Source organism: Streptomyces sp. NPDC006207 (assembly GCF_040613835.1).
Taxonomy (GTDB): domain Bacteria; phylum Actinomycetota; class Actinomycetes; order Streptomycetales; family Streptomycetaceae; genus Actinacidiphila.
On sequence record NZ_JBEXSX010000054.1, the window covers coordinates 1 to 57671 of the forward strand.

The 57671-nt window shown below is 73.9% G+C and carries 33 protein-coding genes and 1 pseudogene (1 of these 34 running past the window's edge); 17 read left to right on the forward strand and 17 right to left on the reverse strand.

Annotation, left to right across the window (positions count from 1 at the left end; translation table 11 throughout):
- Positions 1 to 84, forward strand: a pseudogene (locus ABZ312_RS32990) (PadR family transcriptional regulator); the annotation flags it as partial.
- A gap of 25 nt (positions 85 to 109) precedes the next feature.
- Here the strand turns inward: ABZ312_RS32990 and ABZ312_RS32995 are convergent.
- Both ABZ312_RS32995 and ABZ312_RS33000 read right to left on the reverse strand, forming a co-directional pair.
- Complete coding sequence (locus ABZ312_RS32995; protein WP_500356982.1) at positions 110 to 3916, reverse strand: GH92 family glycosyl hydrolase; 3807 nt, start codon at positions 3914 to 3916, stop codon at positions 110 to 112.
- A gap of 305 nt (positions 3917 to 4221) precedes the next feature.
- Entirely contained in the window at positions 4222 to 6258 is a 2037-nt protein-coding gene (locus tag ABZ312_RS33000) for a S9 family peptidase (RefSeq protein ID WP_500323581.1), read from the reverse strand.
- Between the two features lie 285 nt (positions 6259 to 6543).
- Here ABZ312_RS33000 and ABZ312_RS33005 point away from each other — a divergent pair, with 285 nt between their 5' ends.
- On the forward strand, positions 6544 to 8046 hold the full coding sequence (locus ABZ312_RS33005) for an FG-GAP repeat protein (RefSeq protein ID WP_500439355.1): 1503 nt from the start codon (positions 6544 to 6546) through the stop codon (positions 8044 to 8046).
- A gap of 73 nt (positions 8047 to 8119) precedes the next feature.
- Here the strand turns inward: ABZ312_RS33005 and ABZ312_RS33010 are convergent, their stop codons facing one another.
- On the reverse strand, positions 8120 to 8500 hold the full coding sequence (locus ABZ312_RS33010) for a GNAT family N-acetyltransferase (protein ID WP_500439356.1): 381 nt from the start codon (positions 8498 to 8500) through the stop codon (positions 8120 to 8122).
- On the reverse strand, positions 8501 to 8653 hold the full coding sequence (locus ABZ312_RS33015; protein ID WP_500323587.1) for a hypothetical protein: 153 nt from the start codon (positions 8651 to 8653) through the stop codon (positions 8501 to 8503).
- 53 nt (positions 8654 to 8706) lie between these two features.
- Here ABZ312_RS33015 and ABZ312_RS33020 point away from each other — a divergent pair, with 53 nt between their 5' ends.
- The 3 genes from ABZ312_RS33020 to ABZ312_RS33030 all read left to right on the forward strand — a co-directional run bounded on the left by ABZ312_RS33020 (position 8707) and on the right by ABZ312_RS33030 (position 11314).
- Positions 8707 to 9588 (forward strand): hypothetical protein, encoded by an 882-nt coding sequence (locus tag ABZ312_RS33020; protein WP_500439357.1) that lies wholly within the window; start codon positions 8707 to 8709, stop codon positions 9586 to 9588.
- A gap of 124 nt (positions 9589 to 9712) precedes the next feature.
- Positions 9713 to 10147: a DUF5959 family protein gene (locus tag ABZ312_RS33025; RefSeq protein ID WP_500323712.1), complete on the forward strand. Its 435-nt coding sequence runs from the start codon at positions 9713 to 9715 to the stop codon at positions 10145 to 10147.
- Positions 10148 to 10180: 33 nt separating this feature from the next.
- Complete coding sequence (locus ABZ312_RS33030; protein ID WP_500439358.1) at positions 10181 to 11314, forward strand: GNAT family N-acetyltransferase; 1134 nt, start codon at positions 10181 to 10183, stop codon at positions 11312 to 11314.
- Between the two features lie 402 nt (positions 11315 to 11716).
- On the opposite strand, the gene ABZ312_RS33035 is transcribed toward ABZ312_RS33030, so the two are convergent.
- On the reverse strand, positions 11717 to 12436 hold the full coding sequence (locus tag ABZ312_RS33035) for an FAD binding domain-containing protein (RefSeq protein ID WP_500323595.1): 720 nt from the start codon (positions 12434 to 12436) through the stop codon (positions 11717 to 11719).
- Between the two features lie 193 nt (positions 12437 to 12629).
- Positions 12630 to 13451 carry a siderophore-interacting protein gene (locus tag ABZ312_RS33040; RefSeq protein ID WP_500323597.1) on the reverse strand — a complete coding sequence of 274 codons (822 nt, stop codon included), beginning with the start codon at positions 13449 to 13451 and terminating at the stop codon, positions 12630 to 12632.
- A 78-nt stretch (positions 13452 to 13529) separates the two neighbouring features.
- Here ABZ312_RS33040 and ABZ312_RS33045 point away from each other — a divergent pair, with 78 nt between their 5' ends.
- Genes ABZ312_RS33045 through ABZ312_RS33060 form a run of 4 tightly spaced genes read left to right on the forward strand, consistent with a single transcriptional unit; the run spans position 13530 to position 17789 of the window.
- Positions 13530 to 14402: an ABC transporter ATP-binding protein gene (locus ABZ312_RS33045; RefSeq protein ID WP_500439359.1), complete on the forward strand. Its 873-nt coding sequence runs from the start codon at positions 13530 to 13532 to the stop codon at positions 14400 to 14402.
- Positions 14399 to 15370: an iron-siderophore ABC transporter substrate-binding protein gene (locus ABZ312_RS33050; RefSeq protein ID WP_500439360.1), complete on the forward strand. Its 972-nt coding sequence runs from the start codon at positions 14399 to 14401 to the stop codon at positions 15368 to 15370. Before ABZ312_RS33045 ends, ABZ312_RS33050 begins: the two co-directional genes overlap by 4 nt.
- Positions 15371 to 15376: 6 nt before the next feature.
- Positions 15377 to 17443 carry an iron ABC transporter permease gene (locus ABZ312_RS33055; RefSeq protein WP_500323601.1) on the forward strand — a complete coding sequence of 689 codons (2067 nt, stop codon included), beginning with the start codon at positions 15377 to 15379 and terminating at the stop codon, positions 17441 to 17443.
- 16 nt (positions 17444 to 17459) lie between these two features.
- Positions 17460 to 17789: a maleylpyruvate isomerase N-terminal domain-containing protein gene (locus ABZ312_RS33060; protein ID WP_500439361.1), complete on the forward strand. Its 330-nt coding sequence runs from the start codon at positions 17460 to 17462 to the stop codon at positions 17787 to 17789.
- 140 nt (positions 17790 to 17929) lie between these two features.
- Here ABZ312_RS33060 and ABZ312_RS33065 read toward each other — a convergent pair whose 3' ends face one another.
- Entirely contained in the window at positions 17930 to 19273 is a 1344-nt protein-coding gene (locus ABZ312_RS33065; RefSeq protein WP_500356991.1) for a lysine N(6)-hydroxylase/L-ornithine N(5)-oxygenase family protein, read from the reverse strand.
- 84 nt (positions 19274 to 19357) lie between these two features.
- On the opposite strand from ABZ312_RS33065, the gene ABZ312_RS33070 reads away from it, so the two are divergent.
- Positions 19358 to 20305, forward strand: coding sequence for a methionyl-tRNA formyltransferase (locus tag ABZ312_RS33070; protein WP_500356992.1), 948 nt, complete (start codon positions 19358 to 19360; stop codon positions 20303 to 20305).
- A complete protein-coding gene (gene argB, locus ABZ312_RS33075; protein ID WP_500323609.1) occupies positions 20302 to 21162 on the forward strand; it encodes an acetylglutamate kinase in 861 nt (286 codons plus the stop codon). Before ABZ312_RS33070 ends, argB begins: the two co-directional genes overlap by 4 nt.
- A 73-nt stretch (positions 21163 to 21235) precedes the next feature.
- On the opposite strand, the gene ABZ312_RS33080 is transcribed toward argB, so the two are convergent.
- The 4 genes from ABZ312_RS33080 to ABZ312_RS33095 all read right to left on the reverse strand — a co-directional run bounded on the left by ABZ312_RS33080 (position 21236) and on the right by ABZ312_RS33095 (position 24678).
- The gene (locus ABZ312_RS33080; RefSeq protein ID WP_500356994.1) at positions 21236 to 21634 is read right to left on the reverse strand and encodes a tautomerase family protein; all 399 of its coding nucleotides are present in this window, start codon (positions 21632 to 21634) and stop codon (positions 21236 to 21238) included.
- Positions 21635 to 21738: 104 nt separating this feature from the next.
- Complete coding sequence (locus tag ABZ312_RS33085; RefSeq protein ID WP_500323613.1) at positions 21739 to 22584, reverse strand: ABC transporter ATP-binding protein; 846 nt, start codon at positions 22582 to 22584, stop codon at positions 21739 to 21741.
- Positions 22585 to 22588: 4 nt separating this feature from the next.
- The gene (locus ABZ312_RS33090) at positions 22589 to 23650 is read right to left on the reverse strand and encodes a FecCD family ABC transporter permease (protein WP_500323615.1); all 1062 of its coding nucleotides are present in this window, start codon (positions 23648 to 23650) and stop codon (positions 22589 to 22591) included.
- A 2-nt stretch (positions 23651 to 23652) separates the two neighbouring features.
- Positions 23653 to 24678 (reverse strand): FecCD family ABC transporter permease, encoded by a 1026-nt coding sequence (locus tag ABZ312_RS33095; RefSeq protein WP_500323616.1) that lies wholly within the window; start codon positions 24676 to 24678, stop codon positions 23653 to 23655.
- A 202-nt stretch (positions 24679 to 24880) separates the two neighbouring features.
- Here ABZ312_RS33095 and ABZ312_RS33100 point away from each other — a divergent pair, with 202 nt between their 5' ends.
- The 3 genes from ABZ312_RS33100 (at position 24881) to ABZ312_RS33110 (ending at position 47939) form a co-directional block, all read left to right on the forward strand.
- Entirely contained in the window at positions 24881 to 46774 is a 21894-nt protein-coding gene (locus ABZ312_RS33100) for a non-ribosomal peptide synthase/polyketide synthase (RefSeq protein WP_500439368.1), read from the forward strand.
- Positions 46771 to 46977: an MbtH family protein gene (locus tag ABZ312_RS33105; protein ID WP_500323618.1), complete on the forward strand. Its 207-nt coding sequence runs from the start codon at positions 46771 to 46773 to the stop codon at positions 46975 to 46977. Before ABZ312_RS33100 ends, ABZ312_RS33105 begins: the two co-directional genes overlap by 4 nt.
- 110 nt (positions 46978 to 47087) lie before the next feature.
- Entirely contained in the window at positions 47088 to 47939 is an 852-nt protein-coding gene (locus ABZ312_RS33110) for a tetratricopeptide repeat protein (RefSeq protein WP_500356996.1), read from the forward strand.
- A gap of 106 nt (positions 47940 to 48045) precedes the next feature.
- Here the strand turns inward: ABZ312_RS33110 and ABZ312_RS33115 are convergent, their stop codons facing one another.
- Genes ABZ312_RS33115 through ABZ312_RS33125 form a run of 3 tightly spaced genes read right to left on the reverse strand, consistent with a single transcriptional unit; the run spans position 48046 to position 52637 of the window.
- Positions 48046 to 49119 carry an iron-siderophore ABC transporter substrate-binding protein gene (locus tag ABZ312_RS33115; RefSeq protein WP_500323620.1) on the reverse strand — a complete coding sequence of 358 codons (1074 nt, stop codon included), beginning with the start codon at positions 49117 to 49119 and terminating at the stop codon, positions 48046 to 48048.
- Positions 49120 to 49179: 60 nt separating this feature from the next.
- Complete coding sequence (locus ABZ312_RS33120; protein ID WP_500439362.1) at positions 49180 to 50958, reverse strand: ABC transporter ATP-binding protein; 1779 nt, start codon at positions 50956 to 50958, stop codon at positions 49180 to 49182.
- The gene (locus ABZ312_RS33125) at positions 50955 to 52637 is read right to left on the reverse strand and encodes an ABC transporter ATP-binding protein (RefSeq protein WP_500323622.1); all 1683 of its coding nucleotides are present in this window, start codon (positions 52635 to 52637) and stop codon (positions 50955 to 50957) included. The genes ABZ312_RS33120 and ABZ312_RS33125 overlap by 4 nt, the downstream gene beginning before the upstream one ends.
- A 218-nt stretch (positions 52638 to 52855) precedes the next feature.
- On the opposite strand from ABZ312_RS33125, the gene ABZ312_RS33130 reads away from it, so the two are divergent.
- Positions 52856 to 53299, forward strand: a complete 444-nt coding sequence (locus tag ABZ312_RS33130) for a MerR family transcriptional regulator (RefSeq protein ID WP_500323623.1) — start codon at positions 52856 to 52858, stop codon at positions 53297 to 53299.
- Positions 53300 to 53312: 13 nt separating this feature from the next.
- Entirely contained in the window at positions 53313 to 54353 is a 1041-nt protein-coding gene (locus tag ABZ312_RS33135; RefSeq protein WP_500439363.1) for an SDR family oxidoreductase, read from the forward strand.
- Positions 54354 to 54366: 13 nt separating this feature from the next.
- On the opposite strand, the gene ABZ312_RS33140 is transcribed toward ABZ312_RS33135, so the two are convergent.
- Entirely contained in the window at positions 54367 to 54951 is a 585-nt protein-coding gene (locus ABZ312_RS33140) for a hypothetical protein (protein WP_500323625.1), read from the reverse strand.
- A gap of 200 nt (positions 54952 to 55151) precedes the next feature.
- On the opposite strand from ABZ312_RS33140, the gene ABZ312_RS33145 reads away from it, so the two are divergent.
- Positions 55152 to 55994 carry an aminoglycoside phosphotransferase family protein gene (locus ABZ312_RS33145; protein WP_500323626.1) on the forward strand — a complete coding sequence of 281 codons (843 nt, stop codon included), beginning with the start codon at positions 55152 to 55154 and terminating at the stop codon, positions 55992 to 55994.
- Positions 55995 to 56013: 19 nt separating this feature from the next.
- On the opposite strand, the gene ABZ312_RS33150 is transcribed toward ABZ312_RS33145, so the two are convergent.
- A complete protein-coding gene (locus tag ABZ312_RS33150) occupies positions 56014 to 56409 on the reverse strand; it encodes a YciI family protein (RefSeq protein ID WP_500323627.1) in 396 nt (131 codons plus the stop codon).
- 51 nt (positions 56410 to 56460) lie between these two features.
- Positions 56461 to 57671: the final stretch of a glycoside hydrolase family 2 TIM barrel-domain containing protein gene (locus ABZ312_RS33155; RefSeq protein WP_500439364.1), read on the reverse strand. The gene runs 1783 nt beyond the window's last position; only the last 1211 of its 2994 coding nucleotides appear in the window; its start codon lies off the right edge, out of view — the gene reads right to left on this strand; its stop codon occupies positions 56461 to 56463.

The window sequence follows — 57671 nt, forward strand, 5'->3', positions numbered from 1 at the left end:
GGCTTCCTGTTCAAGGAATCCCTGCACGGCTACGAGCTCAAGGAGCGCATCGCCGCACTCAACGGCCACGTCCGCCCGGTCAGCGCCCGCCCCCGTCGCCTTCAGCGGATCAGGCGAGCAGTTCCACCTCCGCCAGGGTCGACTCGGTGTCCAGGACCAAGCGGTACTGGGTGTAACCGCCCGGAGAGGCGACCGAGAAGGCCCGGGTCTGGCGGTCCCAGGTGAAGGACTCACCGGAGCGCTTGTCGAGGGTCTTCCAGTGCGTGCCGTCCGAGGAGCCCTGGAGGGTCCAGCCGGTGGGGGCCTTGGTGCGGTCCGACGACGAGGTCAGCGTGTACTGGACGGCCTTGGTGCGTCCGTCCACCGGAAGGTCGACGGTCGTGGCCGCCGCGTCCGTCGCCGAGGTGTTGTCGAACAGGGCGCCGTCGCCCTTGAGGGCGTCCGCGCGGGGCGCGGGCACCTTGTCGTCCTGGGTGATCGACACCGGCGCGGCGTTCTTGCCGGTGCCCCACGACGAGGGCTTCGGGCCCATGGCGAACTCCAGCACACCGCCCTTGGCGAGCAGCGAGTGCGGCAGCGAGGTCGACGTCCAGGAGCGGCCGTTGACCTTGAGGTCCTGCACGTACACGTTGCGCGTGCTGTTCTTGGGCGCCTTGACGACCAGGTCCTTGCCGTTCTCCAGGTGGACGGTCGCCTTGGTGAACAGCGGGGAGCCGACGGCGTACTCGCCGCTGCCCATCACCAGGGGGTAGAAGCCGAGCGCGGAGAAGAGGAACCAGGCCGACTGCTCGCCGTTGTCCTCGTCGCCGTGGTAGCCCTGCCCGATGGCGCTGCCGGTGTAGAGGCGGGAGAGCACCTCGCGGACGTTCTTCTGCGTCTCCCAGGGGCGGCCGGCCGCGTCGTACATGTACGTGACGTGGTGGGCCACCTGGTTGGAGTGCCCGTACATGCCCATCCGGACGTCGCGGGCCTCCGTCATCTCGTGGATGACGCCGCCGTAAGAGCCGACGAACTCGGGCGAGGCGGTCTCCGGGGTGGAGAAGTACGCGTCGAGCTTCTCCGCGAGACCGCTGCGGCCGCCGTACAGGTTGGCCAGACCCCGGCTGTCCTGCGGGGCGGTGAAGGCGTAGCCCCAGCCGTTGGTCTCGGTGTAGTCGTAACCCCACACCCGCGGGTCGTACTTCGCGGAGTCCACCCGCCAGTCGCCCTTGGCGTCACGCCCCTGGAAGAAGCCCGCCTGCGGGTCGAAGAGGTTGACGTAGTCCTGGGCGCGGTTGAGGAAGTACGCCGACTCCTCCTTGTAGCGCTTCTTGCCGGTCTTCTCGTAGAGGGCCTTGCCCATCTCGGCGATGCCGTAGTCGTTGAGGTAGCCCTCCAGCGCCCACGACAGGCCCTCGTGGGTGTCGGTGCTCGTGTAGCCGAGGAAGGGGGAGGTCGTCATCCCCTTGCGGCCCACGCCCGACTGCGGCGGGACGACCGTCGCGTTCTTCACGGCCGCGTCGTACGCCGCCTCGGCGTCGAAGTTCACGCCCTTGACGTAGGCGTCGGCGAAGGCCACGTCCGAGGACGTGCCCGTCATCAGGTCCGCGTAGCCGGGGGACGACCAGCGCGAGGTCCAGCCGCCGTCCTTGTACTGCTGCACGAACCCGTCGACCATCTCACCGGCCTGGCCGGGCGTCAGGAAGGAGTACGCCGGCCACGTCGTCCGGTAGGTGTCCCAGAAGCCGTTGTTGACGTAGACCTTGCCGTCCACGATCTTCGCGCCGGTGTGGGTCGGGGTGTCGGGACCGGGCATCGCGGAGAACGGGGACGCGTACTGGTACGTCGACCCCACCTTCTCGAAGCCGGAGTTGGGGTACAGGTACAGCCGGTACAGGCTGGAGTAGAGGGTCGTCAGCTGGTCCGTGGTGGCACCCTCGACCTCGACGCGGCCCAGCAGCTTGTCCCACTGCTTCTGCGCGCGCTTCTTCACCGTCTCGAAGGAGGTGCCGCCCGGGATCTCCTGGCGCAGGTTGTCCTTCGCCTGGTCGATGCTGATCAGGGAGGTGGCCAGCCGCAGCGACACGGTGCGGTCCTCGCCGGCGTCGAAGCGCAGGTAGCCCTTGACGCCGCTCGACGTGCCCTCCGTGACGGGCGCGTCGAACTCGCCGTACAGGAACAGCCGGGTGGCGCCGGTGGACAGCCCGGACTTCACGTCGGAGTAGCCGGTGAAGGTGCCGGTCTCCTTGTCGAGCGTCAGGCCCGCCTGCTCGGTGACGTTGTCGAAGAGCACGCTCGCGTCGTCACCGGGGTAGGTGAAGCGGAGCACGGCCGCGTGGTCGGTCGGGGCCATCTCCGTCTTCAGGCCGTTCTCGAACCTCACGCCGTAGTAGTAGGGGCGCGCCGTCTCGTTCTCGTGCCGGAAGGCCAGGGCCCGTGCGCCGCGTGCCGTGTCCGGGGTGCCGGAGGCGGCCGACGGCATCACCTGGAAGGTCTGCCGGTCGCCCATCCAGGGGCTGGGCTCGTGGCTGGCGCTGAACGCCTGGATCGTGGGCAGGTTGTCGGAGTTGTTCGCCTTGGCGTAGTCGTACAGCCAGTTGAGGGTGCCCGCGTTGGTCACCGGCGTCCAGAAGTTGAAGCCGTGCGGCACTGCAGTGGCCGGGAAGTTGTTGCCGCGCGAGAAGCTGCCGCTGGAGTTGGTCCCGCGGGTCGTCAGCGCGTAGTCCGACAGGTGCGCCTTCGGCTTCTCCTGCGCGAGCGGCTCCAGCGTCACGTCGTCCAGCCAGCCGCGGAACTTCGCCGGGCCCTTGGGGGAGTCGTACGCCACCAGGATGCGGTCGACGGTCTTGCCCGCGGCGACCGACCCGATCCGGGAGACGACGTCGTTCCACTGGTTGACGTAGAGCACCTTGGCCGCGCCCTGCCCCTGCGGGGTGAGCGCGAAGCCGTGCTCGTCGGTGGCGCCCAGACGGCTGAGGGAGGTGCCGTCGGTGAAGACCAGGTCCACCGAGACGTTGGTGGCGTCGTAGTCGCGGTCGCCGTCCGCCATCGACGGGTAGATCCGGTACGACAGCGCGGTGTCCCGGCGGACGGGGACGTCGACGTCGAAGACCTTGTTGTACGAGTACGCCCTGCCGTCGCCGGTGTGCCGGCCCGCGTAGCGCAGCGCCCGCGTACCGGTGAAGCCGGCGCCCGACTTCGCCGTCGGCGAGCCGCTCGGGCCGCGGTCGACGAGCGAGAGCATGTCCTGCGGCACCGGGTCCCCGGTGGAGCCCGTGGACAGCTGCAGGTCGGCGAGCTGCGTGATGCCCGACGCGCCGTTGTTCCTCGATATGTCGATCCGGAAGTGCTGGTACTCGGCGGGCTCCGCGAGGTCGTACGACTTCGTCTGGAACCGCTCGGGGAAGGACTCGCCGGAGCGGGTGTCCAGGGTCTTCCAGTCCTTGCCGTCGGTGGAGCCCTGCAGGGTCCAGTCGCGCGGGTCGCGTTCCGCCGCGTCGTTGGCGGAGGTCAGTGCGTAGGTGACGACCTTCGCGGGGCCGTCGAGGTCGAACTCCACCCAGCCGGTGGGCTGGAAGACCAGCCACTTGGTCCCCGGCTCTGCGTCGACGAGGTTCTCCTTCACCTCGCCCGAGTCCGCGTACTCGCCGTTGGCGCGGATGTCGGTGACGTGGTCGTTGAGGTTGCCGGGGATGCCGGTGCTGTAGCCACCGTCCACGCCCGAGGCCCGCTTGGACCCGTCCGCCGCGGTGTCCACCGTGTTGCGCCAGTCGGGCGCCGGATCGCCCGACTCGAACGACGACGCGAAGGTGTCGACGTGCGGCCCCGGTTCGGGCACGGCGACCGCCGCTTGCTGCGTGGCCGCGGCCAGGGCGAGGGCGGTCACCAACACGACCGCCGAGGAAGTCCATCTGTGCCGGGCAGCTCTCTGCTGCATATGCGCGAGCACCCTTTCTGCGCCTAGACAACGTTGTCAAGTTCGCTGTGCAAGGGCTAGTAGGGGGTCAAGGCGCCGGTGGTGTCAAGGGTGTTGGTGTGACTTTCGGACCGGCGGGGCTCGCGGACACCCGCCGCGGCCGGGCGCGGCAGGTGTGAAGCGGCGTCAGACCCGCGGCGGAGACGCCGTCACGTCGGCGACCGGACGCGTGGGTGTACGGAGGCCGAGCCGGCCTCCCGGCCGGCTCCGGGAAAGGGGAGGCCGCCGGGGCCCGGTGCGGACCGGGCCCCGGCGACGGCGGGCCGTCAGACCAGGTCGGGGCGCTGCCACTCCTCGCCCAGCACGTGGTGGGCCAGGAATCCGAGCACCGTCGCGTACCACAGGCGGACGTTGTTGGGCTTGAGGATCCAGTGGCCCTCGTCGGGGAAGTACAGGAACTTCGCCGGGACCTCGAACCGCACCAGGTCGTTCCAGAGCGCCAGGCCCTCGCCGATCGGCACCCGGTAGTCCTTGTCGCCGTGGATCACCAGCATCGGCGTGGTGATCTGCGCGGCCCGCAGGTGCGGGGATTCGCGCTCGTACCGCTCGGTGCTGACCAGCGGGTCGCCCTGGCGCCGCATCCAGTACGCCGGGAAGTCCGTGACCTGCGCGAAGCTGTACATGTTCCACAGGCTCGCGTGGGTGACGATCGCCTTGAAGCGGTCGGTGCGGGTGGCGATCCAGTTGGCCATGTAGCCGCCGTACGAGCCGCCCATCATCGCGGTGCGCCCGCCGTCCAGGTCGTCCCGCTGCAGCGCGGCGTCGGTCAGCGCCATCACGTCGTCGTACGGGGCGCCGCCCCAGTGCGCCCAGCCGCGTTCGTGCATCTGCTGGCCGTAGCCGGTGGACAGCGCCGGGTCCGGCAGCAGGACCGCGTAGCCCGCGGCGGCCGCGACCCACGGGCTCCAGCGCCAGTGCCAGGCGTTCCAGCTGGTCTGCGGGCCGCCGTGCACCCACAGCAGCAGGGGCGCCGGGGTATCGGCGCTCGCGCCGTCCGGCAGCACCAGCCAGGCCCGCAGGGCCGTCCCGTCCTCGGCGGTGGTGTGCACCTCGGTGAGGCTGCCCGGCAGCACGGTGTCCTGCCCGGGGCAGGGGAGCACAACGGGCTGCTGCCCGGGCGTCGCGGCGTCGAGCCGCACCGGGAGCGGAGGGCTGTCCACGGCGGAGCGCAGCGCGTACACGGTGCCGCCGTCCGGGCTCACCACCACGTCCGAATACGTACCGGACGCGGTGAGCGCGACCAGTTCGCCGCTGCCGGTGGAGAGCCGGAAGACCGGGCCGTGACCGCCCTCGTCGGCGGCGAAGTACACCACCGGGGCGCCGTCCTGACCGGGAACCGGCGAGACGACCGGGGAACCCGGCCACTGGCCGAAATCAGGCAGCAGGTCGCGTCCGGGGTCCTGGTCGTCCGTGGCGCTCGTCAGCCACAGCGTGACGTCACCGGGGGCCTCCCAGGTGACGCGCCGCCGTCGGGCGCACACCAGGTCCCGGCCGTCCGGGGTGAACGCCGGGGCGCCGAACTCCGCGTCGGGGGACTCCAGCATCCGCAGCGGCTTGCCCGTCTCGGCGTCCGCGACGACGACCACGGAGCGGACCTCGTCGGGGAGGGTGCCCACAGCCGTCGCGTAGGCGACCAGCGAGCCGTCGGGGGAGAGCGCCACACCCTCGGCGAAGGCGGCCCGGCGCGCGCCGCAGTCCACGAGGGCGGGCTGCTCCGCGGTGGCGTCCGCGACGGTGAACATGTGCGGGATGCCGGGGCCCAGGTCGTGGTCCCAGTACCGCACCGGCACCGACTCGTGCAGGATCGCCGAGACCTTGGCCTTCCGGCGGGCCTCGCGCAGCCGCTCGTCGTGCTCCGCGTCGGCCGCGCCGGGCAGCAAGGAGGCCCCCAGGGCGACCCGGGAGGCGCCGGTGGCCGTCGCGTACTCGCCGATCCCGCCGGGCCTGGCCAGCAGTTGCGCCGCCTCGCCGCCGCCGGCCGGCAGGCTCCACAGCGCCGCCTCCTGCCGGTCGTCCTCGCCGTCGCCGGGGTCGGCGACCGGACGCGAGGACAGGAAGAGCAGGGTGCCGTCGGGCAGGAACCCCGGGGCGGACTCGCCGCGCCCCGAGCGGGTGAGCCGCCGCGCCGGACGCTCCCCGGCCGGGTCCACCTCCCACAGGGCACCGATGAACCGGGTACGGTCGGCGGACAGTTCCTGCACCGACGTCACCAGACGGGTCCCGTCCGGTGACAGCGCGAGCGAGGAGACGCGGGGCAGCGCGAGGAACGCCGTCAGGTCGTGGAATGCAGTGGATTCGGGCATGAGGATCATCCTGAATCCCCGGGGCGGCCCCGCACCAGTGCCCCTGGCGGCAAATCGCGGTCAAAGACGCAGGCAGCGGCGGCCCACGACGACCGTCGGCGGCCTGTCGCGACCGCCCGCGCCGGGAGGCGGCCACCCCGGTCGCTACAACCCTGGGCGAACGTCATGTGTCTTCCGGGTGACGGAACAGCGGGCGTTGCCGGCCGGACGCCACCCGACCGCGGGCGACTCGACGCGGGCGCGGGGGACGCCGAGGGCAACCCAGGAGACCATGGAGGTTCTTCTGTGCGTCACAACAAGAGCGCGGCCCTCGCGGCCGCGGCACTCCTCACCCTCGGCGGGGGTGTGCTCCTCACGGCCCCCGCCGCACAGGCGGCGGTGCCCTTCCCGTCGATCGGGTGGCAGCAGCGCAACTGCGACTTCGACGGCAACGGGTACGACGACGTGCTGATCGGCGCCCCCGGAGCCACCGTGTCCGGGGCCAAGGGCGCCGGGTACGTCACCGTGCAGTACAGCGGGTCGGGCGGCCTCAGCACCACCAAGAGATCCGTCCTCAGCCAGAGCACCTCGGGCGTCGCGGGCGCCGCCGAGGCCGGCGACGGCTTCGGACAGGCCGTGGCCACCGGCGACCTGGACAACGACGGCTACGACGACGCGATCGTCGGCATCCCCGGCGAGGACCTGGGCACGCTCTCCGACGCCGGCGGTGCCGTCGTCTTCTGGGGCTCCCCGACCGGTCTGCACGGCGGCGACAGCTTCTGGCTGGAGGACCCCGACCAGCCGCGGGCCGGCGCGAACTTCGGGCGGGCGGTGGAAGCCGCCCGGTACTTCGCCCCGGATCCCTCGGACCCCGACGCCAACCTGCGCGACAGCATCGCCGTCCTGGAGAACGGCTCCCTGCTGTTCTTCACCGCCCAGCCGGGGACCGCCGCGCCGCGCCTGCGGCAGGCCGACCGGGGAGTCCGCGCCCTGGAGCGCACGGCCCAGGACACCGGCCTCGCCCTGCGGAGCCTGAGCCACGGCAACTACAACGAGGACTCCTGGGCCGACCTGGCGATCTCCGGGGTGACCACGGGCGACCAGCCCGGGGTCGGCGTCACCCAGGTCCTGCACGGCGCACCCGGCGTCGAGGACCTCGGCGACGGCGGCACCTTCGAGGGCGGACCCGCGGTCGCCTCCGGCGACTTCAACCACGACGGCCAGGACGACCTGGCCATCGGCGACACGGGCACCGGCTCGGCGCTCGGCGGATCCGTCACCGTCCACCTGGGCAGGGGCGACCTGTCGGGACTCGACCCCACCCCGGCGCAGACATGGACCCAGGACTCGGCCGGCGTCCCCGGCGTCTCCGAGGCGGGAGACCGCTGGGGCGCCGAACTGTCCTCCGGCGACACCAACGGCGACGGCCTTCCCGACCTGGCCATCGGTGCCCCCGGTGAGGACATCGGCTCCGTCGCCGACGCCGGCGCGGTCTGGACCCTGCGCGGCGCACCGGGCGGGCTCACCGCCACGGGAGCGCGCAGCTTCGACCAGAACACCGCGGGCATCCCGGGCGCCGCGGAGGCCTCCGACCGCTGGGGCGGCCAGATCCGGCTGGTCGACGCCGACAGGGACGGCCGCTTCGGCCTCCTCGCGGCGGCCCCGGGCGAGAACACGAACGACGGCTTCGTCTGGGTCGTCCCCGCGTCGTCCTCCGGGCTGGTCGCCCAGGGCACCTGGACGTACGACGGCGCGACCCTGGGCGCTCCCTCGGCCAACGCGCAGTTCGGCGCGGCGATCGACGAGTAGGCGGAAGCACGAGGCGGGGTGTGGCGCCGTGCCCGGCAGGACCGGGTGCGGCGCCACGGCTGCGTCGCCGGGCTCAGGCGGGCGCGCTCGTGTCGCCCGCGTACCGTAGGTCCCGGAGCGGAACGCCGTCGTACTCCTCGACCTGCTCGGCGCCGTCGGGCGAGAACCCGGCGCGTGCGTAGAAGCGCCGTGCGCGGGCGTTGTCGGCGAGCACCCAGAACTCCAGCCGCGGGTGCCCGAGTTCGGCCGCCCGGGAGCGCACCGCCGACATCAGCCGGCGCCCGGTGCCGGTGCCGATGCGGTCCGGCCGCACGTAGAGGGCGTAGAGCTCGCAGGCGACGCCTGCGCCGGGCTCCCGGGGCTCCCCGGCGCGCGGCCCGAGGGCCGCCCAGCCGGTCACGACGCCGTCCTCGGTGGCGACGAGGTCCTCCACGCGGTTCCCGGCGGTCGTCAATCACTTCCTGCGCAGGACCGCGTCCTCCTCGACGCTCATCGCGTCCAGGTAGCTCCGCGGCACGATCCCGGCGTACGCCGCCTGCCGGCCCCTCACCCGGATCGTGGAGACGGCGTCGACGTCGTCCATGCGCATGGCCCGCACCTTGATCACGGTCGCATGGTAACCGTGTCGCCGTGCCCTGCGCGGCGGTTAGCATCGCGGCCATGCCGATACCCGAGGAAAGCAGGCGCGCAGAGGGGGCGGACCCCGGTCGGTGGCGCGTCACCGTGGTGGACCGTCACAGCGCGGTGGGCAGGCCGCCGTACCCGTCGCGGCCGCCCGAGGGGCGACCGCTGGCGCGGCGGGACGACCTGCGGATCCAGGGGACGACCGGGGAGATCAGCTGTGTCGACGTCTCGGGACGGACGCGCTGGACCCATGCGTGCGCCGGCCGTCCCAACGCCGCGCACATTGCCGGGGGCAGGGTGCTGGTCACCACGGACTCCCTGGAGTACACGCCCTGGGGGTTCCTCGGTCCTGCCCTGCTGCTCGACCTGGCGGACGGCACCCTGGTCGCCGAACTGCGCGGGGAGCGCGGTGCCGCGCTGCGCGGGGGACGGTTCGTGCTCGGCCTGGCGGGCTACGACTTCTTCGACACCTGGGAGCACGACCGTGACGGCGCCACCGTGGACTCCTGGCGCAGTTACGGCCATTACGTCGTCGGCACCGGCATCCGGGTCGTCGAGGCCGACCGGGGCCACCCCACCACGAGCCGCGTGGTCCGGCTGCTGCCCGGTGGTGTGATCGAGCGCGGTCCCCGGCTCTCCGGCCCGGTGACGCCGCGGCCGGTGGTGCTGGAGGACGGGACGGTCCTGCTGCTCGACGCAGGGGTGCTCCGTGCCGTCGACCGCCGCCTCGACGGCACCGTCCTCGCCGAACTGCTGGCGATCGCCCCCGACAAGGCGTCCGGCTGCATCAGCTCGCTGCGCCGCGACGGCGACCGCCTCACCGCGGTCATCGCCGAACCCCGCCCGGACCACCCCACCACGCACACCGTCCACACCTGGACCCTCGCGCTCGACCGGCGGGACGTGAGGCACACATGACGGACGACGCGCAGCGACTTGAGCTCTTCCGTTTCGACGACCGGACGCATAGCGTCAGCGTCCGGATGGAAGGCGGTCCGCCCTTGGTCATCGGCGGGACCGGTACCACGGGGCCGAGATCGTGGTGGAGAGCGACTTCGTCAGCGGGTGCGTGAGGCTGGACGTCTCGGTCGACTACCTGGACGACTGGGCGCGCTGCCTCGACGCCCTCGCTTCCGGCGAGGGCGTCGAGTGGCCGCCCGACGGACGCACCGCGTGGCTGGACATCGTCCCCGACGACCCGGTGGAGGTGACAGTCCACGAGGCGCCGTCGACCCAGGTCGCGGTACGGGTACCGATCGACGTCGCCGAGAACTGTGGAGGAGAACCGCCTGCGGCTCGACGGCGTATGCCGGGCCCTGGGCTGAACCGCCGGGCGGAGGGTCGTACGGGACCTTGCCGGCGATTCGATCATGCTGTTACGCTGCGTTCGCGTCCTCGATCGCAAAAGGAGGTGGGAACCGTGAGCCAGCCAACTCTCATGTGCTCCCACCCCGTTCCGAGGGCGCCGAGGATCTGAACGGGAGCAGGTCGCTACCCGGAAGGACCTCGCGTGACCGATCTGGTCATCCGCCCCCTCGCCGCAGGCGAGGAAGCGCTTTTTGAATCCCTGCCCGATCCCGGTCTGGTCGGCTTCGCCGCCTTCGGCGACACCTACAGTGAGATGGCCGCCGCCGGTGAGTACCGCCCCGAGTGGACCTGGGTGGCACTGCGCGACGGCGTCGTCGTCGCGCGCGCCGCATGGTGGGCCGGGCCGAAGGACGACAAGCCGCTCGCCCTGGACTGGTTCGACTTCATCGACGCCGGTGCGGCCGTGGAACTGCTCCGCACCTCGCCGCTGCGTGCCCAGTACTCCCTCAAACTGGGGCCCGGCTGGCGCGACGTGCCCGCGGTCCGGGAGCAGGCCCAGGCCCGGATCGACGCGGCCGTCGCCGCGGGTCTGTCCCCTCTGGTCGAGCGCTTCCGCTACCGCTGGACGCCGGACTGCGGCGTGCCCGCGCGCCCGGGCCGCCTCGAATTCCGTCCCGAGCCCGACGACGCGGTATTCCTCGATGTCTTCCGCCGCATCCACCGGGGCAGCCTCGACGCCCATGTGCGCCGCACCGTCGCCACCTCCGGGCTCGAGGCGGCCGCCCAGGAGGAACTGGATTATCTGCGCTGGTTGCCGAGCCCGCGCGAGTGGTGGCGCCTGGCCTACGACTCCGCCGGGGAACTCGTCGGGCTGAGCGTCCCCGGCCGCCACTACGGGGACCCCCTGATCGGCTACATCGGCGTCGTGCCCGAGCACCGAGGCCAGGGATACGCCTACGACCTGCTCGTCGAGGCTACGCACAAGCTCGCCGACGAGGGCGTGGACCGCATCGTGGCGGGGACGGACCAGACCAACGCACCGATGGCCGCCCACTTCGCCAGGGCCGGTTACCCGATCGCCCAGGAACGCATCGACCTGATCTGGCCCTGCATCGGCTCACGGGCGTGGCCGGCAGCCGGGAGGCCGCGTCAGTACCCGGCGCCTCCTTCCGCCCGCCGCCGGCTGACCTCACCCGTCGGCGGTCACAGCTGCGCCTCGCAGGCCTCCAGCCTGGCGAGCAGGCTCGCCAGGGCGTCGTTCCACCGCTCGGTGCCCCGCTGTTCCTCCAGGAGGGCGCGCAGCGCCCGGACCTCGTCGGCGGCGAAGGACTCGTGACCGGGGTTGTACTCGAACTGCAGGAACGCGATCCGCAGCTCGAAGTACCGGGAGGGGTCCGCGTCGTGGAGCCACCGGTTCAGGGCCAGTGCCGCGGCGCCCTCCATCCGGGCGCACCGGAGGCCGACCGACGGCTCCAGGACGAACTCGACCGTGGAAACGCCGCCGGGCGTGATGAGGCACATCCGCGCCGGGGCCGGCCCGCTCCGGACCATGCCGAACGACGCCCCGTGCTCTGGGTCTTCCGGCGTGTCAGCCATCTCTGCTCTCGCCTCTTCCGATCCGGTGGGAGATGGGCGAGGTCCCGCGCCAGGGTGGGCGCGGGCCCTCGCACTCATCAACAACCGGGAGCGCCGGGTCATACCCGATGCGGCGGGCGAGATCGCGGGGCCCGTGCGGGGGTCAGGAGCCGGGGAGCCGTCCGGCGAGTCCGGTGACCTGCCGGCGCACCACGTCCCACGCCGCGGGGTGGAGCGCGGCGAGGTCCGTCTCCTCCAGCGCGTGCAGGGCCGCTGCGGTGCCGCCGCCGAACGGGGCGCTACCGCCGAGCACTTCGTAGCCGTCGCGGACGGCGACGCGCAGACGGTGCCCGTCGTCGGCGGCGTGCACCGCGGCGGCGACGACGAGGGGCGGAGGCCCGCCCGCCTCGCCGGACTGCTTCTCGTACGTGCTCACCAGCGGCTCCCGCCAGCGGATGCCGAGCAGGAGGTGCTGCTTGGCCACGGCCTCGACGAGATCGGTCTCGTGGGTCCGGTCCGGCTCCAGCGTGATCGCGCGGGCGCCGAGGACGAGGGCGGCGGGCAGCAGGCAGCGCAGGGTGCTGCCGACGAGGTTGCCGCCGACGGTGGCCGTCCGCCGCACGGCACCGGTGCCCACACCGGCGGCCGCCCGTCGCAGCACCTCCGGAACCCGGTCGTCGATCCGGTTCAGCACCACCGCCGCGCCCAGCGCCTCGCGTCCGACCGTGTTGGCCTCGGGCAGATCGCGCAGCGACATGGCCTGCTCGGGGAAGCCGTCGCGCTGCCAGGTGGCCCACACGAGCGTCGCCCCGCCGACGGGCACCGCCCCCTGGGCCATGAACTCCTGTGCTTCGGGCACGGACGTGGGCAGATGCAGCAGCACGGCTGTCGACCCGCCTTCCGGGAGTCGGCGACCGGACGGCGCGCGTGCCGGTCGCATGATCGCTTGCGCTACGCATTCTCCCTGTACCTGAGGGAGCGCGTACAGGGCTCAATTGTTCCCTTTGTGCGCCCTCCGTGCGCGAAGTGCCCTGCGTGCGCGGGGCCGAGGCGGCGCTTCCGTCCCACGGCGGGGGTCAGGCGTCCTCGTGGCGTGCCTCGTGCCGCCAGAAGCCGGAGAAGGTGATGCGGTCCTTGGGGAGGCCGGCGCGGTGCAGGTGCCGGCGTCCCTTGGTGGCGAGGCTCTGCTCGCCGACGACGAAGGCGTACCCGGTGGCGTCCACCGGGGTGTGCTTGCGCAATTCGGCGAGTGCGACGGAGCCGGGGACCGCGTGCGGGTCGTCGCGCACGACCCAGGTGACGGCGATCCCGGGGGGCGCGTCGAGGTCGCGCCGGTCGTCCGGGGTGGGGATCTCCTGGATCAGTCGGCCCACGGTGCCGCGGGGGAGGGAGCGCAGGATGCCCGTGGCGGCGGGCATGCCGCTCTCGTCGGCCACGACGAGGACCTCGGAGGCGTCCTCGGGGCAGTCGAACATGACGCCCTGGTCGAGGAGCGCCAGCGCGTCCCCGGGCCGGGCGTCGCAGGCCCATATCGCGGCACGGCCCTCGAGTTCGCCGTCCGGGGCGCGGTGCACGACGAACTCGATGTCCATTTCGGCCGCTTCGGGACGGAACGCGGCGACGGTGTAGTTCGAGTAGTGCGGACGCTCGGCCGTGGGGATGGCGAGGTAGGGCTGCCACCAGCGCGCCCCGGAGAACTCGGGCAGCCGCAGGGCGTCCTGGTGGGGGAGCTGCATGAAGAGGCGGAACCAGTGGTCGTAGCCCAGCCACGGGAAGTCGGCGAGGTCCGCGCCCCTGACGGTCACGCGGTGCAGGGAGGGGGAGACCCGCTCGGTCCTGACGACCTCGGCGCGGAACATCCTGGGGTTCTGCGGCATGAGCCGCGGGGTCTTCGCCATGCAGGAAGGTTAGCCTAAGTTTACCGAAGTGAGGGGGAGGTGGTCCGGGCAGAGATTAGGTTAGGCTAACCTTCGTTTGTGAGTTCTACGGAAGACACTGCCGCGGCCTCAGGCCTGCGTGGTCACCGGCTGACGGCGTACGACGTGACCGTGTCGTACGACGGGGTCGACGTCGTCCATGACGCGGCGATCACCCTCCGGCCCGGTGAGGTGACCGCCCTGGTGGGCCCCAACGGCAGCGGCAAGTCGACGCTCCTGCGCACCGTGGCACGCCTGCAGCGGGCCCGCCGCGCCACGTTGACGATCGACGCGCACGACGGGACCGGCGCCGACGGGCTCGCCCTGACGGCACGTGAGTTCTCCCGCCGGGTGGCCCTGCTGACGCAGGGGCGCCCCACGCCGAGCGGGCTGACGGTACGGGACGTCGTGGAGTTCGGCCGCTACCCCTACCGGGGGCGCTGGGGCCGGCCCGACCCGGACGGCCCGGCCGCGGTGGACCGCGCGCTGGCGCTGACCGGAGTCGCGGACCTCGCCGCCCGGGGCGCCGAGCACCTCTCCGGCGGCCAGCTCCAGCGCGTCTGGCTCGCGAGCTGCCTCGCCCAGGAGACCGGTGTGCTCCTCCTCGACGAGCCCACGGCCTACCTCGACCTGCGCTACCAGGTCGAACTGCTGGACCTGATCCGGGACCTGGCCGACGACCACGGCATCGCCGTCGGTGTCGTCCTGCACGACCTGGACCAGGCGGCCGCCGTCGCCGACCGGATCGCCCTGCTGCGGGCGGGCCGGATCGCCGCCGACGGCAGCCCCCAGGACGTGCTGACACCGCAACGCCTCACCGACGCCTACGGGATACGGGTCGAAGTCGACACCGATCCGCTCACCGGCCTGCTGCGCACCCGCGCCGTCGGCCGCCACCACGCACGCAACGAAAGGCCCGTCACCACCCCATGAGACGCTCCATCGTCATCGCCGCCGCTGCCGCCGCACTCGCCCTCGCCGGCTGCGGCACGACCGAGCCGGCCGCGGACGGCGCCGCCAAGGACGACACCAAGGGCCTCACGCTCACCGACGCGAGCGGAGCCGAGGTCAGCCTCGACGGGCCCGCCAAGAAGGTCGTCGGCACGGAGTGGAACGTCGTCGAGTCCCTCGTGACGCTCGGGGTGGACCCGGTCGGCGTCGCCGACGTCAAGGGCTACGGCACCTGGGACACGGTCGTCCCGCTGAAGAACCAGCCCAAGGACATCGGCACCCGCGGCGAGCCCAGCATGGACACCATCGCCTCGCTCTCCCCGGACCTGATCGTCGCCACCACCGACCTCCCGGACGCCGCCGTCAAGCAGCTGAAGAAGATCGCCCCGGTCCTCGAGGTGCGTTCCGCCGACGCCGCCGACCCGGTCGGGCGGATGAAGGAGAACCTCGACCTCATCGCCGAGGCGACCGGCACCACCGCCAAGGCCGACGAGGCGAAGAAGGCCTACGACGCCAAGGTCGCCGAGGGGAGGAAGGCCCTCGCCGACGCGGGTCTGGCCGGCACGCGGATCGCGTTCGCTGACGGCTACGTCGCCTCCAACCAGATCTCCGTCCGCCCCTACACCGCCGGTTCCCTGATCGGTGGCGTCAACACGGCGCTCGGCCTGGAGAACGCCTGGAAGATCGAGGGCGACAAGGACTACGGCCTGGCCGCCACCGACGTCGAGGGCCTCACGGGCCTCGGTGACGTGCAGTTCGCCTACATCGGCAGCGACAGCGAGGGCAGCGACCCGTTCGCCGACGACCTCGCCGGGAACTCCGTGTGGAAGTCCCTGCCGTTCGTGAAGAAGGGCGAGGTGCACCGGCTGCCCGACGGCATCTGGATGTTCGGCGGCCCGCAGTCGATGGAGTCGTACGTCGACGCCGTCGTCGGCGCCCTGACGAAGTAGCGCGCCGTGGCCGGCACCGCAACGACCCCCGCCACCCGTCCGCACGCGGTCGGCTCCCGGACGGGAGCGGCCGCGGTGACGGCCGCGCTCGTGCTCCTGGTCGCCGTCCTCGCGGTCGTCGACATCACCCAGGGCACCGCGGCCGTCGGCCCTGCCGAGGTCTGGAAGGCCCTGACGGGCGGGGCCGGTCCCGGCGACGCGTCCGTCGTGATCGCCTCGCGCCTGCCCCGCATGACCGCCGGCCTGCTGGTCGGCGCCGCCCTCGGGACCGCCGGCGCGGCCCTTCAGTCCGTCAGCCGCAACGTGCTCGCCGCGCCCGACACCCTCGCCGTGAACGCCGGTTCGTACCTGGCCCTCGGCATCCTCATGGTCACCGGGACGTCCCTGCCGCTGCTGGCCTCCTCCGGCGTGGCCTTCGCCGGCGGGCTCGCGGCAGCCGCCGTCGTCCTGTCGCTGTCGGGGCTGGGCGCCGGGACCGTGCGCCTCGTCCTGGCCGGCAGCGCGCTCACCCTCGGCCTGACCTCCGTCACCGAGGGGCTGATCCTGCTCTTCCCGCAGCAGACCAACGGCCTCTACCAGTGGAGCCAGGGCAGCATCAGCCAGAACGGCTTCGACGGTGTGGTGCAGATGGCGCCGGTCGCCGTGGCCGGTGTCGCCGGACTGCTGCTGGTGGCCCGGCGCGTCGACGCCCTGGCGCTCGGCGACGACGCCGCCCGCGGCCTCGGCGTCCCCGTGCGCGGCACGCGGATCACCGTCGTGGTGTGCGCGTCGCTGCTGTCCGCCGCGGCGGTGACCCTCGCCGGGCCCATCGGCTTCGTCGGCCTGTGCGCGCCGGTCCTCGTACGGCCGCTGGCGCTGCGTCACCGGCCGCTGGTGCGCACGCGCCTCGGCCTGCCCGTCATGGGCCTGACCGGCGCGGGCCTGGTGCTCGGCGCGGACGTCCTGCTGCGCGCGGTGGTGCCGGAGCAGACCGCCGTGGCGGTGCCCACCGGCGTCGTCACGAGCCTGGTCGGCGCGGTGTTCCTGGTCGTCATGGCGCTGCGGGCCCAGGACTCGGCAGGGGCGGGCGCGCCGGACCGGATGCGCATCCCGGGCCGTGTGACGTTCCTGGCGACCCTGGCCCTCCTCGTCGCCCTCCTCGTGGGGGTGGCCGTCGCCGGAGTGCTGCTGGGCGACACCAAGCTGCTCCTGGGCGACGTGGCGAACTGGGCGCAGGGCAGGGCCGGTCAGGCCGTCTCCTTCGTTCTGGACACCCGTGTCCCGCGGGTGCTCGCGGCACTCCTGGCGGGGGCGGCGCTCGCCCTGTCCGGCACGCTGGTGCAGGCCGTCACCCGCAACCCGCTGGCGGAGCCCGGCATCCTCGGCGTCTCGGGCGGCGCCGCGCTCGGCGCGGTGCTGTTCGTCACGACGGTCCCGGTCGCCGGGGCGTGGAGCGTGGCGGGAGCCGCGTTCGCCGGCGCCGCGGTGAGCGCGGTCCTCGTGTTCGGGCTCGCGGCGCGGGGCGGCTTCCGGCAGACCCGGCTGGTCCTCGTCGGCGTCGGCGTGTCCGCGGCCGCATCGGCCCTGATCAGCCTGCTGATCGTGCTCACCGACCCCTTCAACGCGACGAAGGCGCTCACCTGGCTGTCCGGCTCCACCTACGGGCGGACCGTGCCCGACACACTGCCCGTGGCGGCGGCCCTCGTCCTGGGCCTGGCGGTGGCGGTGGCACGGCGCACCGAACTCGACCTGCTGTCGGTCGACGACGACACCCCAGCCCTGCTGGGGCTGCGCCGCGGCCCGGCCCGGCTCGGGTTCCTCGTGACGAGCGTGCTGCTCACCGCCACCGCCGTGGCCGCCGCGGGCACCATCGGCTTCGCCGGGCTGGTCGCCCCGCACGCCGCCCGGGCCCTGGTGGGCCGCCGGCACGTACGGGTCGTACCGGTCGCGGTGCTCCTGGGAGCCTCGCTCGTCTGCGCCGCGGACCTCCTCGGGCGGACGGTGATCGCCCCGGCCCAACTCGGCGCGGGCTTGATGACCGCCGTCATCGGCACGCCGTACTTCCTGCACCTGCTGCTGCGCACCCGGCGCTAGGCGCAAGTGGGCCCCCATGGTTGCCGCAGGGCCTGCCGACGCTCCCCCGGGCACGTCCAAGTGGGCCTCCCAGGCCGTGCCTGGGGAGCGTCAGGCCCTGCTGGACTGGTGGGTGCCGTCGGCGCGGCAACTACTGGACGCGCTGTGGGAGTCCGGCCCGGGGCGCGCCTGCTGGAGCTGGTGGGGTACGTCGCAGTGGCCGCAGACCTCCGGAGCCGCCGCCCGGCACCAGCTTCACGAGAGCGCGGTGCACACCTACGGCGCACAGATCGCCGCGGGCGCCCCGCAGCCGCTGCCGGGGAGCACCCGGACGCAGCCTACGCCTCCCTGGGGGCACGGCCGGTGAGCTGGTCCTGGCCCCGTACGGCCGTGTTCCGGCGGACTCCCTGGAGGTCGGCGGTGACCGCCGGAGGCGTAGCACCTGGGCCCGAAGCCGAGCGGACGCCTTTGGGGGCCGCCGGACGACCGGCGGCCCCCGAAGGCGTCTCAGGCGCGGGCCGTGACCGCCGCGGCCGGCTCGTCCTGACGGGCGACGAGCGAGGCGACGATCTCGCCGGCCCGGATCGCGGTGGTGGACAGCAGGGTGGAGGTGAGCCCGTGCGTGTGCTCGGTGCCGCCCTGCACGTAGATGCCCGCCCGCACCTCGGGGGCGACCTCGACGCGGTGGTCGCGGCCGACGCGGAGGGCGTCGCCGTCGTCGCGCAGGCAGATCTTGGCGGACTCCCCGAGGAGCGTGCCGACGTCCTGCGAGCGGTACCCGGTGGCGTGCACGAGGACGTCCGCCTCCAGGACGTGCCGCTCGCCGGTCGGCAGGAACTCCACCGTCACGTCGAGGCCGTCGTCCGCGGCGCTCACCTCGCGGATGCGGGAGACGTTGAGGAAGCGCAGCCGTTCGCGGCCCTGCACCTTCTCGCGGTAGGAGGTCGCGTACAGGGCCTCGATGAGGTCCATGTCGACCACCGAGTAGTTGGTGCTGCGGTGGTAGTCGACGAGGGACTGCTTCACCTCGGACGGGGAGCCGAAGTAGAGGTCCACCGCCTCCGGGTCGAAGATCCGGTTGGCGAAGGGGCTGTCGTCGGCGGGCGTGTAGCCGTACTTGGCGAACACCGCGCAGATCTCCGCGTCGGGGAAGGTGCGGTGCAGGAAGTCGACCGCCTCGGCCGCGCTCTGGCCGGCGCCGAGGACGACGGCCCGGCGCACCGGGGTGCCCGTCGCGGTGAGCTCGGCGACCCTGGGCAGCAGCTGGCTGTTGTGCCACACGCGGTCCGACAGCTCGGTGCCCGGCGGCAGGTGCGGCTCGAGCCCGACGGCCACGCTGATGTTGCGGGCCCGGTGGGTGACCGTCCGCGCGGGGTCCTCGGGGTCCCGGCACGTCACGTCGAGGTGGTCGACCTCGCCGTCGGCGTCGCGGACCGGTGTGACCGACAGCACTTCGCAGGAGTAGTCGACGACGCCGGCGACGCGGGCGGCGGCCCACTCGAAGTAGTCGTGGAACTCCACACGGAGCGGGAAGAGCGTCTTCTGGTTGAGGAAGTCGACCAGCCGGCCCTGTTCGCGCAGGTAGCACAGGAAGCTGAAGTCGCTGGTCGGGTTGCGCATGGTGACCAGGTCCTTCAGGAACGAGACCTGCATCGTCGCGTCGTCGATCAGCATGCCGCGGTGCCACCCGAAACGGGGCTGCCGCTCCAGGAAGCGGGCGTTGATCCGCCGGGAGGCGGGGACTTGTGCGTTGTGCTCCTCGATGGCTATCGCCAGAGCCAGATTTGACGGACCGAAACCGATTCCCAGGATGTCGTGGATCGTGTCCGGCTCGTTGAGCGGTGCTGTCACCGTTGCATCGCCTCCCTATGCGCGCCACATACTAGATAAGGTAAGCCTAACCTTGCAATAATCACTGAAGGAGAGGCAGAGCCCATGCGGGTCGTCATGTTCGGTTACCAGACCTGGGGACACCGGACGCTGCAGGCCCTGCTGGAGTCGGATCACGAGGTCGTCCTCGTCGTGACCCACCCCAGGAGCGAGCACGCGTACGAGAAGATCTGGGACGATTCGGTGGCGGAACTCGCCGAGAAGCACGGCGTGCCGGTGCTGCTGCGCAACCGCCCCGACGACGCCGAACTGCTGGAGGCCGTCCGCTCCGCGGCACCCGACATCATCGTCGCCAACAACTGGCGCACCTGGCTGCCGCCGGAGATCTTCGACCTCCCGCCGCACGGCACCCTCAACGTGCACGACTCCCTGCTCCCCGCCTACGCGGGTTTCTCCCCGATCATCTGGGCGCTGATCAACGGCGAGGAGCACGTCGGCGTCACCGCCCACCGCATGGACGGCGAACTGGACGCCGGCGACATCCTCCTGCAGCGTTCGGAGCCCGTCGGCCCGCACGACACCGCGACCGACCTCTTCCACCGCACCTGCGACCTGATCGCACCCCTCGTGCGCGAGTCCCTGGACCTGATCGCCTCCGGCCGCGCCGAGTGGACGCCCCAGGAGCGCTCCCGCGCCAGCTTCTTCCACAAGCGCTCCGTCGAGGACAGCCGCATCGACTGGAACTGGCCGGCCGAGGACCTGGAACGCCTGGTGCGGGCGCAGTCCGACCCCTACCCCAACGCCTTCACCTACCACCGCGGCGAACGCATCAGGATCGTCTCCGCCGCCGTCTCGCAGGCCCGGTACGGCGGCACGCCCGGCCGCATCTTCATCCGCGAGGGCGACGGGGTCGTCATCGTCGCCGGCGCGGACGCCCGCGGCGGTCACCGCAAGGGACTGCTGGTGCGCACGGTCCGCACGGACGACGGCACCGAGTACGCGGCCGGCGACTGGTTCCGCACCATGGGCGGCTACCTGACCGCGCGTCCGTGACGACGGCCCTGGCCGGCCCCGGGCCGCTGCCCGCCCTGCGCGCGCTCGGGGGCCGCACCGTCGTCGTGAAGGTGGGCGGCAACGCCATGGGCGACGGCTCCCTGCTGCGCACCTTCGCGCAGGACGTCGTCCGCATCCGGGAGGCCGGGGTGCGGGTCGCCGTGGTGCACGGCGGCGGCCCGCAGATCAGCGCCCAGCTCGACCTGATCGGCATCGAGGCCCGCTTCGTCGGCGGGCTGCGGGTCACCACCCCCGAGGTCCTGGACGTCGCGCGGATGGTCCTGGCCGGCAAGGTCCAACGGGACCTGGTGGGGCTCCTCAACGAGCACGGCCCTTACGCCGTGGGGCTCACCGGCGAGGACGCGCACACGCTGACCGCGGTGCGCCGCTACGCCGAGGTCGACGGCGAGATCGTCGACATCGGCCTCGTCGGCGAGGTGACGGAGGTCAACACGGCCGCCGTGGACGTGCTGCTGGAGCACGGCCACATCCCCGTCGTCTCCTCGCTCGGCCGGGGCACGGACGGCCAGATCTACAACGTCAACGCGGACGCGGCGGCCGGGGCCCTGGCCGCCGCGCTCGACGCCGAGGCACTGGTCGTCCTCACCGACGTGCCCGGGCTGTACGCCGACTGGCCGCGCCGCGGACGGGTCCTGGACCGGCTCACCGCCGCCGAACTGGAGGCGATGCTCCCGGCGCTGGGGGGCGGCATGGTGCCGAAGATGGAGAGCTGCCTGCGGGCCGTCCGGGCGGGCGTCCGCACGGCCCGTGTGCTGGACGGCCGCGCCCCGCACGCCCTGCTGCGCGCGCTGTCCGTCGGGCCGGGCGGCGCCGGCACGACCGTCCTGCCCGGCTAGGCGAGGTGTGCCGTGGTGGCCGGGCCGCGGTTGCCCGCGCCCGTCCGCCCCGGCGACCGAAGCCGGCAGCAGGTCAGTCGGTTCCTGCGAGCCAGTCGCCCTCGTCTCCCGGTTCGGGCAGGATGCGGCCCCCCTCGGCGGCGAACCGGGCGGGGCTGTCCTTGACGATCACGAGGACGTGCGACTCCGGGACGCCGGTCACTCTGCTGCCGGCGGCCGAGATGTCCTTGGCCGGCTGTGTCTTCTCCGTGTCCGCGTGGCCCGCCCGTGTGGTCGCCTCGATCAGCAGGGGACGTGAGGGAACCGAATCCGTGAACACGCTGCCGTCGGGCAGTTCGGCGAACGTCACGTGCACGAAGGAGGTGGGCGCCCCGGTGATCGACGCGTGGAGACGCGTGAACTCCGCCGCCAACCCGGCCTTCTGCTGCGCCGAGACCGTGTTCTGGGTGGTGACCACGTGGTAGACGGGCATGGCCGGCTCCGATCAGCCGTGCGAACCCCGTACCAACACCGTGGGCCGCCGCCGTGCGGGCCGCAGGTCGACGGTGTCCGGCTCCCCGATCTCCGCCCGCCGGGTCACTCGGCGGCGACGGGGACCGCCTCGTGGTGGCGGCCCATGGGGATCACCAGCGGGGTGCCGCTCACCGGGTCGGTGGTGACCTGGCAGCGCAGGTCGAAGACGTCCTCGACGGTCCCGGCGGTGATCACCTCGGCCGGTGTGCCCTCGGCGGCGATCCGCCCCGACTTCATCGCGATGACGTGGTCGGCGTAGCGGCAGGCCTGGTTGAGGTCGTGCAGGACCATCACCACCGTGCGGTTCTCGCGGCGGTTGAGGTCGGTGACGAGGTCCAGGACGTCGATCTGGTGGGCCAGGTCCAGGTAGGTGGTCGGCTCGTCCAGCAGGAGGACGGGGGTGCCCTGGGCGACGGCCATGGCGATCCAGGCCCGCTGGCGCTGGCCGCCGGACAGCTCGTCCACGGCCCGGTTCGCGAGCTCGGTCATGCCCGTCGCCGCCAGCGCCTCGTGGACCGCCAGCTCGTCGGCCTTGGACCACTGCCGCCACCACGTCTGGTGCGGCGAACGGCCCCGGCTGACCAGGTCGATGACGGTCAGCCCCTCCGGGGCCACCGGGGTCTGCGGCAGGATGCCCAGCCGCTGGGCGAGTTCCCTGGTCGGCACCGACCGCAGGGCGCGGCCGTCGAGTTCGACGACGCCCTGACGGGGCGCGAGCAGCCGTGCCAGGGCGCGCAGGAGGGTGGACTTGCCGCAGGCGTTGGCGCCGACGATGGCGGTGATGCGGCCGGAGGGTACGACGAGGTCGAGGTCCTCGACCACCAGCCGGTCGTCGTACGCCAGGTGCAGCCCGCGTGCCCGCAGGTCGGGGCCCGCGGCGGCGGTGGGGGCGGGGTCGGTGGTCGCCATGGGTTCAGCCTCCTGAGCCCGCGCGGTTGGCGCGGATGAGCAGCCAGAGCAGGACCGGCGCGCCGATGACGCCGGTGACGATCCCGACCGGGAGTTCCGTGCCGGGGATCGCTTCGCGCGCGATGAGGTCGGACCCCAGGACGACCAGCGCGCCGGTCAGTCCCGAGGCGGCCGGCGGTGGCCACGCCGTGCCGGCCATCCGCTGGGCGATCTGCGGGGCGGCCAGCGCCACGAAGGCGACCGGTCCGGCCGCGGCCGTGCCGAAGGCGATCAGCCCGACGCCGATGAGCAGCAGGGCCAGCCGCACCGGCTGCACCGGCGTGCCGAGGCCGGCCGCCACGTCGTCGCCCAGTTGCAGGGTCCGCATCCAGCGCCCCATGCCGAGCGCGAGCGGCACGAGGACGGCCATGGCGACCGCGAGCTGCGTGACCTGGTCCCAGGTGCGGCCGTTGAGGTTGCCCACCAGCCAGCCGAGGGCGGCCTGCGCCTCGAACCGCTCGCCGCGCGCGACCAGGTAGTCCGTGGCGCTGGTGCACATCCAGGACACGCCGATGCCGACCAGGATGATGCGGTAGCCGGTGGCACCGCCCTTCCACGCCAGCGCGTACACCAGCAGCGCCGTGACCAGCGCTCCGAGCAGGCCGAAGCCCTGGGTGCCCAGGCCGCCGTCCCAGCCGAGCACGATGCCCGCGACCACGGCGGTCCCCGCGCCCTCGGTCAGCCCGATCATGTCGGGGCTGGCCAGCGGGTTGCGGGTCATGGTCTGGTACAGCGCGCCGGAGATGCCGAACGCGATGCCGACGAGTAGTCCCGCGAGCGCGCGCGGCAGCCGCAACTCCCGTACGACCAGCACCGTTCCGGGGTCGCCGGCGCCGGTGAGGGCCTTGACCACGTCGGCGAACCCGATGGGGTAGTCCCCGAGGGACACGCCCCAGCAGAAGAGCAGGAACACCGCGACGGCCAGGGCGGCGCACACGGCGACCAGCCGCGGCCGGAGCACGCCGGAGACCGGTGGGGCCGCCAGGCGGAAGGGCCGGCGGCCGCGGAGGGGGGCGAGGGCGGTCATGCTCAGACCTCCGCGAGTTTGCGCCGGCGGACGAGGGCGACGAAGAACGGGCCGCCGATGAAGGCGACGAGCACTCCGGCCTGGACCTCGGTGGGCCGTGCGACGACCCGGCCGAGGATGTCCGCGGTGAGCAGCAGGCACGGGGCGAGCACCGCCGAAAGCGGCAGCAGCCAGCGGTGGTCGGGGCCGATGCCCGCGTGCTGGGCCAGCACCCGGGCGACGTGCGGTACGACCAGGCCGAGGAAGACCACCGGGCCGATCACGGCGACCGACGCGCCCGTGAGAAGCATCACCGCGACGACCCCCTGCAGGCGTACGAGGCCGAGCCGGCGTCCGAGGGAGGCGGCCACGTCGTCGCCCAGGGCCAGGCTGTTGAGCGCGGGGGCGGCGGCGAGCGCGAGCACCGCCCCGACCGCCAGGAACGGCAGGATGCTCCGGACGACGGTGCCGTCCTGGTCGGCGAGGGTGCCCGCGGACCAGAAGCGGTAGCGGTCCAGGGCGTCGGGATCGGTGAGGACGATCGCGTTGGTCAGCGAGAACAGCAGGAAGGTGACGGCGACTCCGGCCAGCGCCAGTTTCACCGGCGTCGCGCCCGAACGGCCCGTCCGGCCCAGCAGGAAGACCAGCACGCTGGTGCCGAGCGCGCCGGCGAAGGCGAACCAGATCGTGCCGTACAGCGAGCCGAGCCCGAACAGGGCGATGGCGACGACGATCCCGAAGGACGCGCCCGCGCTGACCCCCAGGATGCCGGGGTCGGCGAGCGGGTTGCGGGTCAAGGCCTGCATGAGCGCGCCGGACAGCCCCAAGGCGGCGCCCGCGGTGAGGCCGAGGACGGTGCGCGGTACGCGGACGGTCCAGACGATGTTGTCCACGAGATGGCTGGAGGGGTGGCCGAAAAGCGCCCGGACGACCTGGTCCGGGGGGATGTCGACGGCACCCAGCCCGATCGACAGCACGCACAGTCCGGCCAGGGCGACGACCGGCAACACGACGAGCAGGGCGGGGCGCAGGTGTCCGCGCGCGGTCACCGGCCTGGCTCCACGGCCAGCATCCTTAGGTTAGGCACACCTTAACCCTACCGCCGTGAGCTGTGCGGTCACGCCCCGCCGGGGAGGTCTATCAAGTTAGGTAATGCTTACCTTAATATGGCGAGCGGTCGCGGCTCGGTCGAGTCGATTCCGCACATAAGGGAAGGCACGGGCACCGGTGTCGGGTAACGAAGAACTGGCGATGGCGGCAAGGGACTTCTGGCGCGAGCGGCTGATTCCGCTCGCACAGGAGACCGTTCTCCCCGTCGACTTCCCCTATCCGCAGCGTCCCGCGGGACCGGCCGCGGTGCGCTCCCGTGCCCTGCCCGGCACGGCCGCGGGTCAGGAACGGCACCTCGCGGCGTACGTCGCCCTGCTCCACCACTACGGCGGCGGGGCCACCGACCTCGTCCTCGCCCACGACGGCGTGCCGCTGCGCGTCGCGCTCACCGCCGACACCACCTTCGCCGGGCTCACCGCGCAGGTGGCCGACGCCGCGGAGCGGGCCCACGCCCACCGCGTCCCGGCCACCGTGCTCGCCGCCGAGCTGGGCGCCGCGGCGACCCGCGGTGGCGGTCTGCTCTGCAACACCGGCTTCGCAGCCGGTGACTGGGCGGGCGGCCCCCTCGACCTCGAACTGCGGGTGGTGTCCGGCGAGATCCACGCCGCCTACCACCCCGGCCTCTTCGAGGCCGCCACCGTCGACCGGATCCTCGGCCACTACGCCACCCTCCTCTCCGACGCCACCGCGCACCCCGGCCGCGTCGTCGGCGACCTCGCAACCCTCGACGGGCCGGAGCGGCACCGCGTCCTCCACGAGTGGAACGACACCGGCCACGACGTGCCGCTCACCACCTGGCCCGCCCTGTTCGCCGAGCAGGTCCGCACCCGGCCCGACGAGACCGCCCTGGTCTTCGAGGACGTCCGCCTCACCTACGCCGAACTCGACGCCCGCGCCAACCGGCTGGCCCACGCCCTCGTCGCCCGGGGCGCCGGCCCCGAGACGGTGGTGGCACTGGCCGTGCCACGCTCGGCCGAGCTGATCGTCGCCGAGGTCGCGGTGCTCAAGTCCGGCGCCGCCTACCTGCCGGTCGACACCGACTACCCCGCCGACCGCGTCGCCTACATGCTCGCCGACGCCACGCCGGTGTGCCTCGTCACCACCGCCGAGGTCGCCGCCGACCTGCCCGGCGAGGTGCCCACGCTGCTCTTGGACGCCCCGGACACCGTCGCCGAGCTCGCCGGGCTGCCGGCCCACGACCCCGAGTCCGGCGGCCGGCTGACGGTCGCGAACGCCGCGTACGTCATCTACACCTCCGGCTCCACCGGCCGGCCCAAGGGTGTCGTCCTCTCCCACGCCGGCGTCGCCAAGCTCGTGGCCACCCAGAGCGAGCGCTTCGGCATCGGCCCCCACAGCCGGGTGCTGCAGTTCGCCTCCCCGAGCTTCGACGTCGCCTTCTGGGACCTGTGCCTCGGCCTGCTCTCCGGCGGACGGCTCGTCGTCGTACCCTCCGAACGACGCGTCCCCGGCCCGCCGCTGGCCGACTACGCGAACGCCCACGGCGTCACCTTCATGATCCTGCCGCCCGCGCTGCTCGCCGCCATGCCCGACGACGTGCACCTGCCCGCGGAGGCCACGCTGCTCGCCGGCACCGAGCGCGTCTCGCCCGAACTCGTCGGCCGCTACGCGCGCGGCCGCATGATGTTCAACGCCTACGGCCCGACCGAGGCGACCACCAACTCCACGCTCGGCCTGTGCGATCCCGACACCCCGGCCGGCACCATCGTGCCCATCGGCGTGCCCGACCCCGGCACCCGCGCCTACGTCCTCGACGCCCGGCTGCGGCCGGTCCCCGCCGGTGTCGCGGGAGAGCTCTACCTCGGCGGCGCCGGGCTGGCCCGCGGCTACCTCGGGCGGCCCGACCTGACGGCCGAGCGCTTCGTCGCCGACCCCTTCGGCGAGCCGGGGGAGCGGCTGTACCGCACCGGCGACCTCGTGCGCTGGAAGTCCGACGGGCGGATGGAGTTCCTCGGCCGCGTCGACAGCCAGGTCAAGATCCGCGGCTTCCGCATCGAGCCCGGCGAGATCGAGTCCGTGCTGCGCGCCCACCCCGGCGTCGCCCAGGCAGCCGTCGTCGTCCGCGAGGACCGGCCCGGCGACCGGCGGCTGGCCGCCTACGTCGTGCCGTCGCTCGACGGCGACGCCGAGGTCGCCGAGTGGAAGGACCTGCACGAACTCCTGTACTCCGCCGCGGGTTCCGAGGGCTTCCGGGAGAACTTCGCCGGCTGGAACAGCATGTACGACGGGCTGCCCATCCCGCTCGCCGACATGCGCGAGTGGCGGACGGCCACCGTCGAGCGCATCGCCGCGCTCGCGCCGCGCCGCGTCCTGGAGATCGGCGTCGGCAGCGGCCTGCTGCTGTCCCGCCTGGCCCCCGGCTGCGAGGCGTACTGGGGCACCGACGTCTCCGAGGAGGCCGTCGCCGCGCTGCGCGCCCAGATCCGCGACGTACCGGAACTCGCCGGGCGCGTCGAGCTGTCGGCCCGCCCCGCGCACGACACCACCGGACTGCCCGCGGGCCACTTCGACGTCGTCGTCATCAACTCCGTCGCCCAGTACTTCCCGGGCGCCGACTACCTCCAGGACGTGCTGCGCAAGGCCGCCGCGCTGCTCGCCCCCAGCGGTGCGATCTTCGTCGGCGACGTGCGCAACCTGCGGCTGCTGCGCACCCTGCGCGCCGCCGTGGAGAGCCGCCGCGGTGCCGGCGACGAGGGCGCCGCCGGTGACGCCGCCGACAAGGAGGCGTTGCGCGCCGCCGTCGACCGCTCGGTGGCGTGGGAGGGCGAACTCCTCGTCGACCCGGACTGGTTCACGGGCCTCGACGGTTTCGCCGCCCAGGTGCGCGTCAAGCGCGGCGTCCACCACAACGAGCTGACCCGCTACCGCTACGACGTCGAACTGCGCCCGGCACCCACCTCGGTGGAACCGGACACGGGTGACGAGATCGCATGGGCGGCCCTCGGCGGCCTCGACGCCCTGGACGCCCGGCTCGCCGCGCGCCCGGAGCGGCTGCGCGTCACCGCCGTGCCCAACGCCCGCCTCACCGAGGACCTCGACGCCCTCGCCGTCCTCGACGACAGCAGCCGCCCCGGCGGCGACGGCGCCGGCAGCGTCGATCCTGAATCGCTGCACGAACTCGCCGCGCGGCACGGCCTGTCCGCCGCCCTGACCTGGACCGGGGACGCCGACGACGGCAGCGTCGACGCCGTCTTCACCGCCGAGGACGCCGACCCGGGCCCGCTGTACCGGCCCGGGGGCGGCCGCCCGCTCGCCAACCGGCCCGCCCCCTTCCGCGACGTCACCGCGCTGATGCGCACGCTGCGCGCGCACGCCGCCGCATTCCTGCCGGAATACATGGTCCCCGCGGCGCTCGTGCCCCTGGACCGACTGCCGGTGACGCCCAGCGGCAAGCTCGACGGCGCCGCCCTGCCCGTCCCCGACTACGCCGCCCTCAGCTCGGGCCGCGCCCCGCGCGACGCCCGCGAGGAGCTGCTGTGCGCCCTGTACGCGCAGGCCCTCGGTGTGCGGACCGTCACGATCGACGACGACTTCTTCGCGCTCGGCGGCGACAGCATCGTGGCGATCCAGCTGCTCGTCCTCGCCCGCCGCGCCGGCCTGCGCCTCACCCCGCGCGAGGTCTTCCGGCACCGCACCGTCGCCGCGCTCGCCGAAGTCGCCCAGGAGGGCGGCCCGGACGACGCCGCCGCGGAGGAGCAGGCCGCGCCCCTGCTGTCCCTGACGGACGCCGAACTGGCCGCGCTGCGCGGCGAACTCGCGGTCACCGTCGACGAGGTGCTGCCGCTCGGCCCGCTGCAGGAGGGCTTCTTCTTCCACGCCCTCGTCGACGGCGCCGACCACGACGCCTACGTCGTGCAGCAGGCCGTGGAGCTGTCAGGACCGGTCGACGGCGCCGCCCTGCGGCGCGCCATGGAACGTCTCCTGGAGCGGCACGCCCCGCTGCGCGCCTGCTTCCGCCAGCTCCCCGACGGCCGGCCCGTCCAGGTCGTCACCAGTGGCGCCGTGCTGCCCTGGCGCGAGGTCGACCTGTCCGCGCAGGAGGACGGCGCGCGCCGCGGCCTCGCGGACGCCGTCGCCGCCGACGAGCGGTCCCGGCTGTTCGACCTCGCGCGGCCGCCGCTGCTGCGCTGCGCGCTCGTCCGCCTGGGCGCGGACCGCAGCCGCCTGCTGCTGACGTTCCACCACATCGTCGCGGACGGCTGGTCGCTGCCCGTCCTCCACCGCGAGCTGATGGCCCTGTACGCGGACGACCCGGCGCCGCTGCCCGCGGTGCCCGCGTACGCCGGCTACCTGCGGCGCATCGCCGCTGCCGACCGGGACGCCGCCCGCGCCGCGTGGCGTACCGCGCTCGCCGGTCTCGAAGGCCCCACGCGTCTGGTGGACGCGCCCGCCGACGGCGGCCCGGTCGAGCCCGCACAGGTCCGCGTGGAGCTCTCCGAGCGCGTCACGGCCCGCCTCGCGGCCCGTGCCCGCGAGCTCGGTGTCACCCTCGGCACCGTCGTGCAGGGCGCCTGGGGCCTGCTGCTGGGCCGGCTGACCGGACAGCAGGACGTCGTCTTCGGCACCACCGTCTCCGGCCGCGACGCCGCCGTCGACGGCATCGACTCCATGGTCGGCCTGTTCATCAACACCCTGCCGACCCGGCTCGCCTGGGACCCGGCCGCCGGCCTCGGCACGCTGCTACGCCGCCTCCAGGACGAGCAGAGCACCCTGCTCGACCACCAGCACCTCGGCCTCGCCGAGATCCAGCGGGCCGCCGGGCACGCGGGCGGCGGCGAACTCTTCGACACCCTCGTCGTCTTCGAGAACTACCCCGCCGAGACCGGCCTCGCCGACCCCTCGGGCACCGTACGCGTCAGCGGCCACGCCTTCCACGACACCGTGCACTATCCGCTCGCGCTCATCGTGAAGCCCGGCCGCCGCATGGACCTGCGGCTCAAGCACCACGCGCGCCGGATCGACGCCGAGGCCGTCCGCGCCCTCGGCGACCGGCTCACGCTGCTGCTGGAAGCCATCGCCGACGATCCCGGCCGCCCGGTCGGCTCCGTCGACCTGCTCACCCCGCACGAGCACGCCACCGCCCACCTCGACGGCGCCGTCCGCGACGTCCCGGCCACGACACTGCCCGCCGCCATCGCCGCGCAGACCGCCCGTACCCCCGGCGCGACCGCCGTCGTGTACGGCGACACCACCCTGACGTACGCCGAACTCGATGCGCGCGCCGAGGCGCTGGCCGCGCGGCTGCGCGCCCGCGGCGCCGGACCGGAGGGCTTCGTCGCCGTCGCCGTCCCCCGCTCGGCGGACCTCATGGTGGCGCTGCTCGGCGTCCTCAAGTCCGGCGCGGCCTACCTGCCTGTCGACCTGGACTACCCCGCCGAGCGCGTCGCCTACATGCTCGCCGACTCCGGCGCCACCACCGTCGTCACCACGGCGGCCGACGCCCCGCGGCTGCCCGCCGTGGAGGGCCTGACGCCGCTGCTGGTCGACGCCCCCGCCGAAGATGCCCAGGGGAACGGTGCCGGTGCGGCGGCCCGGCCCGACGACCCGGCGTACCTGATCTACACCTCCGGCTCCACCGGCCGCCCCAAGGGCGTGGTCGTCACCCACCGCGCCGTGGTCAACCGCCTCGCGTGGACGCAGGGCGAGTACGGCCTGACGGCCGACGACCGCGTCCTGCAGAAGACCCCGTCCAGCTTCGACGTCAGTGTGTGGGAGTTCTTCTGGCCGCTGTGCGAGGGCGCCGCCGTCGTCCTCGCCCGGCCCGACGGGCACCGCGACCCGGCCTACCTCGCCGGGCTCGTCCGCGAACAGGGCGTCACCACCCTGCACTTCGTGCCCTCCATGCTGGAGGCGTTCCTCAGCACGCCGGAGGTGACCGCCGACGCCTCGTGGGCGGCGAGCCTGCGCCGCGTGCTCAGCAGCGGCGAGGCCCTGCCCGGCGCCGCCGCCGCGCGCTGGCAGGCGCTCACCGGGGTGCCGCTGCACAACCTCTACGGGCCCACCGAGGCCGCCGTCGACGTCACCCACCACGCCTTCGACGGCGCCCCGGACACCACCGTGCCCATCGGCCGCCCGGTGTGGAACACGGGCCTGCGCGTGCTGGACGCCTGCCTGCGCCCGGTGCCGGACGGCGTGCCCGGCGAGCTCTACCTGACCGGTGTGCAGCTCGCCCGCGGCTACCACGGCCGCTCCGCGCTCACCGCCGAGCGTTTCGTCGCCGACCCGTACGGCGCGCCCGGCGAGCGGATGTACCGCACCGGCGACCTCGTGCGCCGGCGTTGGGGGTCCCCCCGGCTGGAGGCCGGGGGAGGTGTCGTGGAGTACCTGGGCCGCACCGACCGCCAGGTCAAGCTGCGCGGCAACCGCATCGAGCCCGGCGAGACCGAGGCCGCCCTCGTCCGGCTCCCGGAGGTCGCCCAGGCCGCGGTGACCGTCCGCGAGCAGCGCCTCGTGGCGTACGTCGTCCCGACGCGCGACTCCCGCCCGGACACCGCCGCCCTGCGCGCCGCCGTGGCCGAGCTGCTGCCCGCGCCGCTCGTCCCGGACGCCTTCGTCGTGCTGGACGCGCTGCCGCTGACCCCCAGCGGCAAGCTGGACCGCGCCGCGCTGCCCGCGGCCGAGGCCGAGCGCGCCCCCGCCCGCGCTCCGCGCACCGGCCGCGAGCGCACGCTGACGGAGGTCTTCGCGGCCGTCCTCGGCCTGCCGGACGCCGGCCCCGACGACGACTTCTTCCTCCTCGGCGGCGACAGCATCAGCTCCATAGGCGTCGCCAGCCGCGCCCGCGCCGCCGGTCTCGAACTGACCCCGCGCGACGTCTTCGAGCACCGCACCCCCGCCGCCCTCGCACTGGCCGCCCGCACCGGCGCCGCCGCCGTGGAGCGCACCGGGCCGGTCCGCCCCGAGCTGACGCCCGGGGAGACCGAGCGCGTCCACCGCACCGCCGGGGGAGCGGTCGCCGGGATCTGGCCGCTCGCCCCGCTCCAGGAAGGCCTGTTCTTCCACTCCGCCTACGACGACGGCGCCCTGGACGTCTACACCGTCCACGAGACCTTCGATTTCGCCGAGCGCCTGGACGAGGACCGGCTGCGCGCCGCCGCCCGCACCCTGCTCGACCGCAACCCGGGGCTCCGCGCCGGGTTCACCAGCGACGGGCTGCGCCAGCCCGTGCAGTTCATCGTCGCCGAGCCCGAAGTGCCGCTGGAGACGGTCGACCTGTCGGCGCTGCCCGCCGCCGAGCAGGAGGCGCGGCTGCGCGCCCTGATGGACGAGGAGCGCACCCGCCGCTTCGACCTGTCCGCGCCGCCCCTGTTCCGCATGCTGCTCGTACGCCGCGGCGCGGAGCTCGGCGACCGCCTCGTCATCGGCCGCCACCTGATCCTGTGGGACGGCTGGTCCGCCTGGCTCTTCCTCGACCAGCTCTTCGCCCTCTACGCGACCGGCGGGGACGACACCAGCCTGCCGCGCCCCGGCTCGTACGGGGACTACCTGGCCTGGCTCGGCACCCAGGACGACGCCGCCGCGACCGCCGCCTGGCGCGCCGCGCTGGCCGGCCTGGAGGAGCCCACCCTGCTCGTGCCGGCCGTTGCCGACGCGGGCCTGGAACCCGTCATCCCCGAGCAGTTGGACGCGCTGCTCCCCGCGGAGCTCGGCGACTCGCTGCGCGAGCGGGCCCGCGCCCACGGCCTCACCCTCAACACGGTGCTCAACGCCGCCTGGGGCCTGACCCTGGCCTCGGCGACCGGCCGCACCGACGTCGTGTTCGGCACGACCGTCGCGGGCCGGCCGGCCGAGGTGCCGGACGTGGAGAACGTCATCGGCATGTTCCTCAACACGGTGCCCGCCCGCGTCGCCCTCGACCCGGCGGAACCCGTCCTCGACCTGCTGCGGCGCATCCAGGGCGAGCGCCTGGAACTGATGCCGTACGAGTACCTGGGCCTGGGTGTGCTGCAGGCCGAGACCGGACACCGGCGGCTGTTCGACACCCTCTTCGTGCTGCGCAACAACGACACCGAGGACCGGCTGGAGCGGCTGCGCGCCGAGCACGGCGCCACCGCCGTCGCCAACGCCGACGCCACGCACTACCCCGTCAACCTGATCGTGACGCCGGGGCAGCGCGTCCTGGTCACCCTCGCGCACCGGCCCGACGTCGTCCCGCACGAGGCCGCCCGCGCGCTGCTGGACCGCTTCACCGTCCTGCTGGAGGGCATGGCGCAGGACCTGACGGCCCCCGTCGGCCGTCTCGACCCGCTGCTGCCCGCCGAACACGCGGCCCTGGAGCGGGAGTGGACCGGCAGCCGGGTCCCGGAGCCCACCGAGACCATCGCCGACCTCCTCGCCGCGCAGGCCGCCCGCACCCCGGACGCCACCGCCCTCGTCTTCGGCGAGCGCACCCTCACCTACGCAGGACTCGACGCCGCCGTGAACCGCACCGCCCGGCTGCTGCTCGCCCGCGGCGCGGGCCCGGAGAAGGTCGTCGCGCTCGGCCTGCCCCGCTCCGCGGAGATGGTCGTGGCCCTCTTCGCGGTGCTGCGGACCGGCGCCGCCTACCTGCCGCTGGAGCTGGACCACCCGGCCGACCGGCTCTCCCTGATGCTGGAGGACGCCCGGCCCCTGCTGCTCCTGACCCACGCGGCTGTCTCGGCCACCCTGGACGCCGGCACCCCGCGGGTCCTGCTCGACGACCCGGCCGTCGCCGACGAGCTGGCGGAGCTGTCCGACGCCCCGGTCGTCGCGGACTTCAGCCTGGAGCACCCCGCGTACGTCATCTACACCTCGGGCTCCACCGGCCGCCCCAAGGGCGTCGTCACCCCCTACCGGGGCCTTACGAACATGCAGCTCAACCACCAGAAGGAGATCTTCGAGCCGGCGATCGCCGCGGCGGGGGGCCGGCGGCTGCGCGTCGCGCACACCGTCTCCTTCGCCTTCGACATGTCGTGGGAGGAGCTGCTGTGGCTCGTCGAGGGTCACGAAGTGCACGTCTGCGACGAGGAGCTGCGGCGTGACGCCCACGCGCTGACCGCCTACTGCGAGCGGCACCGCATCGACGTCGTCAACGTCACTCCGACCTACGCCCGGCTGCTCATCGAGGAGGGCCTGCTCGAAGGGCACGTCCCGCCGCTGGTGCTGCTCGGCGGCGAAGCCGTCCCCGAGACGGTCTGGACGCGGCTGCGCGACACCCCGGGGAGTTACGGCTACAACCTGTACGGCCCGACCGAGTACACCATCAACACCCTCGGCGGCGGCACCCACGACAGCGCCACGCCCACTGTCGGCCGCCCCATCCGCGGCACCCGCGCCCACATCCTCGACGCCTGGCTGCGCCCGGTGCCCGACGGCGTCCCCGGCGAGCTGTACATCGCGGGTGTCGGCCTGGCCCGCGGCTACCTGGACCGGCCCGGCCTGACCGCCGAGCGGTTCGTCGCCGACCCCTTCGGCGAGCCCGGCGAGCGGATGTACCGCACGGGCGACCTGGTGCGGCGCAATGCCGATGGCAACCTGGACTTCCTTGGCCGTACCGACGACCAGGTCAAGATCCGCGGCTACCGCGTCGAGCCCGGCGAGATCGAGACCGCCCTCAGCCGCCACCCGCGCGTCTCGCAGGCCGCCGTCGTCGTCCGCGACGACCGGCTGATCGGCTACGTCGTCCCCGCCCCCGCCGAGGCCGCCGAACGCGAGTCCACCGAGCGCGCCCAGGTCGGCGAGTGGCAGGAGATCTACTCCGACGAGTACGAGGAGATCTCCACCGCCGTCTTCACCGAGGAGTACGCGGGCTGGGACAGCTCCTACGACGGGCGGCCCATCCCCTTCGAGGACATGCACGAGTGGCGCGAGGCCACCCTCGCCCGCATCCGCGAACTGCGCCCGCGCCGCGTCCTGGAGATCGGCGTCGGCTCCGGCCTGCTGCTGTCCCGGCTGGCCCCGGAAGCCGAGGCTTACTGGGCCACCGACTTCGCCGCCCCCGTCATCCGCAAGATCGGCGAGGAGCTGCGGCGGGACCCGGAGCTCGCCGCCAAGGTGGAGCTGCGCTGCCGTCCCGCCGACGACCTGCAGGGGCTGCCCACCGGGTACTTCGACACGATCGTCATCAACTCCGTCATCCAGTACTTCCCCAGCGTGGCCTACCTGGAGTCGGTCGTGCGCGGAGCCATGGAGCTGCTCGTCCCCGGCGGCGCGCTCTTCGTCGGCGACGTCCGCAACCTGCGGCTCGCCCGCACCTTCCACACCGAGATCCAGCGCGCCCGGGGCACCGGCGGAGCGGAGTTCGAGCGGGCCGTGGAACGCGGCCTGCGCCTGGAGAAGGAACTCCTGGTCGACCCCGACTTCTTCGCGCACCTCGGCTACGGCCTCGACCTGCGCACCAAGCGCGGACGCCACCACAACGAGCTGACCCGGCACCGCTACGACGCCGTGCTCTACCGCGGCGAGGCCTCCGTGCGGCTGGGCGATGAGTCCGTGGCGGCGTGGTCGCCCGGTCTTGCCGAGCGGCTGCGCGGGGAGCGGCCCGAACGGCTGCGCCTCACCGGTGTGCCGGACGGCCGCGTCCGTCCGGACGGCGTCGACCCGGAGACCCTGCACGAACTGGCCGCCGACCTCGGCTGCCGCGTGCTCACGACGTGGGGTGCCGAAGCCGGCACCTACGAGGCCGTCCTCGTCCCGGCCGGCACCACCGGCACGACCGCCGGCCTGTACCGGCCGGGCGGCGGCAGCGCCCCGTACGCCAACGACCCGGCGGCGGGCCGCGACGCGAGCGCCCTGGTCCGCGTGCTGCGCGAGGACCTGAAGCGCGAACTGCCCGAGTACATGGTCCCGGCCGCCTTCGTCACCCTCGACCGGCTGCCGATGAACGCCAACGGCAAGCTCGACGTGCGGGCGCTGCCCGACGCCGAGCCGGCGGTGGCCCTCGGCGGCGGACGCGGACCGCGCACCCCGCAGGAAGAGGTGCTGTGCCGTCTGTTCGCCGAGGTGCTGGCCCTGCCGTCGGTGGGCGCCGAGGACGACTTCTTCGACCTGGGCGGCCACTCGCTGCTCGCCACCCGCCTGGTCAGCCGGGCCCGCACCGAGCTCGGCGCCGAACTCGCCATCCGCGACCTCTTCGAGGCCCCGACGCCCGCCCGGCTCGCGGAGCGCGCCGACGCCGGACGGCCCGCCCGCCCCGCGCTCACCGCGGCCGCCGAACGGCCCGCCCTCGTCCCGCTCTCCGCCGCGCAGCGCCGCCTGTGGCTGGTGGAACGCCTCACCGGCGGCGGCGCCGCGTACAACTTCCCGCTCGTGTTCCGGCTGCGCGGCGCCCTGAACACCGACGCCCTGCGCCGGGCCCTGGGCGATGTCGCGGGGCGCCACGAGGCGCTGCGCACCCTGATCGGCGAGCAGGACGGCGAGCCGTACCAGCGGATCGTCCCCGCCGCCGAGGCGCTGCCCGGGTTCAGCGTCGCCGACTGCGCCGGGTCCGAGCTCCCGGGGCTGATCGAGGCCGCCCAGCGCCGCCCCTTCGACCTGGCGACGGAACTGCCGCTGCGCTGCGAGGTGTTCCGGGTCGGCGCCGACGACCACGTGGTGGCCGTCGTACTGCACCACATCACCACCGACGAGTGGTCCGACCGCCCCTTCATGGCGGACCTGACCGCCGCCTACACCGCCCGCGCCGCGGGCTCCGCCCCGGCCTGGCAGCCGCTGCCCGTCCAGTACGCGGACTACACCCTCTGGCAGGAGCGCCTGCTCGGCACCGTCGGTGACACACAGCTCGCCTACTGGACCGAGCGGTTGCGCGACCTGCCCGAGGAGCTGGCGCTGCCGCTCGACCGGCCGCGTCCCGCCGCGCCCACCGGCGCCGGCGCGATCGTGCACGGTGAGGTGCCCGTGGAACTGGGCCGGGAACTGCGGGAGCTGTCCACCGCGACCGGCACCAGCATGTTCATGCTGTTCCAGGCCGCCACCGCCGCGCTGCTGCACCGGCTCGGCGCGGGCGAGGACGTCCCGCTCGGCGCGCCCATCGCCGGCCGTACCGACAGCGGCCTCGACGACCTCGTCGGCTTCTTCGTCAACACCCTCGTGCTGCGCACCGACCTGTCCGGCGACGCGCTGACGTTCCGTCAATTGCTGGGCCGGGTACGCGAGTCGGCTCTGGAAGCCTTCGAGCACCAGGACATGCCCTTCGACCGGGTCGTGGAGGCGGTGAACCCGCCGCGCGCGGCGGGCCGCAACCCACTGTTCCAGGTGATGCTGGGCTACCACCACCGCCCGGACGGCGACCCCGACGTCTTCGGGCTGCCCACCGAGTGGTTCGACATGGACACCGGCACGGCCAAGTTCGACCTCGACTTCACCTTCGTCGACCACGGCGAGGCACACCCGCTGGCTCTGCTGCTGGAGTACGCGACCGACCTGGCCGACGAGGCCACCGCCGCGCTGCTCGTCGCCCGGCTGGTCCTGCTGCTGCGGCAGGCCGCGGCCCACCCGGACCTCCCGCTGGCGGAGTTCGACCTGCTCACGCCCGCCGAGCACGAGGCCGCCGCCGTCGCCTGGAACGACACCGCGCGGCACGGCGCGGAGACCCGGGCGGTGCCCGAGATCCTCGCCGACACCGTCCGGGCCCACCCGGAGCGGACGGCCGTGGTGACCGCCCCCGGCACGCTGACCTTCGCCGAACTGGGCGACCGGGTCGGCGCCCTGGCCGGCCTGGTCCGTGCGCACGGCGCGGCCGAGGGCACGGTGGTGGCCCTCGCGCTGCCGCGGCACGCCATGGTCCCGGCGATCCTCGGCGTGCTCGCCTCGGGCGCCGCCTACCTGCCGCTCGATCCCGCCCTGCCCGCCGACCGGCTGGAGTTCATGCTCCGCGACGCGGGCCCGGTCTGCCTGCTCACCACCGCCGACCTCGCCGAACGCCTTCCGGCAACGCCGGGCGTCGCGCGGCTGCTGCTCGACGGGCCGCTGCCCGAAGCCGAGTTCGCACGCCCGGCCGGGTACCCGGCGCTGGGGGCCGCATACACCATCTACACCTCCGGCTCCACCGGTACCCCCAAGGGCGTCGTCGGCACCCACCGGGGCCTGTCCAACCTCTTCGGCGCCCACCTGCGCGACATGGTCGAACCGGCGGTCCGTGCCACCGGCCGCGACGTCCTGAAGGCCGCGCACACCGCCTCGTTCAGCTTCGACGCCTCCTGGGACCCGCTGCTGTGGCTGCTGGCGGGCCACGAACTGCACGTCGTGGACGAGACCACGATGACGGAACCGGCCGCGCTCCTCGCGCACCTGGCGGAGACCGGAGCCGACTACGTCGACCTCACCCCGACCTACCTGGGCGAGCTGACCCACCACGGCTTCCTCGCCGCGGGCGGCTACGCGCCCGCCGTCCTCACCGTCGGCGGCGAGGCCACCCCGCCCGCCCTGTGGCAGCGGCTGTCCGAGCTCCCCGGCACCCAGGTGCACGACCTGTACGGGCCCACCGAGGCCTCCGTCGACGCCTACGGACGCCACAGCGGGGCCCGGGAGTGGGCGGCGCCGCTGGACAACACCCGCGCGTACGTCCTCGACGAGCGGCTGCGCCCGGCACCGCTCGGCGTGCCAGGCGAGCTCTACCTCGCCGGAGCGGGCCTGGCCCGCGGCTACCTCGGCCGGCCGGACCTGACGGCCGAGCGGTTCGTGGCCGACCCGTACGGCACCCCCGGCGAGCGCATGTACCGCACGGGCGACCTGGCGCGACGCCGGGCCGACAGCACCCTTGAGTACCTGGGCCGTACCGACGACCAGGTCAAGATCCGCGGCTTCCGCGTGGAGCCCGGTGAGATCGAGTCCGTCCTCACCGCCGATCCCGGTGTGTCCACGGCCGCCGTCGTCGTCCGCGAGGACACCCCCGGTGTGCCGCGCCTCGTCGCGTACGTCGTCCCCGCCCCCGGCCACGATCCCGGCCACGAGCCCGACCCCGCCGCGCTGCGCGCCCGTGTTGCCGCCGCGCTGCCCGAGCACATGGTGCCCGCCGCGTTCGTGCACCTGGCGGCGCTGCCGCGCACCGTCAACGGCAAGCTGGACCGGGCCGCGCTGCCCGCGCCCGACCTGTCGTCGGCGGTCGGCGGACGGCTGCCCCGCACCCCGCGTGAAGAGCTGCTCGCCGAGCAGTTCGCCGCCGTGCTGGGCCTGGAACGGGTCGGCATCGACGACGACTTCTTCGTCCTCGGCGGCCACTCGCTGCTCGCGATGCGCCTGATCAGCCGCATCCGTACCGCGCTCGGTATCGGGGTGACGCTGCGCGCCGTCTTCGACGCGCCCACCGTCGCCCGGCTCGCCGCCCTGCTGGACGGTCAGGGCGCGCAGGAGCGTCCGGCCCTGACCGCGGGCCGCGCCCTGCCCGAGCGGCTGCCGCTCTCCTCGGCCCAGCGCCGGCTGTGGCTGCTGCACCAGGTCGACGCCGCCGACCCCTCGTACAACCTCCCGGCCGCCTGGCGCCTGACCGGCGCCCTGGACCGTGCCGCGCTGGAGGCGGCGCTGAACGACCTCGTCGCCCGCCACACCACCCTGCGCACGCTCTTCCCGGCCGTGGACGGCGTGCCCCACCAGCACGTCCTGGCGCCGGAGCGGGCGCGCGTGACGCTCGGCACCGCGGCCCCGGACGAGCTGCCCCGGATCGCCGTACGGCCGTTCGACCTGGAACGCGAACTGCCGCTGCGCGCCCACCTGTCCGCGACCGGTCCTGACGAGCACCTGCTGCTGCTCGTGCTGCACCACATCGCCACCGACGAGTGGTCCGACCGGGCCCTGCTCGCCGACCTCGGCACCGCCTACGCCGCGCGCGCCGCGGGACACGGCCCCGACTGGGGGCCGCTGCCGGTGAGTTACGCCGACTACACGCTCTGGCAGCGCGAGCTGCTGGAGCACTCCGGCGACGGCCTGCTCGCCTACTGGACGGAGACCCTGCGCGGCCTCCCCGAGGAACTGGCGCTGCCCACCGACCGGCAGCGCCCCCAGGAGTCCTCGCACACCGGCGGCACCGTGGGCTTCACGATCCGGCCCGAGCTGGAACGCGCCCTGCGCGCGCTCGCCCGCCGCGAGGGCGCCAGCATGTTCATGGTCTCCCAGGCCGCCGTCGCCGCCCTGCTGCACCGGCTCGGCGCGGGCGAGGACATCCCGCTCGGCGCGCCCGTCTCCGGACGCGCGGACGAGCGCCTGGAGGACCTCGTCGGTTTCTTCGTCAACTCCCTCGTGCTGCGCACCGACCTGTCCGGCGAGCCCGGCTTCGCGGAGCTGCTGCGCCGCGTCCGGACGGCCGACCTCGCCGCGTACGAGCACCAGGAGCTGCCCTTCGAGCGGCTGGTCGAAGCCCTCAACCCGGGCCGTTCGCTGGCCCGGCACCCGCTCTTCCAGGTGATGGTCGTCCATCTCGCCGAGCGCGCCGGCACCCCCGTGCTGCCGGGCCTCACCGCACGCCCGGAGCCGGTCGGCCAGGACACCGCCAAGTTCGACCTCAGCTTCGACTTCGTCGAGCAGGGCGAGGGCAACGGCATCCAGGGCTGGATCGAGTACAGCGCCGACCTCTTCGACCGGCCGACCGCCGAACTCCTCGCCCGCCGCATGGAACGCCTGCTGGAGCAGGCCGCCGCCGCACCCGAGCGGCCCGTCGGGCACCTGGACGTACTGGAGGACGACGAACGCACCCGCGTCCTGGGGGAGTGGAACGCCACCGGCCACGCCGTGCCCGGCCTCACCCTCCCCGAGCTGTTCCGCGCCCAGGCCGCCGCGACCCCGTCCGCGCCCGCGCTGCTGGTGGAGGACACCCCGGTCGGGTACGCGGAGCTGGAGGCCCGCGTCGAACGCCTCGCCCACGTCCTCGCGGGCGCGGGCGTCGGCCCGGAGTCCACGGTGGCCGTCGCGCTGCCGCGTTCGGCGGCCCTGGTCGTCACCCTGCTCGCCGTCCACCGCGCGGGCGGCGCCTACCTGCCGCTCGACACCGACTACCCGGCGGAGCGGCTGGCGTTCATGCTCGCCGACGCCCGTCCGGTGTGCGTGGTGACCACCGACGGCGTCGACCTGCCGGACACCGACGCGCCGCGCCTCCTGGTCGACGCCGACGGCGCCGCGGCGGCGGACGCCGCCACCGGCCCGCTCCCGCAGGCGTACGACCCGCGCCGGCCCGCCTACGTCATTTACACCTCCGGCTCGACCGGCCGCCCCAAGGGCGTCGTCATACCGCAGGAGGGCATCGTCAACCGCCTGCTGTGGATGCAGGACACCTACGGCCTGACCGCCGACGACCGCGTGCTGCAGAAGACGCCGTCGAGCTTCGACGTGTCGGTCTGGGAGTTCTTCTGGCCGCTGATCACCGGCGCGACGCTCGTCGTGGCCCGCCCCGAGGGCCACAAGGACCCGGCCTACCTCGCCAGGCTGATCCAGGACAGCGGCGTCACCACGGCGCACTTCGTGCCGTCGATGCTGCGCGCCTTCCTCGACGAGCCGGCCGCGGCCGGCTGCACGGGGCTGCGCCGTGTGGTCTGCAGCGGCGAGGCGCTGCCCGCCCCGCTCGCCGCCCGTTTCCAGGAGGTGCTGGGCACGGCCGGGCTGCACAACCTGTACGGCCCCACGGAGGCGTCCGTCGACGTCACCGCCCGGCACGTCACGCCGGGGGCCACCGCCGTCCCGATCGGCCGCCCGGTGTGGAACACCCGCACCTATGTGCTGGACGCCTCGCTGCGCCCGGTTCCCCCGGGCGTGCCGGGTGAGCTGTACCTCGCGGGCGTGCAGCTGGCGCGCGGCTACCTCGGCCGGCCCGGGCTGACCGCCGAACGGTTCGTCGCCGACCCGTACGGGGAGCCAGGGAGCCGGATGTACCGCACCGGCGACCTGGCGCGCTGGACGCGCGAGGGAGAGCTGGACTACCTGGGCCGCGTCGACGACCAGGTCAAGCTGCGCGGCTTCCGCGTCGAACCGGGCGAGATCGAGGGAGTGCTGACCGGGCATCCCGCGGTCGCCTCGGCCACCGTCCTGCTGCGCGACGAGCGCCTGGTGGCGTACGTCGTCCCCGCCCCGGGACGGGACGCCGGCACGGCGGCGCTGCGCGCCCACGCGGCCGCCGCGCTGCCGGAGCACATGGTGCCCGCCGCCTTCGTGCTCCTGGACGAGCTCCCGCTCACGCCGAACGGCAAGCTCGACCGCGCGGCCCTGCCCGCGCCGGACTTCGCCGCCCAGGTCACCGCGACCGCGCCCCGCACCCCGCGCGAGGAGCGCATGTGCGAGCTCGTCGCCGCCGTCCTCGGCCTCGAACGGGTCGGCGCCGACGACGACTTCTTCACCCTCGGCGGCGACAGCATCGTCGCCATGCAGCTCGTGGTCCGGGCCCGCGCCGCCGGGCTGACGATCACGCCGCGCGACGTCTTCCGCCACAAGACCCCCGCGGGCCTGGCGGCCGTCGCCGTCGACACCGTCCGCGAGGACACCGCCGACGACAACGAGCTGCTGCCCGGCCTCACCGACGCCGAGCGCGCCGAACTTCCCGGCGCCGGAGCGGCCGAGCTGCTGCCGCTCACCCCGCTCCAGGCCGGCCTGCTCTTCCACGCCTCCTTCGACTCCGGCGACCAGGGCCCCGATGTCTACACCGTCCAGGTGTCGTACGACATCGAGGGCGAGCCCGACCCCGAGCGGCTGCGCGCCGCCGGGCAGGCCCTGCTCGACCGGCACGAGAGCCTGCGCGCGGGCTTCCGCTACTTGTCCTCCGGCCGCCCGGTGGCCGTCGTGCCGCGCTCGGTGCCGCTGCCGTGGCGCCACGTCGACCTCACCGCCGTCCCGGACGCCGGGCAGGAGTGGGAGCGTCTGCTGCTGCAGGAACGCCGCCGCTTCGACCCCGCCGAACCGCCGCTGCTGCGGCTGCTGCTGGCCAGGACGGGCGAGGGAGCCCACCGCCTCGTCCTGTCCCACCAGCACCTGCTGCTCGACGGCTGGTCGGTGCCCCGCCTGATGGCGGAGCTGACCGCCCTCTACGACGGGGCCACCCCGCCCGCCGGCGCCCCCTACCGCGACTACCTGCGCTGGCTCGCCGCGCAGGACACGGCGGCCTCCGCGGCCGCCTGGGCCGCGGCCCTGGACGCGCTGGAGGAGCCCACCCACCTGGTGCCCGCCGACGCAGGCCGGGCGCCGGTCGTGCCGCTCACCCACACCGTCGAGGCCGACGAGGAGCTGACGGGGGCGCTGGGCGCGCTCGCCCGGCGCCGCGGGCTCACCGTCAACACCCTCGTGCAGGCCGCCTGGTCGGTCGTGCTGTCCCGGCTGACCGGCCGCGACGATGTGGTGTTCGGCGCGACGGTCGCGGGCCGTCCGCCGGAGCTGGACGGCGTCGAGTCCATGATCGGCCTGTTCATCAACACCGTGCCCGTACGCGTCCGGCTGCACCCGCAGGAGCCGGTCGGCGCCCTGCTGGACCGCCTCCAGGACGAGCAGTCACGCCTGCTGCCGCACCAGCACCTGGGCCTCGCCGACATCCAGCGCGGCGCCGGGCTCGGCGACCTCTTCGACACGCTGATGGTCTTCGAGTCCTACCCGGTGGCGGAGGAGACGGGGGGCGTCGACGAGGCAGCCCTGCGCCTGTCGGTGCGCGAGCACGAGGACTCCACGCACTACCCGTTCGCCTGGGCCGTCGAACCCGACGAACGCCTGCGCCTGACGGCCGAGTTCCGCCCCGACCTGTTCACCCCGGCCGCCGCCGGGCGCATCGCCTCGGCGATGCTCTCCGTCCTGTCGGCGATGGCCGCCGACCCGGACGCCGCCGTCGGCCGCATCGACATCCTCAGCGACGCCGACCGGCGCCTGCTGCTGGAGACCTGGAACGACACGGCCCTGCTCCCGCGGGCCGGCCACGCCACCGTCCCCGCCCTCTTCGCGGCGCAGGCCGCCGCGTCCCCGGACGCGGTCGCCGTCACCGACCCGTCCGTGACGTGGACCTTCGCCGAACTGGCCGCACGCACCGACCGGCTGGCCCGCGTGCTGGCCGGCGCGGGCGCGCGCCCCGAGGGCATCGTGGCGCTGGCGCTGCCCCGTACCGCCGACCACATCACGGCGATCCTGGCCGTCATGACGGCGGGCGCCGCCTACCTGCCCGTCGACCCCGACCTGCCCGCCGACCGCGTGCTCGACATGCTCGCCGACGCGGCGCCGCGGCTGATCCTCACCACGCGGGAACTCGCCGCGTCCCTGCCGGACACCGGCGTCCCGGTGCTGCACCTGGACGCCCTCGACGGGCTGCCCGAGGCGGCCCCGCAGGCACCGGCCCCCGACCACCCGGCGTACGTCATCTACACCTCGGGCTCGACGGGCCGCCCCAAGGGCGTCGTCGTCACCCAGCGCAGTCTCGCCAACCTCTTCCACAGCCACCGCCACGACCTCCACGACCGCGCCAAGGAGCTGACCGGGCGCCGCCACCTGCGGGTCGGCCACGCCTGGTCGTTCTCCTTCGACGCGTCCTGGCAGCCGCAGCTGTGGCTGCTGGACGGGCACGCGCTGCACATCGTGGACGACGAGACGCGCCGCGACGCGGAGCAGCTCGCCGCCCTGATCCGCGCCGAGGGGCTGGACTTCATCGAGGTCACCCCGTCGCTGCTCGCCCAGATGGCGGAGGCCGGACTGATCCGCGACGGGAACTGTCCGCTGGCGGTGGTCGGCGTCGGCGGCGAGGCCGTGCCGGACGCCCTCTGGTCGCGCCTGGCGGCGCTGGAGTCCACCGAGGCCTTCAACCTGTACGGGCCCACCGAGGCCACCGTCGACGCCCTCGTCGGGCGGGTCGCCGACAGCGACCGGCCCGTCGTGGGCCGCGCCGTGCGGGGCACGCGGGCCTACGTCCTGGACGGCTCGCTGCGCATGGTCCCGCCCGGCGTCACCGGCGAGCTGTACCTGTCCGGCGCCGGGCTCGCCCGCGGCTACCTGGGCCGCCCCGACCTGACGGCCGAGCGCTTCGTCGCCGACCCGTACGGCCCGCCCGGCGCCCGGATGTACCGCACCGGCGACCTCGCGCGGTCGACGGAGGAAGGGCAGCTGGAGTACGCCGGCCGCTCCGACGACCAGGTCAAGATCCGCGGCTACCGGGTCGAGCTCGCCGAGGTCGAGACCGCCCTCGCCGCGCACGGCACCGTCGCCCAGGTCGTCGTCACCGCCCGCGAGGACCGCCCCCGCGTACGGCAGCTGGTCGGCTACGTCGTCCCCGCCGGGGGCCGCACCGCCGACCCCGCCGCCCTGCGCGCCCACGTGGCGGCGAGCCTGCCGGAGTACATGGTCCCGGCCGCCGTGGTCGTCCTGGAGCGGCTGCCGCTGCTGTCCAACGGCAAGCTGGACCGCAAGGCGCTGCCCGCCCCCGACTTCACCGCGGGCACGGGCGGCCGCAGGCCCGGCAACGACACCGAACGCACCCTGTGCGGCCTCGTCGCCGAGGTACTGGGACTGCCCGCCGAGGCCGTCGGCACCGACGACGACTTCTTCGCCCTCGGGGGCGACAGCATCGTCGCGATGCAGTTCGTCAGCCGGGCCCGGGCGGCAGGGCTGCGGATCACCCCCCGTCAGGTGTTCCAGCACCGCGACGTGGCCTCGCTCGCCGAGGTCGCCGTCCCGCTCGCGGGCGACGAGCTGGTCCGCACCCACGACGACGGCACCGGTCTCGTCCCGCTCACCCCGATCATGCACGCCCTGCGCGAGCGCGGCGGCCCCATCTGGGGCTACCACCAGGCCGCCTTCCTGCAGACCCCGGCGGACCTGGACGAGGACGGCCTGCTGGCGGTCCTGCGCGCCGTGGCCGACCGGCACGACATGCTCCGCGCCCGCCTGGAACGCACCCGCACCCAGCCGTGCCACAGGGGCGACAGCGGCGAGCAGTGGGCGCTGCGCGTGCCCGCCCCGGGCACCGTCGACGTGGCGTCCTGGCTCGCCCGCGCAGACGTCTCCGGCGCGGACGACACCGCGCTGCGGGAGGCGATCTCCGCCCACGCGGTCACCGCGCGCGCCGGACTCGACCCCGACACCGGCGACATGGTGCGCGCGGTGTGGTTCGACGCCGGGCCCGGACGTCCGGGACGGCTGCTGGTGCTCCTGCACCACCTCGTCGTCGACGGCGTGACCTGGCGCATCCTGCTCCCCGACCTCGAGACCGCCTGGGCGGCCGTCGCGGCGGGCCGCGCACCGGAGCTGCCCCCCGTGGACGTCTCCTTCCGCCGCTGGTCCGAACTTCTCACCGCCCGCGCCCTCGACCCCTCCCGCGAGGACGAACTGCCCCGGTGGACCTCGGTCCTCGCGGACGGCGCGGGCCTGCCGCTGGCCCGGCCGCTGGACACGGCACGCGACACCGTGGAGAGCACCCGCTACCTGTCGCTGACCCTGCCCGCCGAGGTCACCGGGCCGCTGCTCGGGCGCGTGCCCGCAGCGTACGGCGCGAGCGTCAACGACGTGCTGCTGACCGCCTTCGCGCAGGCCGTCGCCGACTGGCGGACCCGCCTGCTCGGCGCGGAGCCCGGCACCGCCGTCCTCGTCGACCTCGAAGGCCACGGCCGCGAGGAGGAACTCGCCGGCAACGCCGACCTGTCCCGCACCATCGGCTGGTTCACCAGCGTCGTACCGGTCCGCCTCGACCCGGGCCCGGCGGGCCCCGACCCCGACGAGGCAGTCGCCCGCGTCCGCGAGCACCTGACGGGCCTGTCCACCGGCGGCGTCGGACACGGCCTGCTGCGGTACCTCAACCCGGTCACCGGTCCGGAGCTGGCCCGGCTCGCCGAGCCGCAGATCGAGTTCAACTACATGGGCCGCTTCGACGTCCCCGAGGCCGCCGACTGGTCGTACGCGCCGGAGGGCGACGCCGCCGACCTCGACGCCGACCCCGGGATGCCGATGTCCCACGCCCTCACCCTCAACGCCCTCACCGAGGACCGCCCCGGCGGCCCCGAGCTGAGCGCCCACTGGGCCTACGCCGGCGAACTCCTCACCGAGGAGGCCGTCCGGGATCTGGCGCAGACCTGGTTCCGGGCCCTTGAGGCCCTGGTCACACGGAAGGAAACCACCCGATGAGCAGCAACCCCTTCGAGAACCCCGACGGCGTCTACTCCGTCCTGGTCAACGCCGAGGGCCAGCACAGCCTGTGGCCGGACTTCGTCGCCGTCCCGGCCGGCTGGACCGTCGCCCACGGCCCGGCCGCCCGCCAGGAATGCCTGGAGTACATCGAGACCAACTGGACGGACCTGCGCCCGAAGAGCCTCGTCGAAGGCCGCTGACCGGGAACGCACGGAAAGAGGCCGGGAGGGGCCGCCCCGCGGGGCGGCCCCTCCCGTACGTCCCTGTACCACATGGGGAGGTGCGGGCGCTTGATCCGTACGCTTCGGGCATGAGACTCTTCCGGCCGCGCGGCCGACACGAGGCGGATCGGCCCACGAGTTCCCCCGTGGACGAGGTCATCGCGCTCTACACGGCGGGGCGTTACGCCGAGGCGGAGACCGAGGCCCGTGCCGTGGCGGCTGCCTGGACCGGGCAGCGCGGCACCCCGTACGCACCGCTGGCCCTGAGCTTCGCCGCCCTGGCGGTGGGGGCCCAGGGCCGTCACGCCGAGGCCGTCACCGCGTACGACGAACTGCTGCCCGTGTTCGGAAGGACCTTCGGCGCCGAGCACATGCTGACCCTGAAGCTGCGTTCGGATCGCGCGCAGGCACTCAGCGCGCTCGGCCGGCACGCCGAATGCGAGGCGGAATGCCGGGCCGTCGTAGGGGTAGCGGCCCGCGGCACCGGCCCGGACATGCTGAACACGGCGGCGGCCGCACGCAACGGACTGGTCTTCGCGCTCACCGCGCAGGGCCGTCACGCGGAAGCGGAGGCCCTCGTCCGCGACGCCCTCGCGGCCCATCCGGAGCATGACCGGTTCGCTCTGGTCCTGCGACTCGGCCTGGCCCGCAGCCTCAACGCCCAGGCCCGTCACGAAGAGGCACTCGCCGAGGCGGAACGCGCCGACGACCTGCGCCGCGGCATGTCCGCGCAGCAGCACCGAGCGGAGACCGGTGCGGTCGAACTGGCCCTGGCCACCGCCCTCCAAGGGCTCGGCCGTGAACGCGAAGCCCTCAGCAGGGCCGTGACCGCGCATGATGCGTGCCTGGCGACGTTCGGCCCGGACCACCGCCGGACCGCCGAGGCTCGGGACCTGCTCGAACGTATCGCCGGGGACGTGCCGGACACCGACGCCCGGTAGCGCGTGGCACACGGGCCGGGGCCCGCTCTGCGTGCAGAGCGGGCCCCGGCCCCGGGTTGCCCGGCCTCGGCCCGGCGGCGCACGGAGCACCGCAGGACGGCGGTGATCAGGACGCGGGCTGTTCCACCTTCGTGGCCGGGTCGCCGTCCACCGCGGCGGCGAGCTGCGGGACGAGGCGGTCGAGGACGTAGGGGATGCTCAGCACGGTCGACAGGGACACCGCGTTGCCGTAGTCGCCGGACTCCTCGACGAAGACCTCGCGGCCTTCCTTCACGACCTTCAGGTCGGCGTACAGCTTGTCCTCGTGCAGCTTCGCGACGGCCGTGGTGGTGTCGGGCACGATCCACACCGCGACGCTCTGGTCGAGCAGGTCGGTGCGCTCCTTGCTGATGTTGGCGCCGAACTGGTCGCCGATCACCTTGTCCAGGTCGGCCGGGAGCTTCAGCCCGAGGTCGGCCAGCAGCCGCGAGCGGGCGTCCTGGCTGCCGTAGACGAAGGTGCCCTCGTACGGGGTGGCCATCACCGTGGTGGCGCCGGCGAACTCGGGGTGCGCCTTCTTGGCCTCGGCGAACTTCGCCTCGACGCCTTCGACGAGCTTCGTGGCCTCCCCGGGCTTGCCGAGCGCCTTGCCGATGGTCTCGGTCTGCTGCTGCCACGGGATGCCGTAGTCGTTGAACTCCTTGGGCTGGGCCACGACCGGAGCGAACTTCGACAGCGTGTCGTACTGCGCCTTGGTCAGGCCCGAGTACAGGGCGAGGATCAGATCGGGCCTGAGGGCGGCGATCTTCTCGACCTGCGGCCCGGTGCCGGTGTCCTTCAGGACCGTGGGCGCCGCGGCGGAGCCCAGCTTGTCCTGCGCCCAGGGGCCGAAGGCGCCCTTGTAGCCGCCGATCCACTCGGTCGTGCCGACCGGGACGGTGCCGAGCGCGAGGACGGCGTCCTGGTCGGTGAGGCCCACGGTGACCACGCGCTTGGGCTCGGACTTGATCGTGGTGCTGCCGTACTTGTGGGCGATCGTGACGGGGAAGGCGTTGCCCGCCGACGCCTTGGTGGAGCCGGAGCCCGGCTTCGACGCGTCGGAGGGCGAGTCGGAGGAGCCGCAGGCGGCTACCGCACCGACGAGCATCAGTACGGAGGCGAGCAGTCCGGCGAACCGGGTGGCTCTGTTGGCGCGGGGCATCGGGTGATCCTTCTGTTCGTTTCGGTTCTGGACGGGTTGGTTCAGGGGCGGCGGCGGCCGCTACGGCCGGGGGGTGCTGCGGTGCTCCGCCCAGGCCTGCCACAGGGCGGCGTACGGCCCCCCGGCGGCGCGCAGTTCGTCATGGGTGCCGCTCTCGGCGATGCGGCCCTCCTCCATCACCACCACCCGGTCGGCGGCGGCGGCCTGACTGAGCCGGTGCGCGACGACCAGGGCCGTACGGCCATCCAGCGCGCGCTCGGCGGCCTCCTCCAGCCGCGCGGCGCCGGCGCTGCCGGCCTCCGCGGTGGCCTCGTCGAGGACGGCGACCGGCGGATCGGCCAGCACCAGCCGGGCGAGGGCGACTTGCTGCGAGCGGTCGGCGGTCAGGCGGTGGCCGCCCTCGCCGACGACGGTGTCGAGGCCCTCGGGCAGCGCCTGTGCCCAGCCGAGCGCACCCACCCGCTCCAGGGCCTCGCGCAGTTCCTCGTCGGTGGCGTCCTGTCGGGCCAGGCGCAGGTCGTCGCAGAGCGGCCCGGAGAAGACGTGCACCTCCTGCGTGACCAGAGCGACCGTGCGCCCGGTCTCCGCGGGTTCGCCGCCGCCGACGTCGACCCGACCGGACGACGGCCGGTGGATGCCGACGACGATCTTGGCGAGCGTGGTCTTGCCGGCGCCGCTGGCACCGACGAGGGCGACCCTCTCCTTGGGCCGCAGCACCAGGTCCACGTCAGTGAGCACCGGCCGTCCCGGCACGTAGGCGTGGCCGACGCCCTCCACGGTCACGGCGGGAACACCGGGAACGTCCTGGGCCGGCGCGGCTCCGGAGGCGGCGGGCGCCGGCTCGTCGACGACGCCGACCAGCCGGGCCAGGGCGGCGGTCGCGGACTGTGCGTCGTCCAGCAGCACCAGCGCGGTGTTCACCGGGCCGAACAGGCTGTGGAAGTACAGGGCCGCCGCCGTCGCCGTGCCGATCGACGCGGAGCCGCCGCGCACCAGCAGGAAACCGGTGACCAGCACGGCGGCCAGCCCGGTGTACTCGGCCACGTGCAGCCGGCTGTAGAAGCGCAGCACCAGCTGCACCCCGCGCAGCGTCAGGTCGACGGCCGCGCGGGAGCGTGCGGTGACCCGCTCGGTGTGCCCGGCCTCGGACCGGTAGGCCCGTACGGTCGCCGCGCCGCCGATGGTGTCGAGCAACTGCTGCTGCTGGGCGCCGGTGGCGATGCGCTCCTTGGCGTACAGCGGGGTGGCGTTGCGGACGTACCAGCGCGCGGTGTGCGCCTGCACGGGCAGCGCGAGCAGCGCCGCCAGCAGGAACCGCCAGTCCAGCACCGCGAGGGCGGCCAGCGTCAGCACGATCGACAGCCCCGAGCGCACCAGTTCCGGCAGCGCGGTGCGCACCGCGTCCGCCACCCGTGACACGTCCCGCGTCACCCGGGAGTTGAGGTCGCCGGAACCGGCCCGCTCCAGGCGCTCCAGCGGCAGCGACAGCGCGCGCTCGACGAAGCGCTCGCGCAGCTCGGCCAGCACGGTCTCGCCGAGCCGTGACACCAGCGACGTGCCGGAGGCGGTGGCCACGCCCTGCGCCACGGCGACCAGCACCAGCAGCACCGCGGGCAGTGTCAGCGCCCCCGCCGGGCGCCGGTCGGTCACCAGGTCGACGATGTGCCCCAGCAGCGGCTGCGTCAGCAGCCCCACCGTCGTGGCCGCCACCATCACCACGGCCCCGCCCACCGCCAGCGCCCGGTGCGGACGCAGCAGTTCCCGTACCGCGGCACGCGTCCGCGCGGGCGTCGCCGTGGGCAGCAGCTCCCGCGCCGCGGATGCCGATGCCGTCGTCATGCCAGTACCGCCGTCCGGTAGGTCGCGTCGCCGTGCACGAGGTCGCCGTGCGCGCCGTCGGCCGCCACCCGGCCACCGTCGAGGAGGACGACGCGGTCGGCGACGGACAGCAGGGCCGGGCTGTTGGTGACCAGCACTGTGGTGCGGCCGCGGCGGTGCTCGCGCAGTCCGCCGGCGATGCGGGCCTCGGTGACCGCGTCGACCGCCGTGGTGGGGTCGTGCACGACGAGCACCGGGCGGTCGGCGACGAGGGCGCGGGCGAGCGCGACGCGCTGGCGCTGGCCGCCGGAGAGCGAGCTGCCGCCCTCGGTGACCTCGGTGGCGGTGCCCTGCGGCAGGGCCCGGGCCACCTCGTCCGCGCCGGCGGCGGCCAGCGCGAGGTCGTCGTCCCCGGTGCCGCCCAGGTTGTCGGCGAGGGTGCCCTCGAACAGGTCGGCGTCGTGCGCCGCGACGAGGACCACGGTGCGCAGCCGCGCGGGGTCGAGCTCCGGCAGGGGTACGCCGTCCAGTTCGACGACGCCGGCCTCCGGGTCCGTGGTGCGGCCGAGGCAGGCGAGCAGTGCCTGCGCGGCGGCCGGGTCGGTGCTGGCGACGCCGAGCAGTTCTCCGGGCCGCACGTCGAGGTCGGCCTCGCGCAGGGCGCCGAGGGTGACGCCCCGCAGCCGCAGCCCGCCGCGTACCGGGTCCGGCAGGGCGCGGTCGCCGGGCTGCACGTCGGGCTCCGCGGCGAGCACGGCCGCGATGCGTCCCGCGGAGGCCCGCCCCTGGGCGAACTCGGTGTTGACCCAGGCGAAGACCTCCAGCGGCCCCAGGAGGAACAGCGCCAGGCCGACCGCCGAGACGAGCTGACCCAGCGTGATGTCGCCCGCCGTGGCGAGCCGTCCGCCGATCAGTGCGACCACCGCGATGAAGACCCCGGTCAGGGTGAGCACCACCCCGCTCTGCCAGGCCTCCGCGCGCGCCGCCCGCACCGTGGCGCCGAGCGAGGCGCGGCTGGTGCGCCGGTACCGTTCGACGGCGGCGCTCTGCGCCCCGATCCCCTTGAGCACCCGCAGTCCCGCCACCAGGTCGGCGGCGATCCCGGAGGCGTACGCGGCGCGCTCCTGCTCGGCCTCGCTGCGCCGCTCCAGGGGCTTGCTCAGCAGGTGCCCGAGCCAGAGCAGCAGCGGTGTGCCGAGGAGGACGACCAGGCCCAGCAGGACGGAGATCCGCAGCAGGGCCACGGCGCTGACCAGGAGTCCGGTGAGGGCCGAGATCCCGGTCATGACCGCCATGTTGACGGCGCCGACCCGCTTGGCGTCCTCGGTGGCGATGTTGGCCAGCTCACCGGGCAGATGGCCGCGCTCGGCACCGCCGCGGGGGTCGAGGACCCGGCGTACGAGGGTGATCCGCAGTGCGTGCGCGGCCTGTTCGGCGGCGCGTTCGCCGGCGCGGGCGCCGAAGCGGAAGCTGAAGGAGAGTCCGACGTACACGACGGCCAGCACCGCGAGCCAGCCGAAGAGCGCACGTCCGTCGCCGTCGGACACGGCCTGGTCGATGACGATGCCGATGAGGACGGGGACGAGCGCCTCCCCGAACTGATGGCCGGCGCCGAGCACGGCGCCCACGGCGACGTCCTTCCGCCGGCCCTTGACCGTCCTCAGCAGGACATCCCGCCCCGACGGCACCCTCGTTCCCACCCCGCGACCCCTCCGGTACCCAGCCGACGGCGACCAGCGCGCCCTGTCTGAAGCTTAGGTAAGGCTACACTAAGTTCCCCTCGGGGGTGAGGTCCCCCGGAGACGTCCCGGAGCCCGCGGCAGGCGACGCGCCGGGGCCTGGCGAAGTGACCTCGGCCACGTCCGCACCCCACGCTTGACCTCAAGCGCTTGAGGTTCCGAAGACTGAGGACGTGGCAATGACAGACGCCCCGCCGGTGTCGATCCAGGAGGTGTCGCGACGCAGCGGCCTCTCCGAGCCGACACTGCGCTACTACGAGAAGATCGGCCTCATCGGCCCGGTCCCCCGCCACGAGAGCAGCGGCCACCGCCGCTACGGCGCTTCCGCGGTGGAGAGGATCGAGGCCCTGAGCTGCCTCCAGGCGACCGGGATGAGCGTGCGCGACATGCATGCCTACCTCCGTCACCTCGACGGGGAGGCGGACGCCGACCGGGCCGTGCAACTGCGCGACCTGTTCCGGCGCAACGCCGACCGGGTGGTCGAGGAGGTCGAGCGGATGCGGGTCCGCCTGCGGTACCTGCAGCTCAAGACCGACCTGTGGGACGCGCGGGAGCGGGGCGACGACGACGCGGAGCAGCGTGCCGTGGACGAACTCACGCGCACGGTGCCCGATCTGAGATAGGGAAGAGAACACCATGTACGACCTGAACCCCGGCTCCGGACCCGTCCTCGTGACGGGCGGCAGCGGCTACCTCGGCTCGCACGTTCTCGACGCGCTACTGCGCGCCGGCCACCGGGTGCGCACCACCGTCCGGTCGCCGGACCGCGCGGAGGGCGTCCGCGCGACGGCGGCCCGGGCGGGCGCCGACCCCGGACGGCTGGAGATCGTCGTGGCCGACCTGGGTGCGGACGAGGGCTGGGCGGAGGCGGTGAAGGGCTGCGAGCACGTCCTGCACGTGGCGTCGCCCTTCCCGGCCCGGCAGCCCCGCCACGAGGACGAGGTCATCGTCCCGGCCCGGGACGGAGCACTGCGCGTGCTGCGGGCGGCGCGTGACCACGGCGTCCGGCGCGTGGTGATGACCTCGTCCTTCGCCGCCGTCGGCTACAGCCGTACGGGTGGCGGAGCCTACGACGAGAGCGACTGGACCGACCCCGGGGACGACCTGACCCCCTACGTCAAGTCCAAGGCGGTCGCCGAGCGCGCCGCATGGGACTTCACGGCCGCCGAGGGAGGCGGGCTCGAACTGGCCGTGATCAATCCGCCCGGGATCTTCGGCCCGGTGCTGGACCGGCACCTGTCCGCCTCGGTGGGGCTCGTCAAGGCGATGCTGGAGGGGGCCCTGCCGGTGGTCCCGCCGCAGTACGTCGACGTGGCCGACGTGCGTGACGTGGCGCAGGCCCACCTGCGGGCGATGACGGAACCGGCCGCCGCGGGCGAGCGCTTCCTCATCGGCACCGGCACCGCGACGAGCTTGTACGCGATGGCCCGGATCCTGGCGGAGGGGCTTGGCGAGCGCGCCGCGAAGGCGCCGGCCAGGGAACTCACCCCCGAGGAGGTGCGGGAGGGCGCGCGCACCGACCCGGCGCTGCGGGAGGCGGCGGGTCGGCTGGGCAAGGTGCCGGTGCTCCGCACCGACAAGGCGCGCGCGGTGCTGGGCTGGGAACCCCGGTCCGTGGAGACGACCGTCCTCGACACCGCCGGGAGCCTGTTCCGGCTGGGACTGGTCGAGGCCTGACACCCCGTACGGGTCAGGTCGGCCAGTGGTACCCGAGGGTGAAGTCGACCACCACGGCGAAGGTCAGGTACAGCAGCCAGGCGGCGGTCAGCAGCCGGAACAGCCCCATCACGCGTTCGGCGACGGGCACGCCGACCGACATGACGAACTTGCTGAGGTAGACGGCGAAGAGCCCGATGAAGACCAGCCCGACGGGCCAGTCGTCGACCGCGAAGAACACCGTCGCGCCGAGCGCCGACAGGACCATGTAGGCCACGCCGACCCCGGCGTTGACGCGTGCGTCGTTGCCGCGGTAGCGGTCCCAGCCGAGCGCGAACCAGTGGATGCCGTACGCGGTGAAGGCCAGGGCGGCCATGTAGAGCGGCGGCTCCTTGAACACCTCGAACCAGGTGAGCCCCACGAAGAGGATGACGCCCGCCATGAGCTGGCAGAGGCCCGGGAGCCAGATGCCCCAGACGCCCATCGCCCGGTCGACCCGCTCGTCCCGCTTGGGCCAGCCGAACAGTTCCTGGGACCCCCAGATCAGATAGCCGGTCGCCAGGCCGAAGAAGCCGAGGGCGAGCGGCGGGTACACCGACGGTTCAAAAATTACATCCATTAGTCCATTATTCACCCAAATGAGTCATATTGCCCATTCGGCCCACGCGCGAGGGTGACGGACCGGCTCTCACCCGTCACCCTCCGTCGCGTGGTGCCGCAGCGGCCCGAATGATGTTGCCGCGGCGCGCCGAGCTGGAGAAGGATCTACAGCTGTCGCCCCGAGGCGTGTACGTGCAATCAGCGATGAGGGAGGACGATATGGAGCCACGGGAACTCCGTGGCGCAGTTGAGGCAGGACGTGCCACCGCATCGGAGCTGGGCCTTCAGGCCGACGACGTGGTCGTCATCCACAACTCGGACCGCGTTGCGCTGCGCCTGGCCCCTTGCGATGTTCTGGCCCGGGTCGCCCCTTCTGGCCATCTGGCTGATTCCGAGTTCGAAGTGGAGGTTGCCCGCCGCCTCGCCGACGTCGACGCTCCCGTGGCCGGGCTCGACCCTCGGGTCGACCCCCGGGTCCATGTGCGTGATGCCTTCGCCATCTCGCTCTGGACGTACTACGAACCCGTGGGACCGCGGATCGCTCCGGCCGACTACGCGGATGCGTTCCTGCGGCACCATGCCGCACTGCGCCGGATCGACCTGGACGCACCGCATGTCACCGATCGAATCGCTGCGGCACTGGGAGAAGTCGGCGACCGGGAGCGATCCCCCGAGCTGTCGGATGCCGACCGGGAATTCCTCCGCGGCACACTGGCCGGGCTGAGCGCGGCGGTCGGCATCGGCAGGGCCGGCGAGCAACTGCTGCACGGCGAGCCGCATCCGGGCAACCTCCTCAACACGAAGAGGGGGCCGCTCTTCGTGGACCTCGCCACGTGCTGCCGTGGGCCGGTCGAGTTCGATCTCGCCCATGCGCCCGATGAAGTGGGAAAGCACTATGCGGGGGCCGACCACGACCTGATTCACCGGTGCCGCGCCCTGAACTGGGCGATGTTCTCGGCCTGGCGCTGGCGCCGAGACGACCAAATGCCTGACCGGGACCACTGGAGGGTGGAGGGGCTCCACCAGGTTCGTGCCGCACTCGACCGCTGCGAACCGGGCTGAACCCGGGACGGAGGGGCCCTCACGCCTGCTGCGCCGGGGTGCCGTCCGGTCGGCTCGCGTCCATGCCGAACGAGTCGTGGACGGGGCGCACCTCGACCGCCACGACGTGGAAGTCGACGACGCGTCGGGCGATCTCCCGCGCGCGCTCCGGGCTCGTGCAGTCGACCACGTAGTAGGCGGTGACCTGCTCCCTCGCCTCCGTGAGCGGTCCGTCCGCCGTCGTCGGGCCGTCGCCGCGCAGCCGGATCGTCGTGGTGTCCCTGGGGTAGGCGAGTCCGGCCCCGTTCAGCAGCTCGCCGGTGCCCGCGAGATCCTTGTGCAGCTCGTCGTGCCGGCGGAACACCTCGGCGCGTTCCTCGGCGGTCATCGCCTCGGTCGCCGCGGGGTCGGCGTACATCAGCACCAGGTACTTCATGCCACCACCCTGGCAGAAGGCCGCTCGTCGCGGCCTTCTGCCAGGGGAACCTCAGCCCGCCGTGATGCGGAGCCTGATCGTCCGGGACTGCGGGCGCAGCGCGAACTCGGGCCACACGTCGGGCCCGCAGGCCCGGGAGCCGAGGCCGTGCTGGGCCGCGTCGACGAACAGGTGGCTGGTCGCCGACTCAGGGAGCTCGAACGGGTGCGCCGCCCGGGCGATCTGCTGCGGTGTGTGGCGGCTGAGCGTGAAACCCGGGAGGCGCCCCTGTGCGTCCGGGACGGTCACCAAGCGGAGCACTCCGGCGCCGCCACTGGTCAGTTCCAGCCGTCGCAGGCGGGAGCGGTGCCCGGTCTCCTGGGGGCGCGCGTAGGCGACGGAGAGTTCGTCGACGCCGGCGGAGAAGCGGCCGGTGCGCGCCGCGCGGAGGCTGTCCGGGTAGGACTCGTGCGGGCCCATGCCGAACCACTCGGCGCCGTCGACGGGGGCGCCGCCGTCGGGCAGGTCGAAACGGACGCCGATGCGCGGCCACACCGTCGCCCAGCCGCCCGACGGCTCGATCTCCACACGCAGTTCGAGCTCGTCCCCCTGCAGGGACCAGACGGTCTCCACCGTCACCGACGACGCGGTGTTCGCCGCGGACACCTTGGCGACGGTCCGCAGCGCGTCCGGGGCGGTCTCCACCGACAGCACCCGCGTGGTCAGCCGGTCCAGGCCGTCGCCACGCCACAACTCGGCGTTGGAGACCCCGGGGACGTGGGCGTCGCTCTCCTCGGCCACCCCCGAGGTGCCCTCGTCGTTGTCGGTCGGGGCACGGAACAGTTCCAGCCGCGGGCCCGCCACGGCGCGGCCGGCGAGCCGTACCAGGTCCCCGCCGGCGAACTCGGCGATGCCGAGCGTCAGCGTCCCCTCGCTCCGCCGCCAGTCGGCCGGAAGCCGGACGGCGGGCACGGCACGTCGCGCCGAGCGGTCCAGCTGGGCGGTCGCGACCACATGGCCCTCGCTCGCCCACGCGGTGCCGGCCGCCAGGACCGCGTCCAGGGTGAGCCAGGTCTCCGCGTCCCGCGACACCGCGATCCGCGGCAGCGGCACGCGCGCCGACCCGCCCGCCACGACGACGGGCACGTCCAGGTCACCGGCGTCCACGGGCGTCCCGTCGTGCTCGACGCGCCAGCGGAAGCGCAGGTCGGCGGTGTCGGCCGAGTGCCGCAGATTGGTGATCGTCACCACGCCGCCGCCGTCGTCGTCGCCCGCGTCGAAGG

Excerpts from the sequence above, each read along its gene's own strand:
- ABZ312_RS32995 (WP_500356982.1), bottom strand. The coding sequence starts at position 3,916 with ATGCAGCAGAGAGCTGCCCGGCACAGATGGACTTCCTCGGCGGTCGTG.
- ABZ312_RS33000 (WP_500323581.1), bottom strand. The coding sequence starts at position 6,258 with ATGCCCGAATCCACTGCATTCCACGACCTGACGGCGTTCCTCGCGCTG.
- ABZ312_RS33020 (WP_500439357.1), top strand. The coding sequence starts at position 8,707 with ATGCCGATACCCGAGGAAAGCAGGCGCGCAGAGGGGGCGGACCCCGGT.
- ABZ312_RS33040 (WP_500323597.1), bottom strand. The coding sequence starts at position 13,451 with ATGGCGAAGACCCCGCGGCTCATGCCGCAGAACCCCAGGATGTTCCGC.
- ABZ312_RS33050 (WP_500439360.1), top strand. The coding sequence starts at position 14,399 with ATGAGACGCTCCATCGTCATCGCCGCCGCTGCCGCCGCACTCGCCCTC.
- ABZ312_RS33060 (WP_500439361.1), top strand. The coding sequence starts at position 17,460 with ATGGTTGCCGCAGGGCCTGCCGACGCTCCCCCGGGCACGTCCAAGTGG.
- ABZ312_RS33070 (WP_500356992.1), top strand. The coding sequence starts at position 19,358 with ATGCGGGTCGTCATGTTCGGTTACCAGACCTGGGGACACCGGACGCTG.
- ABZ312_RS33080 (WP_500356994.1), bottom strand. The coding sequence starts at position 21,634 with ATGCCCGTCTACCACGTGGTCACCACCCAGAACACGGTCTCGGCGCAG.
- ABZ312_RS33085 (WP_500323613.1), bottom strand. The coding sequence starts at position 22,584 with ATGGCGACCACCGACCCCGCCCCCACCGCCGCCGCGGGCCCCGACCTG.
- ABZ312_RS33090 (WP_500323615.1), bottom strand. The coding sequence starts at position 23,650 with ATGACCGCCCTCGCCCCCCTCCGCGGCCGCCGGCCCTTCCGCCTGGCG.
- ABZ312_RS33100 (WP_500439368.1), top strand. The coding sequence starts at position 24,881 with ATGGCGGCAAGGGACTTCTGGCGCGAGCGGCTGATTCCGCTCGCACAG.
- ABZ312_RS33105 (WP_500323618.1), top strand. The coding sequence starts at position 46,771 with ATGAGCAGCAACCCCTTCGAGAACCCCGACGGCGTCTACTCCGTCCTG.
- ABZ312_RS33110 (WP_500356996.1), top strand. The coding sequence starts at position 47,088 with ATGAGACTCTTCCGGCCGCGCGGCCGACACGAGGCGGATCGGCCCACG.
- ABZ312_RS33115 (WP_500323620.1), bottom strand. The coding sequence starts at position 49,119 with ATGCCCCGCGCCAACAGAGCCACCCGGTTCGCCGGACTGCTCGCCTCC.
- ABZ312_RS33120 (WP_500439362.1), bottom strand. The coding sequence starts at position 50,958 with ATGACGACGGCATCGGCATCCGCGGCGCGGGAGCTGCTGCCCACGGCG.
- ABZ312_RS33130 (WP_500323623.1), top strand. The coding sequence starts at position 52,856 with ATGACAGACGCCCCGCCGGTGTCGATCCAGGAGGTGTCGCGACGCAGC.
- ABZ312_RS33135 (WP_500439363.1), top strand. The coding sequence starts at position 53,313 with ATGTACGACCTGAACCCCGGCTCCGGACCCGTCCTCGTGACGGGCGGC.
- ABZ312_RS33140 (WP_500323625.1), bottom strand. The coding sequence starts at position 54,951 with ATGGATGTAATTTTTGAACCGTCGGTGTACCCGCCGCTCGCCCTCGGC.
- ABZ312_RS33145 (WP_500323626.1), top strand. The coding sequence starts at position 55,152 with ATGGAGCCACGGGAACTCCGTGGCGCAGTTGAGGCAGGACGTGCCACC.
- ABZ312_RS33150 (WP_500323627.1), bottom strand. The coding sequence starts at position 56,409 with ATGAAGTACCTGGTGCTGATGTACGCCGACCCCGCGGCGACCGAGGCG.